Origin of the sequence: Bacillus sp. MHSD_36 (assembly GCF_030757775.1) — a bacterium.
Lineage (GTDB): Bacteria > Bacillota > Bacilli > Bacillales > Bacillaceae_G > Bacillus_A.
Genome location: NZ_JAVBIS010000001.1, coordinates 921195 through 978557 on the forward strand (window position 1 = coordinate 921195; position 57363 = coordinate 978557).

64 protein-coding genes and 5 pseudogenes (1 of these 69 cut by a window edge) are annotated in these 57363 nt (G+C 34.2%); 55 read left to right on the plus strand and 14 right to left on the minus strand.

Annotated elements, in window-relative coordinates; genetic code table 11:
• Positions 1–68 precede the first annotated feature (68 nt).
• Positions 69–1730, minus strand: a complete 1662-nt coding sequence (locus Q9B79_RS04790) for a sigma-54 interaction domain-containing protein (protein WP_306182824.1) — start codon at positions 1728–1730, stop codon at positions 69–71.
• Positions 1731–1911: 181 nt separating this feature from the next.
• On the opposite strand from Q9B79_RS04790, the gene Q9B79_RS04795 reads away from it, so the two are divergent.
• From Q9B79_RS04795 to Q9B79_RS04825, 7 genes are all read left to right on the plus strand, one after another.
• Positions 1912–3087: an NAD(P)/FAD-dependent oxidoreductase gene (locus tag Q9B79_RS04795; RefSeq protein WP_306182825.1), complete on the plus strand. Its 1176-nt coding sequence runs from the start codon at positions 1912–1914 to the stop codon at positions 3085–3087.
• Complete coding sequence (locus Q9B79_RS04800; protein ID WP_306182826.1) at positions 3084–4121, plus strand: proline racemase family protein; 1038 nt, start codon at positions 3084–3086, stop codon at positions 4119–4121. The genes Q9B79_RS04795 and Q9B79_RS04800 overlap by 4 nt, the downstream gene beginning before the upstream one ends.
• On the plus strand, positions 4118–5059 hold the full coding sequence (locus Q9B79_RS04805; RefSeq protein WP_306182827.1) for a proline racemase family protein: 942 nt from the start codon (positions 4118–4120) through the stop codon (positions 5057–5059). The genes Q9B79_RS04800 and Q9B79_RS04805 overlap by 4 nt, the downstream gene beginning before the upstream one ends.
• A 22-nt stretch (positions 5060–5081) precedes the next feature.
• Complete coding sequence (gene dapA / locus Q9B79_RS04810; RefSeq protein ID WP_306182828.1) at positions 5082–5978, plus strand: 4-hydroxy-tetrahydrodipicolinate synthase; 897 nt, start codon at positions 5082–5084, stop codon at positions 5976–5978.
• 18 nt (positions 5979–5996) lie between these two features.
• The gene (locus tag Q9B79_RS04815) at positions 5997–7481 is read left to right on the plus strand and encodes an aldehyde dehydrogenase family protein (RefSeq protein WP_306182829.1); all 1485 of its coding nucleotides are present in this window, start codon (positions 5997–5999) and stop codon (positions 7479–7481) included.
• A 122-nt stretch (positions 7482–7603) separates the two neighbouring features.
• Complete coding sequence (locus tag Q9B79_RS04820) at positions 7604–9094, plus strand: alanine/glycine:cation symporter family protein (RefSeq protein WP_306182830.1); 1491 nt, start codon at positions 7604–7606, stop codon at positions 9092–9094.
• A gap of 102 nt (positions 9095–9196) precedes the next feature.
• Positions 9197–9562 (plus strand): carboxymuconolactone decarboxylase family protein, encoded by a 366-nt coding sequence (locus tag Q9B79_RS04825; protein WP_000929877.1) that lies wholly within the window; start codon positions 9197–9199, stop codon positions 9560–9562.
• 67 nt (positions 9563–9629) lie between these two features.
• Here Q9B79_RS04825 and Q9B79_RS04830 read toward each other — a convergent pair whose 3' ends face one another.
• Positions 9630–10271 carry an HD domain-containing protein gene (locus Q9B79_RS04830; RefSeq protein WP_000875266.1) on the minus strand — a complete coding sequence of 214 codons (642 nt, stop codon included), beginning with the start codon at positions 10269–10271 and terminating at the stop codon, positions 9630–9632.
• 105 nt (positions 10272–10376) lie between these two features.
• On the opposite strand from Q9B79_RS04830, the gene Q9B79_RS04835 reads away from it, so the two are divergent.
• From Q9B79_RS04835 to Q9B79_RS04850, 4 genes are all read left to right on the plus strand, one after another.
• Complete coding sequence (locus tag Q9B79_RS04835) at positions 10377–10880, plus strand: GNAT family N-acetyltransferase (RefSeq protein WP_306182831.1); 504 nt, start codon at positions 10377–10379, stop codon at positions 10878–10880.
• A gap of 177 nt (positions 10881–11057) precedes the next feature.
• Positions 11058–11723: a lytic polysaccharide monooxygenase gene (locus tag Q9B79_RS04840; protein ID WP_000850059.1), complete on the plus strand. Its 666-nt coding sequence runs from the start codon at positions 11058–11060 to the stop codon at positions 11721–11723.
• Between the two features lie 212 nt (positions 11724–11935).
• Positions 11936–12865 carry a manganese-dependent inorganic pyrophosphatase gene (gene ppaC, locus Q9B79_RS04845; RefSeq protein ID WP_306182832.1) on the plus strand — a complete coding sequence of 310 codons (930 nt, stop codon included), beginning with the start codon at positions 11936–11938 and terminating at the stop codon, positions 12863–12865.
• 108 nt (positions 12866–12973) lie between these two features.
• Positions 12974–14617, plus strand: coding sequence for a M3 family oligoendopeptidase (locus Q9B79_RS04850; RefSeq protein ID WP_306182833.1), 1644 nt, complete (start codon positions 12974–12976; stop codon positions 14615–14617).
• A gap of 18 nt (positions 14618–14635) precedes the next feature.
• On the opposite strand, the gene Q9B79_RS04855 is transcribed toward Q9B79_RS04850, so the two are convergent.
• Positions 14636–14833, minus strand: a complete 198-nt coding sequence (locus Q9B79_RS04855; protein ID WP_306182834.1) for a DUF4017 family protein — start codon at positions 14831–14833, stop codon at positions 14636–14638.
• Between the two features lie 301 nt (positions 14834–15134).
• On the opposite strand from Q9B79_RS04855, the gene Q9B79_RS04860 reads away from it, so the two are divergent.
• From Q9B79_RS04860 to Q9B79_RS04875, 4 genes are all read left to right on the plus strand, one after another.
• Entirely contained in the window at positions 15135–15584 is a 450-nt protein-coding gene (locus Q9B79_RS04860; RefSeq protein WP_306182835.1) for a DUF6884 domain-containing protein, read from the plus strand.
• Positions 15585–15861: 277 nt separating this feature from the next.
• The gene (locus Q9B79_RS04865; protein ID WP_306182836.1) at positions 15862–16032 is read left to right on the plus strand and encodes a hypothetical protein; all 171 of its coding nucleotides are present in this window, start codon (positions 15862–15864) and stop codon (positions 16030–16032) included.
• Entirely contained in the window at positions 16032–16766 is a 735-nt protein-coding gene (locus tag Q9B79_RS04870; protein WP_306182837.1) for an N-acetylmuramoyl-L-alanine amidase, read from the plus strand. Before Q9B79_RS04865 ends, Q9B79_RS04870 begins: the two co-directional genes overlap by 1 nt.
• A gap of 425 nt (positions 16767–17191) precedes the next feature.
• Positions 17192–18022, plus strand: a complete 831-nt coding sequence (locus Q9B79_RS04875; RefSeq protein ID WP_306182838.1) for a GH25 family lysozyme — start codon at positions 17192–17194, stop codon at positions 18020–18022.
• Positions 18023–18413: 391 nt separating this feature from the next.
• Here the strand turns inward: Q9B79_RS04875 and Q9B79_RS04885 are convergent, their stop codons facing one another.
• From Q9B79_RS04885 to Q9B79_RS04895, 3 genes are all read right to left on the minus strand, one after another.
• Positions 18414–18866: a hypothetical protein gene (locus Q9B79_RS04885; RefSeq protein WP_306182839.1), complete on the minus strand. Its 453-nt coding sequence runs from the start codon at positions 18864–18866 to the stop codon at positions 18414–18416.
• A 135-nt stretch (positions 18867–19001) separates the two neighbouring features.
• Positions 19002–19358, minus strand: coding sequence for a cytoplasmic protein (locus tag Q9B79_RS04890; protein ID WP_306182840.1), 357 nt, complete (start codon positions 19356–19358; stop codon positions 19002–19004).
• Positions 19359–19486: 128 nt separating this feature from the next.
• Positions 19487–20110, minus strand: coding sequence for an acetylglutamate kinase (locus Q9B79_RS04895; protein WP_306182841.1), 624 nt, complete (start codon positions 20108–20110; stop codon positions 19487–19489).
• A 1071-nt stretch (positions 20111–21181) separates the two neighbouring features.
• Between Q9B79_RS04895 and recQ the strand changes: the two genes are divergently transcribed.
• The 21 genes and pseudogenes from recQ to Q9B79_RS05000 all read left to right on the plus strand — a co-directional run bounded on the left by recQ (position 21182) and on the right by Q9B79_RS05000 (position 38518).
• Positions 21182–23299, plus strand: a complete 2118-nt coding sequence (gene recQ, locus Q9B79_RS04900; protein ID WP_306182842.1) for a DNA helicase RecQ — start codon at positions 21182–21184, stop codon at positions 23297–23299.
• 25 nt (positions 23300–23324) lie between these two features.
• Positions 23325–23711 (plus strand): gamma-glutamylcyclotransferase family protein, encoded by a 387-nt coding sequence (locus tag Q9B79_RS04905; RefSeq protein ID WP_306182843.1) that lies wholly within the window; start codon positions 23325–23327, stop codon positions 23709–23711.
• 177 nt (positions 23712–23888) lie between these two features.
• Positions 23889–24632, plus strand: coding sequence for a class I SAM-dependent methyltransferase (locus Q9B79_RS04910; protein ID WP_306182844.1), 744 nt, complete (start codon positions 23889–23891; stop codon positions 24630–24632).
• Between the two features lie 118 nt (positions 24633–24750).
• Positions 24751–26820, plus strand: coding sequence for a HelD family protein (locus Q9B79_RS04915; RefSeq protein ID WP_306182845.1), 2070 nt, complete (start codon positions 24751–24753; stop codon positions 26818–26820).
• 70 nt (positions 26821–26890) lie between these two features.
• Complete coding sequence (locus tag Q9B79_RS04920; protein ID WP_306182846.1) at positions 26891–27223, plus strand: DUF952 domain-containing protein; 333 nt, start codon at positions 26891–26893, stop codon at positions 27221–27223.
• Between the two features lie 168 nt (positions 27224–27391).
• Positions 27392–27739: a PadR family transcriptional regulator gene (locus Q9B79_RS04925; RefSeq protein WP_060486712.1), complete on the plus strand. Its 348-nt coding sequence runs from the start codon at positions 27392–27394 to the stop codon at positions 27737–27739.
• Positions 27726–28727 (plus strand): HAAS signaling domain-containing protein, encoded by a 1002-nt coding sequence (locus tag Q9B79_RS04930; RefSeq protein WP_306182847.1) that lies wholly within the window; start codon positions 27726–27728, stop codon positions 28725–28727. Before Q9B79_RS04925 ends, Q9B79_RS04930 begins: the two co-directional genes overlap by 14 nt.
• A 43-nt stretch (positions 28728–28770) precedes the next feature.
• Positions 28771–29283: a GNAT family N-acetyltransferase gene (locus tag Q9B79_RS04935; RefSeq protein ID WP_306182848.1), complete on the plus strand. Its 513-nt coding sequence runs from the start codon at positions 28771–28773 to the stop codon at positions 29281–29283.
• Between the two features lie 140 nt (positions 29284–29423).
• Complete coding sequence (locus tag Q9B79_RS04940; RefSeq protein WP_306182849.1) at positions 29424–30200, plus strand: serine hydrolase; 777 nt, start codon at positions 29424–29426, stop codon at positions 30198–30200.
• The gene (locus Q9B79_RS04945) at positions 30197–30565 is read left to right on the plus strand and encodes a hypothetical protein (RefSeq protein WP_306182850.1); all 369 of its coding nucleotides are present in this window, start codon (positions 30197–30199) and stop codon (positions 30563–30565) included. The genes Q9B79_RS04940 and Q9B79_RS04945 overlap by 4 nt, the downstream gene beginning before the upstream one ends.
• 27 nt (positions 30566–30592) lie before the next feature.
• Positions 30593–31009: a GNAT family N-acetyltransferase gene (locus Q9B79_RS04950; RefSeq protein ID WP_306182851.1), complete on the plus strand. Its 417-nt coding sequence runs from the start codon at positions 30593–30595 to the stop codon at positions 31007–31009.
• Between the two features lie 19 nt (positions 31010–31028).
• Positions 31029–31170, plus strand: a pseudogene (locus tag Q9B79_RS04955) (N-acetylmuramoyl-L-alanine amidase C-terminal domain-containing protein); the annotation flags it as partial.
• Between the two features lie 238 nt (positions 31171–31408).
• Positions 31409–31813 carry a GNAT family N-acetyltransferase gene (locus tag Q9B79_RS04960; RefSeq protein ID WP_098670646.1) on the plus strand — a complete coding sequence of 135 codons (405 nt, stop codon included), beginning with the start codon at positions 31409–31411 and terminating at the stop codon, positions 31811–31813.
• 15 nt (positions 31814–31828) lie between these two features.
• Positions 31829–32182 (plus strand): MmcQ/YjbR family DNA-binding protein, encoded by a 354-nt coding sequence (locus tag Q9B79_RS04965; RefSeq protein ID WP_306182852.1) that lies wholly within the window; start codon positions 31829–31831, stop codon positions 32180–32182.
• 21 nt (positions 32183–32203) lie between these two features.
• Entirely contained in the window at positions 32204–32911 is a 708-nt protein-coding gene (locus Q9B79_RS04970; RefSeq protein ID WP_306182853.1) for a class I SAM-dependent methyltransferase, read from the plus strand.
• Between the two features lie 65 nt (positions 32912–32976).
• Positions 32977–33363 carry a ribosomal maturation YjgA family protein gene (locus Q9B79_RS04975; RefSeq protein WP_306182854.1) on the plus strand — a complete coding sequence of 129 codons (387 nt, stop codon included), beginning with the start codon at positions 32977–32979 and terminating at the stop codon, positions 33361–33363.
• A 26-nt stretch (positions 33364–33389) separates the two neighbouring features.
• Positions 33390–34313: pseudogene (locus Q9B79_RS04980) on the plus strand (phosphotransferase enzyme family protein).
• Between the two features lie 2 nt (positions 34314–34315).
• Positions 34316–34834, plus strand: coding sequence for a DNA topology modulation protein (locus Q9B79_RS04985; protein ID WP_306182855.1), 519 nt, complete (start codon positions 34316–34318; stop codon positions 34832–34834).
• Positions 34835–34899: 65 nt separating this feature from the next.
• Complete coding sequence (locus Q9B79_RS04990) at positions 34900–35544, plus strand: formylglycine-generating enzyme family protein (RefSeq protein ID WP_306183325.1); 645 nt, start codon at positions 34900–34902, stop codon at positions 35542–35544.
• A gap of 55 nt (positions 35545–35599) precedes the next feature.
• Complete coding sequence (locus Q9B79_RS04995; RefSeq protein ID WP_306182856.1) at positions 35600–36793, plus strand: macrolide family glycosyltransferase; 1194 nt, start codon at positions 35600–35602, stop codon at positions 36791–36793.
• Between the two features lie 357 nt (positions 36794–37150).
• Entirely contained in the window at positions 37151–38518 is a 1368-nt protein-coding gene (locus Q9B79_RS05000) for a lytic polysaccharide monooxygenase (protein ID WP_306182857.1), read from the plus strand.
• Positions 38519–38648: 130 nt separating this feature from the next.
• On the opposite strand, the gene Q9B79_RS05005 is transcribed toward Q9B79_RS05000, so the two are convergent.
• The 3 genes from Q9B79_RS05005 to Q9B79_RS05015 all read right to left on the minus strand — a co-directional run bounded on the left by Q9B79_RS05005 (position 38649) and on the right by Q9B79_RS05015 (position 40185).
• A complete protein-coding gene (locus Q9B79_RS05005) occupies positions 38649–39083 on the minus strand; it encodes a GNAT family N-acetyltransferase (protein ID WP_306182858.1) in 435 nt (144 codons plus the stop codon).
• 114 nt (positions 39084–39197) lie between these two features.
• The gene (gene rpiA / locus Q9B79_RS05010; RefSeq protein WP_306182859.1) at positions 39198–39860 is read right to left on the minus strand and encodes a ribose 5-phosphate isomerase A; all 663 of its coding nucleotides are present in this window, start codon (positions 39858–39860) and stop codon (positions 39198–39200) included.
• Between the two features lie 4 nt (positions 39861–39864).
• Positions 39865–40185 (minus strand): 2Fe-2S iron-sulfur cluster-binding protein, encoded by a 321-nt coding sequence (locus Q9B79_RS05015; RefSeq protein ID WP_306182860.1) that lies wholly within the window; start codon positions 40183–40185, stop codon positions 39865–39867.
• Between the two features lie 143 nt (positions 40186–40328).
• Here Q9B79_RS05015 and Q9B79_RS05020 point away from each other — a divergent pair, with 143 nt between their 5' ends.
• Positions 40329–41015 carry an RNA polymerase subunit sigma-70 gene (locus Q9B79_RS05020; RefSeq protein WP_098760288.1) on the plus strand — a complete coding sequence of 229 codons (687 nt, stop codon included), beginning with the start codon at positions 40329–40331 and terminating at the stop codon, positions 41013–41015.
• Positions 41016–41036: 21 nt separating this feature from the next.
• Complete coding sequence (gene clpP, locus Q9B79_RS05025; RefSeq protein WP_000991609.1) at positions 41037–41618, plus strand: ATP-dependent Clp endopeptidase proteolytic subunit ClpP; 582 nt, start codon at positions 41037–41039, stop codon at positions 41616–41618.
• A 46-nt stretch (positions 41619–41664) separates the two neighbouring features.
• Here the strand turns inward: clpP and Q9B79_RS05030 are convergent, their stop codons facing one another.
• Positions 41665–42522: a glycine betaine ABC transporter substrate-binding protein gene (locus tag Q9B79_RS05030; protein ID WP_306182862.1), complete on the minus strand. Its 858-nt coding sequence runs from the start codon at positions 42520–42522 to the stop codon at positions 41665–41667.
• 170 nt (positions 42523–42692) lie between these two features.
• Here Q9B79_RS05030 and Q9B79_RS05035 point away from each other — a divergent pair, with 170 nt between their 5' ends.
• Complete coding sequence (locus tag Q9B79_RS05035; RefSeq protein WP_306182863.1) at positions 42693–43898, plus strand: quaternary amine ABC transporter ATP-binding protein; 1206 nt, start codon at positions 42693–42695, stop codon at positions 43896–43898.
• Positions 43891–44727 (plus strand): ABC transporter permease, encoded by an 837-nt coding sequence (locus tag Q9B79_RS05040; protein WP_001059838.1) that lies wholly within the window; start codon positions 43891–43893, stop codon positions 44725–44727. The genes Q9B79_RS05035 and Q9B79_RS05040 overlap by 8 nt, the downstream gene beginning before the upstream one ends.
• A 17-nt stretch (positions 44728–44744) precedes the next feature.
• Here Q9B79_RS05040 and Q9B79_RS05045 read toward each other — a convergent pair.
• Positions 44745–44965: pseudogene (locus tag Q9B79_RS05045) on the minus strand (hypothetical protein).
• A gap of 241 nt (positions 44966–45206) precedes the next feature.
• Between Q9B79_RS05045 and Q9B79_RS05050 the strand changes: the two are divergent.
• The 7 genes and pseudogenes from Q9B79_RS05050 to Q9B79_RS05080 form a co-directional block, all read left to right on the plus strand.
• A complete protein-coding gene (locus Q9B79_RS05050; RefSeq protein WP_306182864.1) occupies positions 45207–45374 on the plus strand; it encodes a glycine zipper domain-containing protein in 168 nt (55 codons plus the stop codon).
• A 40-nt stretch (positions 45375–45414) separates the two neighbouring features.
• Positions 45415–45966 (plus strand): HIT family protein, encoded by a 552-nt coding sequence (locus tag Q9B79_RS05055; RefSeq protein WP_306182865.1) that lies wholly within the window; start codon positions 45415–45417, stop codon positions 45964–45966.
• Positions 45950–46774, plus strand: a complete 825-nt coding sequence (locus Q9B79_RS05060; RefSeq protein ID WP_306182866.1) for a PP2C family serine/threonine-protein phosphatase — start codon at positions 45950–45952, stop codon at positions 46772–46774. The genes Q9B79_RS05055 and Q9B79_RS05060 overlap by 17 nt, the downstream gene beginning before the upstream one ends.
• Before the next feature lie 68 nt (positions 46775–46842).
• Positions 46843–47166 carry a DUF4181 domain-containing protein gene (locus Q9B79_RS05065; RefSeq protein ID WP_306182867.1) on the plus strand — a complete coding sequence of 108 codons (324 nt, stop codon included), beginning with the start codon at positions 46843–46845 and terminating at the stop codon, positions 47164–47166.
• Positions 47167–47194: 28 nt separating this feature from the next.
• Positions 47195–47635, plus strand: coding sequence for an NUDIX domain-containing protein (locus Q9B79_RS05070; protein WP_306182868.1), 441 nt, complete (start codon positions 47195–47197; stop codon positions 47633–47635).
• A 19-nt stretch (positions 47636–47654) separates the two neighbouring features.
• Complete coding sequence (locus Q9B79_RS05075; protein ID WP_306182869.1) at positions 47655–48035, plus strand: DUF4181 domain-containing protein; 381 nt, start codon at positions 47655–47657, stop codon at positions 48033–48035.
• A 65-nt stretch (positions 48036–48100) separates the two neighbouring features.
• Positions 48101–48202 (plus strand): annotated as a pseudogene (locus Q9B79_RS05080) (uridine kinase); the annotation flags it as partial.
• 141 nt (positions 48203–48343) lie between these two features.
• Here Q9B79_RS05080 and Q9B79_RS05085 read toward each other — a convergent pair.
• Together Q9B79_RS05085 and Q9B79_RS05090 are read right to left on the minus strand one after the other, a co-directional pair.
• Positions 48344–48850, minus strand: a complete 507-nt coding sequence (locus Q9B79_RS05085) for a GrpB family protein (RefSeq protein WP_306182870.1) — start codon at positions 48848–48850, stop codon at positions 48344–48346.
• A gap of 39 nt (positions 48851–48889) precedes the next feature.
• On the minus strand, positions 48890–49735 hold the full coding sequence (locus tag Q9B79_RS05090; protein ID WP_306182871.1) for an oxidoreductase: 846 nt from the start codon (positions 49733–49735) through the stop codon (positions 48890–48892).
• Positions 49736–49923: 188 nt separating this feature from the next.
• Between Q9B79_RS05090 and Q9B79_RS05095 the strand changes: the two genes are divergently transcribed.
• From Q9B79_RS05095 to Q9B79_RS05120, 6 genes and pseudogenes are all read left to right on the plus strand, one after another.
• Positions 49924–50403: a DinB family protein gene (locus tag Q9B79_RS05095; protein ID WP_098668191.1), complete on the plus strand. Its 480-nt coding sequence runs from the start codon at positions 49924–49926 to the stop codon at positions 50401–50403.
• A 169-nt stretch (positions 50404–50572) separates the two neighbouring features.
• Positions 50573–51571, plus strand: coding sequence for an acetoin:2,6-dichlorophenolindophenol oxidoreductase subunit alpha (gene acoA / locus Q9B79_RS05100; protein WP_242268477.1), 999 nt, complete (start codon positions 50573–50575; stop codon positions 51569–51571).
• A gap of 17 nt (positions 51572–51588) precedes the next feature.
• Positions 51589–52623: an acetoin:2,6-dichlorophenolindophenol oxidoreductase subunit beta gene (gene acoB, locus Q9B79_RS05105; RefSeq protein ID WP_306182872.1), complete on the plus strand. Its 1035-nt coding sequence runs from the start codon at positions 51589–51591 to the stop codon at positions 52621–52623.
• A gap of 27 nt (positions 52624–52650) precedes the next feature.
• The gene (locus tag Q9B79_RS05110) at positions 52651–53850 is read left to right on the plus strand and encodes a dihydrolipoamide acetyltransferase family protein (RefSeq protein ID WP_306182873.1); all 1200 of its coding nucleotides are present in this window, start codon (positions 52651–52653) and stop codon (positions 53848–53850) included.
• A gap of 15 nt (positions 53851–53865) precedes the next feature.
• A complete protein-coding gene (gene lpdA / locus Q9B79_RS05115; RefSeq protein WP_306182874.1) occupies positions 53866–55245 on the plus strand; it encodes a dihydrolipoyl dehydrogenase in 1380 nt (459 codons plus the stop codon).
• A gap of 204 nt (positions 55246–55449) precedes the next feature.
• A pseudogene (locus tag Q9B79_RS05120) lies at positions 55450–55567 on the plus strand (DUF4085 family protein); the annotation flags it as partial.
• A gap of 49 nt (positions 55568–55616) precedes the next feature.
• Here Q9B79_RS05120 and Q9B79_RS05125 read toward each other — a convergent pair.
• The gene (locus Q9B79_RS05125; protein ID WP_306182875.1) at positions 55617–56108 is read right to left on the minus strand and encodes a hypothetical protein; all 492 of its coding nucleotides are present in this window, start codon (positions 56106–56108) and stop codon (positions 55617–55619) included.
• A gap of 251 nt (positions 56109–56359) precedes the next feature.
• Here Q9B79_RS05125 and Q9B79_RS05130 point away from each other — a divergent pair, with 251 nt between their 5' ends.
• Positions 56360–57130, plus strand: coding sequence for a DeoR/GlpR family DNA-binding transcription regulator (locus Q9B79_RS05130; RefSeq protein WP_306182876.1), 771 nt, complete (start codon positions 56360–56362; stop codon positions 57128–57130).
• A gap of 12 nt (positions 57131–57142) precedes the next feature.
• A protein-coding gene (locus Q9B79_RS05135) for a GNAT family N-acetyltransferase (RefSeq protein ID WP_306182877.1) crosses the window boundary here: on the plus strand, positions 57143–57363 show its start. The gene runs 331 nt beyond the window's last position; 221 of the gene's 552 nt are visible here — the first part of the coding sequence; the start codon lies at positions 57143–57145; its stop codon lies beyond the right edge, outside the window.

The following is a 57363-nucleotide window of genomic DNA, read 5'->3' on the forward strand; positions in this document are numbered from 1 at the left end:
AAGAAGTTAGGTGGGGGGGCGGGCTGCCCATAAAAGCCCGATTGGTGACGGTTGATTAAAGTTTCATTTTATTGTAACCCAAGCTTTTTTAAACGATTATATAAGGTGGCTCTCGTAACACCAAGCTGTTTCGCGCATTCTAATTTATTTCCATTCAAAATACGTAATGCCCTCTCAATTACTTTTTTCTCATGTTCATCCATCTCTTCTTGCAAAGAGAGGATTGTATGATTGTTGCTGAGCAATAGGGAATGAGTCGTATGATTGTCTAACGTTTCAGTTGTATGAAATGGTAAATATTCTTGCTTTATAATACCGTCAGTCGCAAATACGACAAGTCTTTCAACAACGTTACGAAGTTCGCGAATATTACCTGGCCAATTGTAATGAAGCAGTTCATGCATAATGCTGGAAGGTAAGTCACGAATTGGTCTGTTATAGTTGATTGAAAAATCGTTTAAGAAAGAATAAGTTAATTCAATAATATCCTCACGTCTTTCGCGCAGCGGTGGAATATGCAAGCTAACTACATTTAGGCGATAGTATAAATCTTCTCGGAACGTACCTTTTCTCATTTCTTCTTGTAAATCACGATTTGTAGCAGCAATAATGCGGAAATTAATATGAATTTCTTTTTCTCCACCAACACGGTAATATTTTCGTTCTTGTAGTACACGCAAAAGCTTTACTTGCATATCGAGCGGCATTTCTCCTATTTCATCAAGGAATAATGTACCGCCTTGCGCTAGCTCTATTTTACCTTTCTTACCTTTACTATTTGCACCAGAAAACGCCCCGCGTTCATACCCAAATAATTCACTTTCAAATAACGCTTCTGGAATGGCGCCACAGTTAATTGAAATGAAAGGTGCTTTAGCTGCTTCACTTGCTTCATGAATCGCTTTCGCAAATACTTCTTTTCCAACACCACTTTCGCCGAGTATTAAAACAGTTGATTTCACCGAACAAACCTTTCTAGCTAATTGTATCGTTCTTTGTATAACAGGGCTCTTTCCATTCATCGTAAGGAAAGGGTCTAATTCATCTTTATATTTTGCGACCTCTTGTTCTAATCGGTGCATTTCATGTGACATATTAAATAGTTTTTCATTTAAAGCAACTTGATTTGTAACATCGGTTTCTGAAACGACTGCTCCAATAATTTCATCGTTACAATACACTGGGTTTGAGTTAATTAATACGAACAAATCTGGACGAGGCTGATGGAAGTGAGCAATTATGCTTTTTCCGTCATGTAATGATTGTAAAATTTCCAGATCTTTATAGTCAAAAAAGCGAGTGATAGGTTGTCCAATAATTTCATTATGATTGACTGAAAAAATCTTTTCGGCACCATCAGTCCAAGTTCGAACACATTCTTTATCATCGATGACTGTAACGGAAGAATCAGTTGTTTGTATTACGGTGTTATAGAAAGATTGTAGTTCATTGTATGACTTCACAAGGAACGGAATGATTTGCTGAGCCGTTATACAGCATATAGGCTCTTTATTTTCGTTTATTACGATAATGGCCATTTCATGAGAAAACGCGTCAATTAAAGCGGTAAATGAATCATCTTCATAAATAACTGCACAGTTGTATTTTTCTGTAGTAGAAGGGCGGTAATAAAACTTTTCGTTAACTTGCTCAATTTGTTGCAAATTGTTTGTATGGTAAATTAATGAAGTTTTTATAAATTCTTGTATTGTGGGAAATGAGAATGCCATATTTTCCTCCTATTATGTATAAAAATTTTGACAGTGATAAAAAAATAATACACCTATTTATAATAAATTCAAAATATTTTTACAAATAAAAATACTATTTGTAAAAAGTGTATATATGTACAGTTGGCACGTCAATTGCATAAAAGGAAGTGAGGGATTAAAAAGAAGGGAGGGGTGCTACGTGAGGCACTGTGACGTTTTAATAATAGGTGGTGGGATTATAGGATGTTCAATCGCTTATTACACTTCAAAATACGGAAGAGACGTAACAATCATTGAAAAAGGAGAATTTGTCAGTGGGACGTCTTCACGGTGTGACGGGAATATTTTGGCTATTGATAAAGACCCAGGGTTTGATAGTCAAATGTCGTTAGTAAGTCAAAAGTTAGTAACTGATTTAAGTGAAGAGTTAGAGCACTCATTTGAATATAGAGCACCAGGAAGTATTCTCGTATGTGAGTCGGACGAAGAAATGGAAGCAGCGCAGCAATGGGTGAATCGTCAAAAAGAAGCGGGTTTACCGTTTCGAATGCTTGATAGGCAAGATATAAGAGAAGAATCGCCATTTTTCGCAGATGATTTATTAGGCGGATTGGAATGCGCAACAGATTCGACTGTAAATCCATATCTTCTTGCTTTTTCACTTCTTGCAGAATCGAAAAAATATGGTACGAAGGCTTTTAATCATACGGAAGTAAAAGAAATGAAAAGAGATATAGACGGTTCCTTTGTTGTAGAAACGACAAAAGGGACGTTTACTGCGAAGCAAGTGGTGAACGCAGCGGGTGTGTGGGCTCCGAAAATCGGACAAATGCTTGATGTAAATATCCCAATTGAACCGAGAAAGGGTCATATTATAGTAGCTTCAAGGCAACAACACGTTGGTTGTCGTAAAGTAATGGAATTTGGTTATTTAATTTCTAAATTTGGCGGAAAACGAAAAGTGGATGCTTTAACTGAAAAATATGGAGTAGCTCTTGTGTTTGAGCCGACAGAAAGCCAAAATTTTTTAATTGGTAGTAGTAGAGAGTTTGTAGGATATCATACGAGAATAAATAACGAGGTTATTAAATGTATTGCGAACAGAGCAATTCGTTTTTATCCGAAAATGGCGGATATGATGGTGATTCGTTCATACGCTGGGTTACGCCCGTGGACAGAAGATCATTTGCCGATTATTTCACGTGTGGAACATATCCCGAATTACTTTATTGCAGCAGGGCATGAAGGGGATGGCATTAGTCTTGCCGCAGTTACAGGGAAAGTGATTGAAGAGATATTAAATGAAAAAGAAACAATCATTCCTATTGAACCACTTCGTTTGAGTCGTTTTACAGAAAGGGTGTTAAATGGATGAGGTCACAAAGAGTCTTTACGACAATTGATACACATACGGGCGGGAATCCAACAAGAACATTGATTAGCGGACTGCCTATGTTAATTGGAGAGACGATGGCAGAAAAGATGTTACATATGAAAAAAGAGTATGACTGGATTCGCAAATTGTTAATGAATGAACCGCGTGGTCATGATGTCATGTCAGGAGCATTATTAACAGATCCATGTCATCCGGAAGCAGATATTGGTGTTATTTACATAGAAACAGGTGGATATTTACCGATGTGTGGTCACGATACAATTGGTGTGTGTACAGCTTTAATTGAATCAGGTTTAATTCCAGTAGTTGAACCGATTACTTCGTTAAAGTTAGATACGCCAGCCGGCTTAGTTGAAGTGGATATCTTTGTTCAAGATGGAAAGGCGAAAGAAGTCTCCTTTTGTAACATACCAGCTTTTTTATTGAAACATATTACTGTACAAGTCGAAGGAATTGGAACAGTAGAGGCCGATATTGCGTATGGAGGAAATTTCTATGCCATTATCGATGCGAATTCAGTAGGTTTAGAATTAGTACCGAAACATGCATCTACAATCATTGATAAGGCAATTCATATTAGAAATACCATTAATGAGAAATTTGAAATCATTCATCCAGAGCATTCATTTATTAGAGGATTAACCCATATTGAATTTTATACAGATCCTACTCATGAAAGTGCTCATGTAAAAAATACAGTTGTCGTTCCACCAGGGGGAATTGATCGTTCTCCATGTGGTACAGGAACATCAGCGAAGTTAGCTGTTTTATACGCAAATCAAAAAATCGAGATGAATGAAGAATTTATTCACGAGAGTATCGTTGGCTCTCTATTTAAAGGATGCGTTATAAATACGACAAATGTTGAAAATATGGAAGCTGTCATAACAAAAATTACAGGTTCAGCTTGGCTTATGGGAATGCATAGATTTTTTTACAATGAAAAGGATCCACTTAAAGAAGGCTTTTTGCTAATTCCGCCGATGGAACATGAAACGGAGGATGTAAAATGAACATTCAAAAAATGTATACAGCAGTAGATGTACACGTAAATGGCGAGGCATTTCGTGTAATAAAAGATGTACCATGCAAGTACTACTACAATTTAGAACAATTAAACGAACAATTTTCAGGTGAATTAGCAGAAGAAATGCAGCTTTTATTAAATGAACCGCGTGGTTTTATCGGTTTAAATGGATGTATCGTCGTTCCTTCTATTCATACGGAGGTTGATGCAGCTGTATTATTTTTTAATCATGAAGGGTCAATACCTCTTCATTACGGAGGTATTGTCGCAGTCATAACGATGTTACTAGAAAGCGGGTATTTAAAAAAGAGAGAGACGAATCAATACAAAATCGAAACGTTATCTGGCATATTTTCAGTCCTTGCGTATGTAGAGAATGATGAAGTTGTATCTGTTTCGTTTGAAAGTAAACTATGTTATATGATTGAGAAAAATTTACAAGTTGAAAATATAAGCTACTCTCTCATACAGGCAGATAAAGTATACGCAGTTGTAGAAAAAGGGGCATATTCACCAGAAATTTGTATTGAAAACATTTCTGAATTGAAAAAATGGGGAGAAGTTACACTCCAAGCTATACAAAAACAGTCGCTAATAAAAAGGCTTATTTTAGTAGATTCTTCGCATAAAGAGAAGAACCATATAAAGTCAATTACATTTCATGAAGATAACTTTATCGTACGTTCGCCGGGGTTTGTCTCTACTATTGTGTCTTATGTTCACGCGTTATTTAAAAACGATAATATAGTGGATAAACCTTTTATAAATGAAAGTATATGTAATAGTTTTATAACAGTTGAAAAAGTGAAGAAGGAGGAAACGGGTTACATTTTCCGTTTTGAAAGTAGAGGTTTTATTACAGGGATGCAGACGTTTCTATTAGATTCTACAGATCCGTTTCCGACAGGGTTTTTATTAAAATAACATGGTAAAGGGAGAGGTAAATATGAAAAAAATTAAAGGGGCATTTCCAGTATTAATCACACCTATGGATGAGTTTCAAGAGATTAATTGGAACGGTGTAAAACAAAACGTAAACTACTTTATTGAGCAAAAAGTGGCTGGCATTATTATTAATGGAAGCACAGGAGAGTTTGTTAGTTTATCAAAAGAAGAGCGATTTAAAATGGTAGAAACAGTATTAAAAGAAGTTGATGGTCGTATACCAGTTATTGTTGGAACTGCTGCGGAGACGACGAAAGAGACGATTGAATATACGAAACATGCAGAAGCGCATGGAGCGGATTGTGCATTAATTATAAATTCATATTATTGTAAACCGAAAGAAGAGGAAATATATTTTCATTTTAAAGAAATCTCAAACGCTGTAAATATTCCAATTATGTTATACAATAACCCGTTTACATCTGGTGTTGATATGAGTACAGAACTCATGCTACGTATTGGAAAAGACTGTGAAAATGTTACACATATTAAAGAATCTAGTGGAGATATTCGAAAAGCGAGAAATTTAGTAAGACAAGGCGAAGGTGCTTTTGAAGTCTTCTGTGGATCTGAAGATTTAGTTATGGAATCTTATTTAGTTGGTGCAACGGGATGGGTTTCAGTAGCAGGAAATATCGTACCGGGACTTGTTACGAAAATGTATGAGCATTTTCATAATGGTGAATTAGAAAAAGCTTGGGAAATAAACGACGCGATTTTACCTCTTTGTGAGTTTCTTGAAGGATCAGGAAAGTATGTGCAAATCGTGAAACGATCAATGGAATTACACGGGCAAGCTGGGGGACCTTCACGTTATCCGAGACTCGGATTAACTGAAGAAGAAAATCAAAAACTTCAAATGCTTATTTCAAAAATCGCAACTCATGCAGCTGTTTAAATAAGGAGGAGATCATATATGTTAACGACAAACATTGAGCTGAAACCAAAAGTGAAAGCGTTTTTAAATGAAGAGATTAAAATGTTTATTAATGGTGAATTTGTTCCTTCCATTAGCGGAAAGACGTTTGAAACATATAATCCAGCGACAGAAGATGTTCTTGCAGTTGTTTATGAAGCACAAGAAGAGGATATTGATGTGGCAGTAAAAGCGGCGAGATCTGCATTTGAATCAGGACCTTGGGCAGAAATGACTACTGCTGAAAGAGCGCATCTTATTTATAAATTAGCAGACTTAATTGAAGAGCACCGGGAAGAATTGGCGCAGTTAGAAGCTTTAGATAACGGGAAACCATATCAAGTAGCACTGGATGATGATATTGCAGCGACTGTAGAAAATTATCGCTATTATGCGGGATGGGCTACGAAAATTATTGGGCAAACAATTCCGATTTCAAAAGATTACTTAAATTATACACGCCATGAACCTGTTGGGGTTGTAGGGCAAATTATTCCTTGGAATTTTCCGCTTGTTATGTCTTCTTGGAAAATGGGAGCTGCACTAGCAACAGGTTGTACAATCGTATTAAAACCAGCAGAACAAACGCCTTTATCATTATTATATACAGCGAAGCTCTTTAAAGAAGCAGGTTTTCCAAGCGGTGTCGTAAATTTTGTGCCAGGTTTCGGCCCTGAAGCAGGGGCTGCAATCGTAAACCATCATGATATTGATAAAGTAGCTTTTACAGGTTCAACAGTTACAGGAAAATATATTATGCGTCAATCTGCAGAAACTATTAAACATGTAACGTTAGAACTTGGTGGTAAATCACCAAATATCATTTTAGAAGACGCTGATTTAGAAGAAGCGATTAACGGCGCATTCCAGGGCATTATGTATAATCACGGCCAAAATTGTAGTGCCGGTTCTCGCGTGTTCGTTCACCGAAAACATTACGAAACAGTCGTAAATGAACTAGTGAAAATGGCGAATAACGTGAAACTTGGAGCAGGTATGGAGAAGGAAACGGAAATGGGGCCACTCGTATCTAAAAAGCAACAAGAGCGTGTACTACATTACATTGAACAAGGAAAAGCTGAAGGCGCGACTGTTGCTGCTGGTGGTGGACGGGCACTTGAAAAAGGGTATTTTGTACAGCCAACGGTATTCAAAAATGTTACTGATGATATGACAATTGTGAAAGAAGAAATTTTTGGACCAGTTGTCGTTGTACTTCCATTTGATTCAACAGAAGAGGTCATCGAAAGAGCAAATCGCTCTTCATACGGACTCGCTGCGGGCGTCTGGACACAAAATATTAAAACAGGACATCAAGTTGCCAATAAATTAAAGGCAGGAACGGTATGGATTAATGATTATAACTTAGAAAATGCAGCTGCACCATTTGGTGGCTTTAAACAATCTGGTATCGGTCGTGAGTTAGGTTCATATGCGCTTGATAACTATACAGAAGTGAAAAGTGTTTGGGTGAATATAAAGTAAAAGAGAATCTAACTATTAATAAATAGAGGGATGAAATAATAAGAGATGCGGACAACTGGAAGATTTTATAATAGTTGTCCGTTTTCTTATATATAAAATAGCTTTTGATAAGGGGGATTTGGATGGAGCAATTAGTAGAGTGGTTAGTAGGGCAAGTATGGAGTATTGGGTTAGTTGTTTTTGCATTAGGGGCAGGTGTGTATTTTACAATTGCAACTCGTTTTCTACAAATTCGTTATTTTAAAGAGATGATTAAACTATTATTTGAAGGGAAGAGCTCGGAGACCGGAATTTCATCCTTTCAAGCATTTTGTTTAGCTTTATCAGGTAGGGTTGGAATAGGTAATATTGCAGGGGTCGCGACGGCTATCGCTTTTGGCGGACCTGGAGCTGTATTTTGGATGTGGATAATGGCTCTTTTAGGAGCAGCTAGTGCTTTTGTTGAATCAACATTATCTCAAGTGTATAAAAGTAAAGTTGGAAATGAATACCGCGGTGGTACACCTTATTTCATTGAAAAAGGCTTGAAAATGAAATGGTTTGCAGTCATTGTAGCGGTCGTTGTAACACTTTCATATGGTGTTTTATTACCAGGTATTCAATCTAGTAGTATCGCAGTTGGATTCGAAAACTCTAATGGGATTAGCAAATATATAACTGGTATCTTGTTAGTCGTATTATTAGCAGCAATCATTTTTGGTGGCGTAAAGAGAATTGCTGGCGTTTCACAAATGCTTGTTCCATTTATGGCAATTGGTTATGTAATCGTTACATGTATCGTATTAATTGCGAATGTAACAGAAATTCCAAGTATGTTTGCTTTAATTTTCTCTAGTGCTTTTGGTGTAAATGAAATGTTTGGCGGAATTGTCGGTGCAGCAATCGCATGGGGCGTAAAGCGTGCTGTATTTTCGAATGTTGCTGGTGTTGGAGAAGCGACGTATAGCTCCGCTGCTGCTGAAGTATCCCATCCTGCAAAACAAGGGTTAGTTCAAGCGTTTTCTGTATATATCGATACAATTGTTGTTTGTACAGCGACAGCTCTTATGATTTTAATAACAGGTATGTATAATGTTATACCTGAAGGAAAAAGCGCTATTGTAAAGAATATAGGGAATGTTGATGCAGGTCCAATTTATACACAACAAGCAGTTGAAACCGTTATGACAGGATTTGGTCCATTATTCATTTCAATCGCAATTTTCTTCTTCGCATTTACAACATTACTCGCATATTACTATATCGCTGAAACGACACTTACTTATTTAGATCATGAACTTAAACATAGCTGGTTAAAACCAGTTTTAAAAATTGGATTTTTAATTATGGTTTACATCGGTAGCGTAGAATCAGCTTCACTTTTATGGAACCTTGGAGATTTAGGAATTGGTAGCATGGCATGGTTAAATTTAATTGCGATTCTACTATTAAGCAAAATTGCATTAAAAGTGTTAAAAGATTATGAAGCACAGAAAAAAGAAGGGAAAGATCCTATGTTTGATCCTAAAAATGTGGGAATTGAAGATTTAACATTTTGGGAAGAAAGAAGTAAAGAAATTGAAAGGAAAAATTATAAAGAACAAACAGTAGTGGATGATAGTCTAAAGTTGTAAAATAAATAAACTGAATATTCGCTTTATTAAACGGAGTATATTGCCTTCTTTTCATCACATACTACAATAAGTACACATAATTGGAATGGAGGTAATACTAAAATGGCACACGAACAACATAGTTCAGTAAATGACGTTCTACATCATTATAAAGAAGGTATCGGTAGTTTTACAAACCAAATCCCTGAAATTGCTGAAACATATAATGCATTTACGCAAGCTTGTTTTCAAGAGGGTTCTTTAACTAAAAGAGAAAAACAACTTATTGCATTAGGAATTAGTCTAGCAACGCAAGATGAATATTGTACCGTTTATCATACAAAAGGTTGTCTTGATCAAGGGTGTTCAGATAAAGAAATTCTGGAAGCGTGTGGTGTATCAGCAGCATTTGCTGGCGGAGCTGCAATGAGTCAAGCGGTAACTTTAGTGCAAGAGTGTTTAACAGAACTGAAAAATCATAAGCATTGAATAGAAAAGAACGTTTTAAACTTTATGTTTAAAACGTTTTTTATGTGAAATTAAATTTGTATTCACTTTAATATTTTATATCTTCATAAATCGAATTCTCTACATCAGGAAGAACTGTGTATATGCTTTTACCGATTAAAGCTTCTAATTCTTTCTTAATTGCATAAAACCCTTTCCAATGTAATGATGTATGAGACGTTGTACCGTGACGTAAACCAACGGAAATCAATCTTCTTTCCAGCGTAGTAAAACCATCCGCGTCAGCAAGAGCATCACAAAGAGTAATTACTTTATTGTATAAATCGTAGTTACAATGTTCATTCAATATTTCAACTAACTGGATTCTCATATGGTCAGGAACGAGACTCCACTCCGCTGCGATATCTATATGTTCATTTTTGCATGGGAATGAGTGTGTAACACAAATAACAGCATTTCCTGTATACCCTAAATCATTCATATACATATAACCATCATAGGAATGAATGACCGATTTGGTAAAACCTTTGTATCTTCCGATATCATGCAAAAGGGCAGCATTATATGCTATATCAGCATCTAGGTTATACCCATTTTTAATAAGTTCTATAATTATGTTTTCAGTTGCCTGAGCAACATTTATTGAATGTTCAAACCAAGGACCGGGGTTTTGTTCATATGCCCATTCGAGTAATTCTTTTGCATATGTTCTATCTACTATATATTTCATATCGTTATCCTTTCCCTAAAAAATCATGTTTTAAAGAATTTCATCTTAGTATATCATTATTCCTGCTTTAAAAATTGGTACAATGAAACAAAAGGGGGATTAATAATGCAAAATTTAGTAATTGAAGAGATTAAGAAAATAAATGATGATATGGAAGAGCTTTCTGAACTTTTGAAAACGGTTGCAAATGATGAGGCGTCAATTGGTTTTTTACCTCCACTGGATCAAAAAGAATCAGAGAAGTATTGGGAAACTGTTTTAGCACCAGAAATAATCTTATATGTTGCTAAAATAAATAATGAAGTGGCAGGGAGTATTCAATTACATTTAGTTACAAAGCCTAATGGGATTCATAGAGCTGAAATTTGTAAGTTAATGACTCATCCAAACTTTAGACGTAATGGCATTGGACGTTCACTTATGCAAAAAGCAGAGGAACGAGCGAAGCAAGAAAATAGGTCTCTTTTAGTGTTAGATACGAGAGAAGGAGACCCTTCAAATAGATTATATAAATCATTAGACTATCAAGAAGCTGGAAAAATACCAGAATACGCAATTTCTCCAAATGGTAGTTTAGACGCGACAGTTATTTATTATAAAGTTATATAAGTTGTGATTAAAAGGTGAACATGTTTAAAAAATAAAATTTATTTAATGTACGAATTGAATTTGAGAAAGTTTTTAGAGGGTTCTTTTCGTTATGCTCCTTGACTTATAATGGATGTAGAGAAGATGACTAGCCAACTATAGTTATTTTCGCTTTATTATGGGAAAGGGGATGACGTGATGAAAACGAAAGGTTTACAAAAGGTGAAGAAAGTTATATTAAGTGGTGGCATATTACTTACGGGGTTGTTAACTTTCGGTTTTTCAGAAAAAGCTTCAGCTCATGGATATGTTGAATCACCAGCAAGCCGTTCTTATTTATGTAAGCAAGGGGTAAATGTAAACTGCGGACCAATTCAATATGAGCCGCAAAGTGTAGAAGGAATAGGTGGATTCCCGCAATTAGGACCTTCTGATGGACAAATTGCAGGAGCTGGTCATTTCCCTGCTTTAGACATTCAAACAGTTGATAGGTGGAAGAAAGTTACGTTAAACGGCGGCGCGAATACATTTAAGTGGAAATTAACCGCACCACATAGTACGAAAGAATGGAAATACTATATTACGAAAAAAGATTGGAATCCAAATAAACCTTTAACGAGATCTGATTTGGATTTAGTACCATTCTATGTAAAAAATGATGGAGGAGCTAGACCAGGAACTTCGGTAACACATGAAGCAAACGTACCAACTGATAGAAATGGATATCACCTTATTTTAGCTGTGTGGGAAATTGCAGACACTGGGAATGCATTTTATCAAGTTATAGATGTCAACCTTGTAAATAACGGTTTAGCATCAAATTTCCCGCTAAATCATGTAGTGCAAGCTCCTAGCTTATTTTAAATAAAGTGAAACTTTAATCAGTGGGGGGTCTTACTGCCCATTAAAGCGGGATAAAATATACAGTTTGATCATCTAATTCATTTTAGATGATCTTTTTTTATGAAAAATGATGAAAAATATAGAAGAAAGTGCAATTATTTATAAAAAATTATGCTTTAAATATTGTCATATTTGCTTCTTTAAGATATCCTTTTCATGAAGAGGTGGAAAACATGGAAAAAGTACTAGTTTTCGGGCATAAAAACCCAGATACAGATGCAATTTGCTCTGCAATTGCTTATGCAGAATTAAAAAAAGAATTAGGAATGAATGCTGAGCCTGTACGTTTAGGCGAAATCAGCGGTGAAACTCAATTTGCGTTAGACTATTTTAAAGTAGAAGGACCGCGTTTTGTTGAGACAGTTGCAAACGAAGTGGACAACGTTATTTTAGTTGATCATAACGAGCGTCAACAAAGTGCTAACGATATCGAATCTGTTCGTGTGTTAGAAGTTATTGACCATCACCGTATTGCTAACTTTGAAACAAGCGATCCTATTTACTACCGTTGTGAGCCAGTTGGTTGTACAGCTACAATCTTAAACAAAATGTACAAAGAAAACGGCGTTACAATTCGTAAAGAAGTTGCAGGTTTAATGTTATCTGCAATCATTTCAGATTCTTTACTATTCAAATCTCCAACTTGCACAGAGCAAGACGTAGCGGCAGCTCGTGAATTAGCGGAAATCGCTGGTGTAGATGCTGATAACTACGGCTTAGAAATGTTAAAAGCTGGTGCTGATTTAAGCGGAAAAACAATGGAGCAATTAATCTCTCTTGACGCTAAAGAATTCCAAATGGGTAATGCGAAAGTTGAAATTGCACAAGTAAACGCTGTTGATACAAACGACGTTCTTGTACACCAAGCGGAACTTGAAAAAGTTATCTCTGCAGTAGTAGAAGAAAAAGGTTTAGACCTATTCTTATTCGTTGTAACTGATATCTTAACTAACGATTCTGTCGGTCTTGCGATCGGTAAAGCAGCAAACGTTGTTGAGAAAGCATACAACGTATCTCTAGAAAACAACACTGCTACTTTAAAAGGTGTTGTATCTCGTAAAAAACAAATCGTACCAGTATTAACAGAAGCATTCCAAGCTTAATAGTATTGAGTATGGTTTAACAAAAAGGACAAGTAGTCGGATTGGCTACTTGTCCTTTTTTATCTATAAAAAAAAGAAAATTCAAACTAGGTAATGGGAGGATTGTGTATGTTTAATGATTTAGAAAATAACTTACAGTCACTTTTAGAGCGAAATATTGCTTCTGTTTCAGAATTAGAGAGTTGGCTTTTGGATGAAAGGCGTGTAACTGCTGAAATAGAAGAGGAGATAACAAGTAGTTTAATCGCCACGTATAGAGATACAAATGACAGAAATATACGTGGTTTACATATGTATAATCAAAATACAATCCAACCAATTTTAAAAAGATACAATGCAAAATTTGATCAGAAATTTAGAGAGTGCGCGTTTTCCGACTTATTAGATGAGCAGAAATATGGATTTATGAAAAAAGCAAGATTAGTAAAAAGTAAAATGTTTAATGAAAAGAAAGTTACCCTTTCCGTTAAAGAGCAAGAGCATATTACGAAATATAGAGAAATAATGTCTAACATATCTATTAATTGGGAAGGTGAGCAAAAGACATATGCATTTGTAAAAGCAAAATTAGATAACCCAAATAGAGTTATTCGTAAAAAAGCCTGGTACGCTTTATGTGAAGCGAGAAGTGTAGTGAAAATAGATATAGATTTTATTTTGAATGAACTTGTACAATTGCGGAATGAAATGGCTTTAAATGCGGGATTTAATAATTATAGTGAATATGCTTTCAAACAAAAAAATAGAGATTATAGTATTGAAGAATGTTATAAGCTTCATGAATCTATAGAAAAGTATATTGTCCCCATTTGGAAACAGTTAGGAAGTCTTTCTAAAAAAAATCTCGGTGTAAAAAGATATCGCCCTTGGGATCTTACGCTAGGTAATGTACCAAAAGCTCCATTTCAAAATGCCATTGATTTATTGAGTGGGGTGGAAGAAATGTTTCGGAAAACAGATTTATATTTTTATGAAAAATTTATTTATATAAGGAAAGCTGGATTTATTGACGTAGAAGAACGTGAAAATAAAGCACCGGGAGCTGCTTGTTTTACCTTACCTCATAGTAAAGAGGTTTTTGTGTACTCTAATTTTAGTCCATCTTTTTATGCAATTAATGCACTGATACACGAATTGGGGCATGCATTTCATTTTTATAAACAATTTAATAATGAAAGTAGCATGCAGGAAAGGTATCTTCGTGAAGAGGTGGCTGAGCTGTATTCTCTCAGCCTTGAGTTACTAGTAATGGAAAAGCTTAATATCTTTTACAAGCAAGAAGAATATAAAGAAGTGCAGCGAGTGCAATTATATCGTACTTTGTCTTTATTAATATCGTCAGTTGCAGGAGATGTATTCCAGCACTGGCTTTATACAAATCCAAACCATACATCAGAAGAGCGTGATAAGAAATACGCCGAACTATGCAAGAGGTATCAATATTCATCAGTCGACATTACAGGATTAGAGAATGAAATCAGTTCGAGTTGGTTAGAGACATTTCACTTTGTTCAGTTTCCTTTTTATAAAATTGAATATGCAATTGCACAAATTGGGGCAATGCAATTGTTTCAAATTTACCGGGAAGACCCAGAAAAAGCAATTGCTTTCTTTAAAGAAGGTGCGAGTGCAGATTGGAATTTATCCATACAAGAAATATATGAAAAAACAGGTGTCACGTTTGATTTTTCGGAAGAAAGGATAGAAAGTACTGCAAATGTTATTTTGGATTTGATTAATGAATTAAAATAAGGATAGCATTTGCTATCCTTATAACTGTTTGTTCGTAGATTTTTTCTTGTTTATATAAAATGTAATAATAGCTGTAATGAGAAAAATAGGTATAGCATACGCTTGCCCAACAAACAATTTCCAGCCAACATGATTATAGCCTTGAGATGATGGAGCAATCATAGCGATTATGCAAACAATAATATAGAGTACTAGTGCAGGGAGTATATTTTTCATATGTTCACCTCCTTCTAAAGATATTATATTTGATTATTCGTATACTCTAATTATTATTATTAAGGGCTTTGAAAAGTAAATATACCATTGTTTGTAGTATTATAATATTTACAAGGGGTGTACTATGTTTAAATAGGGGGAATGGAAATTCAAATCTTAAAAAAGTAAATTATAAGTGAAACATGCTGTTCATATGGTAAAAGATGTAATTTTATTTTTGAAATTATTATATAGCATATTGATAGAAAAATGTATAAAATAATTTATTTTATTTATGCGGGAGAAGAGGTAAGAAATATAAATGAAAAGGTTATGCATAATTCCATGCGGAAAGAAGAAAATTTGGGATAAGTATCCAGATTATGGACCGATGGAGGCAAAAGATGTATATATTAGCCCGTTCGGAAAAGCATGTCAAGCGTATGCAACTATGTTTTTCGAGAATTGGGTTATATTATCGGCGAAGCATGGATTTTTAAGGCCAAATGATACTGTACTAGAAAACTATGATCTTGCGTTTGATTCAAAGAGCGATGAGATTATTAGTATAGAACAATTAAAACAACAGATGATTGAAAAAGATTTGTTTCAGTTTGATGAAATTGTTTTACTTGCAGGTAAGAAGCATAAGAAAGTAGTAACACAATTATATTTAGAAGAAATCATTACGTATCCGTTAGTAGGTTGTAAAGGAATTGGGTATATGTTGCAGAGGTTAAAACGGGCAGTGAAGGAAGAGGAGGAAATATAAGTATAGTTTCGGTCACCATAATCTTAAATTTTATTTAGGGAGCTAAAACGTAAAATAGAGTTTTTAAGCATCGCCAAAAAGGTGATGCTTTTTGTTCGTGTCACAATTCAAGTTAATGCAATTTAGAGAACGAAGAATCAGATTTGTGAAGTGACATCACTTTTTATCCCGCTATTTGCGGGTAGTAAGACCCCCACCTCAAAATGCAGCGGAAGCAAAGAAGTTAGGTGGGGATTGGGCTGCCCGTAAAAGCCCGATTGGTGAGGGCTGATAATCAGTGGGAGATGAACAAACCCCCCCACTGATTAAAGTTTCACTCTATATCGAAAACGATTTGCCTTTACCTTTAGAAAATGTAGGATGTATGGGGACAGTTAAGATTGTAAGGGGGAATAGCAATAAGACAAGTTTTGAATATGATATTAAGAAAGGAGATGTTGATAAATAATGGCCAGATATAGTTTGCACGGAGGACACAATAGTATTGTTCAAGGGGCTAATTTTGGGAATCGGAAAGAACACGTTCTGGATAGGCAAGTTAAAGATGCTGTGGCGACTAAGTTAAGATCCCTGGGACACACGGTTTATGACGATACGGACGAGGTAGGGACAACTCAATCACAAAATTTAAATAATATCATTCGGAATAGCAATTCCCATGCTGTGGATTTAGTTATTTCTTTTCACCTTAATGCAAGTGATGGAAATGGACAGGGTGTTGAGGTTTTGTATTATGATCAGAAAGATTTGGCGGCTAAAATTTCAGCTCAACTAGCAAAAGATATTGGATGGCGTGATCGAGGTGCGAAACAACGTACAGATTTAGCAGTATTAAATGGAACGAAGGCACCGGCTATTCTTATTGAATTAGGATTTATTGATAATGAATCCGACATGGCAAAATGGAATGTTGATAAAATCGCTAATTCTATTGTATTTGCTCTTACAGGACAAACTGGAGGAGGTGCAGCGGATTTGCTCAAAGTAAAAACTGGTGGTGTAGCATTTAGCAATTTACAAGTTTTGGCTCAGGCGATGGTTGATGCGGGTATTGATGGACAAATTGTCGTTCAGAAAGATGGCATTGGTTATGCTATAACGAATGGCTATCCGTCCGGAAATATCGATAAATTTACAGCTTGGTTAGATGCACGTAAATGGTACTATGAGTACTTGAGATAAAACGAAATTTAGTTTGATTAAAAACTAAAAATTGTCTTATTTTTAGTTAATAAGTATATTAAGTAATTAATAATTATGTAACTATAAATATGGATAATGTATATGTAAAATAGTACACAAAACCACCTGTCAGAAAGGTGGTTTTATTTATCCCGCTTTAACGGGCAGTAAGGCCCCCACCTCAAAATTCGGATGAAGCAAAGAAATTAGCTGGGAGTTGCACTGCTTGTAGCCTCCTACTGATTATAGTTTAGAGCTTTGTAAGTCTTTACTTATTAAACCCGTAATAATATTTTATTTTCTCAATACATAAGCCGAATTTTAAATTATTACTAAATAATACAATACCTCTCATACTATTTATTAGATGATACTAGCAAAAAAACAAGCTTTGAATATAATAACGAAAAAGGAGATGTTAAATAATGGGTTACATTGTAGATATTTCGAAATGGAATGGCAACATTAATTGGGATATCGCAGCTCCACAATTAGATTTTGTAATTGCACGTGTGCAAGATGGTTCAAATTATGTAGATCCTTTATATAAAAATTATGTACAAGCAATGAAAGTAAGAAATATTCCGTTTGGTAATTATGCGTTCTGTCGTTTCGCTTCAGTAGAGGATGCACGGATAGAGGCGAGAGACTTTTGGAACCGTGGTGATAAAAATGCGACAGTTTGGGTAGCTGATGTAGAAGTAAAAACAATGAACGATATGAGAGCGGGTACACAAGCCTTTATTGATGAATTACGAAGATTAGGAGCTAAGAAAGTCGGTGTATACATCGCTCATCATATGTATGCTCCATTTGGAATGGCAAATGTCAATTGTGATTTTGTATGGATTCCTCGTTATGGTGGTAACAAACCAGCCTACCCATGTGATATTTGGCAATACACAGAAACAGGGAATGTAGCTGGCATAGGAAAATGTGATTTAAATAAGTTAATGGGAAAAAAACCGTTAGTTTGGTTTACTAATCAAACTGTTGAACAATCGACAAAACAAGAAGGAGTTGGAATTATAGTGAATAAATTTAGTAAAGTTGTTACGTATGAATTTGGTACAGCGTTAGTCGTAGAAATGTTAGGAATGATGGATGCTCTTGGGTATGAATCTCGTATTATCTCATATGGAGATAAACAAGGATTAGTTAGATTCGAAACAGCATATCGCCAAGGGAATGAATTAGATCGAGCGACAGCGTGGTTAGATGCTAAGGGACTTAAATATTTTTATACAAAAGAATAGTTTGCTAAATAAAAAGCCGTCATGTGACGGTTTTTTATTTTTATGTAATCTTTTAACTCTACTTATAATATGGAGAAAATAGACTAATAAACAAGCCTTTGTATACTTTCAAACATAGAATATGATGAATTCTATCAAGGAGGAAGCATATTTATGAGAAATACTTGTCATTGTGGACATTTTCAAGATTGTAATAAATTTTGGGATGATTTGATGTTTGGGAGATGTAGATGTAAACGCAATGATTTTCACGAGTGTTGTTGCAAAGAGAAACCAAAGTGTGAGTGTGAAAAATGTCATTGTAAAACAAAAGCGAAATGCCATTGTAGGCATGAAGAGGAAGGGTATTAATAATAAAAAAGAGTACGATACGTACTCTTTTTGGGGGAGATTATATTCCATCTTGAACAGATTTCTTTACAATTATCCATGTGTCTTTCTTTTTAACTGTTATAGCTATATTAGTTCCATTAGATTCCTTATAAAAGATATATCCATTGTTTGAGTTTACATATGTGACTGGTTCGCCTATGCAATCTCGCGAGCAGGATTTGTTGACTAGTTCAATTAGGGATAGTTCGCTTGGATCGGTTTTACTGGCTTCTATAACAGCATCAAGGCTTGTTTTTCGATAACCTTGCAAGTTTATATGAAAAAGCTGCTCTATTTCTCCTGTAATGCTAGTGTTCATTACTTCTACTGAATTCTTTTTTTCTTGAAGAAAGCCTTTTTCATAAAGTAATTTTGTATATCCAATCCATGCTATTAACACTAGCATGAAAAACATACCCGTCATTTTAAGCATTCGTAGTCGTTTACTTACAATAGTTTCTGAGTATTTCATTCAGTCTAATCCTCCAATGTTTTTAATTTAAAATATGCTTGGATACATACTTTTAGAAGAGGATGAAATTTAATGAGTTTTCAATAAAAAAGAAAACATCCAGAGTTAGATGCTTTCTTTTTTTGTTTTTTTTTGCTATCTGTTAGTTACTTGTTTCATAAGTGGTCTTATTTCTTTAACTGGTGGTTTCTTATCATAGGCATCAACATAAGAAAAGTAGTAGTTTAAGTTTCTTAGAAGACCTTTTCCTATTTTTGCACTTAAGAAAGGAAATACTTGTCCGGTATAATCATCGAGAGATTTACAGTAATATTTTTCATCTAAATATATACTGTATTTACATGTTAGTTCCACTAAAGGATTTCCTTCATCATCAAATACTTCTTTAGAATCAATAATATCTATTAGTGCAAATTTTTCATTGAGGTAAACTTTCTTTTTTTTCTCGTATTTATTTGTAAGTATAAAAACGAGGCCAATCGCGTTAATCAAACTATTTCCTCCTATAAAAAACGGATATTTATAAAATATATCGATATACGTTAAATGTAAAGAGGGCAGATGAAATATCATTAATAGAAAGTTTAATAAGCCGATTTGGTTTTCAAATCGGCTTATTGTTATTGGAATACTTGCGGGAATTGTTTTACGATTGCATTTGTTATCATGTCGGCCATTTCTAATGCTTCTTTTTCAATTTTATCGTATAGTTTTACACTTGCTTCAAAATCCTTATTTAGAAAGGCAAGTGCTTCCGCTTTTGTTAATGCTAAATGTTCATAAAACATTTTTCGAAATGCTTCTTTTTCTATATATGGGTTGATACTGTTAAGAAAATCGACAATTTGATCAGCGTTAGCATACCATTTCTTCTCTATAGCGGCAGCGGCATTTTGGTCACCAGCTTTTGCGGCTTTAACAAGATCCGCTGCAATGACTAAGTGGTCTTTAATTAATGCACTATATTTTTTTACAGCATCCTCACCATAGAATGGTTCAAGTGATAGTCCCATATGTGGTGCATTTTGAAGAAGACGCCCAACTGTAACGTTAACGTCTGGTAAATGAAAGACAATACTTATAATAGCTAATCTCGTCCAAGCGACATGTTGTTCCCATAAAGAACGCATATAACCTTTTAAAAAATTCTCGTTTTTACTAATTCGGTAATTACGTACAGAAGTATCAAAGTGTACATAAGGATTATGGTAGGGGGAGTAATATGATTGCCAATAAGTATACATAAACGGTAACACTCCTTTGAACATGTATAACTCAAAGTATGATGAGAATTTATATTTAGTTACGTGTCCTTGGTTATTTTGAATTCGATATGGGAAAATTAAGGTTTTCATTATGGTATATATAGATAAAGTGAATATAAAGTAAAAGAGGATCTGCAAGGGAAGTTGCAGATCCTCTAAAGGGTATTGCCGAGATGTCGGACTCGACTACGTAATATTATCATAAAATTCACTTAAAAAAACCTGGTAAATGTGTCCAAATGAAAATGGGTCTTTAATACAGTCAAAGGGATCTGCTTCCCGCGGCAGATCCCTTTAACTAGATAATGTTGATGAGCAAAAACTCATCTGGAGTACTTTTATAATAACAATTGAAAATCGTTTTGTGTATTGAGAAAAAAAGAATTGAATAATTAAATATTGAGCATTTATAGTTTACTTTTGTGATTATCACCATTTGTTGCGAGTGGAGTATGGTTATAAAATGGAGAAAAGATTTACAAGCACAACAAAAAGTGTACTGAAATATAAGATAATCAAAAAAGACCTGCTTATATAAGCAGGTCAACTTAAGGGGTTTATCCAACAGAATATTTCATATGATATCAACGGTATTGTATAAAGTCTATAAGGTTTATATTGAGAAAATTTTTGTGAATGGATACATTTCGCCCACGTATTAACGTTTAAAAAGTTGAGAAAGAAAGTGAAAAAGTTTTCTATAAGACAATAAAGGTTGGTATTTATAATATGATTCATATTTCCACGCATCATGATTTGAGAATTGGAGTTTATTCGGTACTGTTTTCTGTTTGATGGAACTAATATTATGGTGCTTCATATAGTAACCTCCTGAATTCATATGTATAAGATTAGTAGTATTCAAGAGGATTAAATAAAATGTGTACTTATTTTGAAATTCGTTTTAGTTGCTAAATAGCTTCTAAAACGTAAATAAGCATAAAATAATGAAAAAGCAGGCTGTTAGTCATGTATTCATCACTTTCATGACGCATAAGAGATGATATAATAGTAGTAGATGAAAGATATAGAAAAGCAGGTGACTCTTTTTTGTTTACAAAAGCACAAGAACTTTTAGCGTCTTATTTCGGTTATTCGTCATTCCGAAGAGGACAAGATGAAACAATTAAAAATGTATTAGATGGGAAAGATACAGTTTGTATTATGCCTACGGGCGGTGGTAAGTCAATTTGTTATCAAATTCCCGCATTAGTATTCGAAGGAACGACGTTAGTTATATCGCCCTTAATATCACTTATGAAAGACCAAGTAGATACATTAGTACAAAACGGTATTTCAGCTACTTATATTAATAGTTCGATTTCTATTACAGAAGCAAATCAACGAATTCAATTAGCGAAACAAGGCCATTATAAGTTACTTTATGTAGCGCCTGAGCGTCTTGATTCAATGGAGTTTGTAGACCAACTTATCGATATGAAAATCCCGATGATTGCAATTGATGAGGCACACTGTATTTCGCAGTGGGGACATGATTTCCGTCCAAGTTATTTACATATACATCGCATATTAGATTATCTTCCAGAGAAGCCGCTCGTATTAGCATTAACTGCTACGGCTACACCACAAGTTCGTGATGATATTTGTAACACACTTGGAATTAATCAAGAAAACACGATTATGACAACGTTTGAGCGTGAGAACTTATCATTTTCTGTTATTAAAGGACAAGACCGTCATGCATATTTGGCGGATTATATTCGTCAAAATCAAAAAGAATCTGGGATTATATATGCGGCTACTAGAAAAGTAGTGGATCAATTATATGAGGATTTAATGAAAGCAGGAGTTTCTGTTTCAAAATATCATGCTGGTATGAGTGATAACGATCGAAATGAGCAGCAAGAACTCTTTTTACGTGATGAAGTGAGTGTAATGGTAGCGACATCAGCATTTGGGATGGGGATTGATAAATCGAATATTCGTTACGTTATCCATTATCAACTGCCAAAAAACATGGAAAGTTATTACCAAGAAGCAGGACGTGCAGGACGTGACGGTTTAGATAGTGCATGTATATTGCTATATTCTTCTCAAGATGTGCAAGTACAGCGCTTTTTAATTGATCAATCGACAGGAGAATCTCGTTTTTCAAATGAACTTGAAAAACTGCAAAATATGACTGACTATTGTCATACAGAACAATGTTTACAATCATTTATTTTGCAATACTTTGGAGAAGAGCCGAAAGAAGATTGTGGACGCTGCGGTAATTGTACGGACGACCGCGAAAGTATCGATGTGACGAGAGAATCACAAATGGTTCTATCTTGTATGATTAGGACGAACCAAAGATTTGGAAAACAAATGATTGCCCAAGTTTTAACTGGCTCGAAAAATAAGAAAGTGATTGAATTTAATTTCCATACTTTACCAACATACGGCTTACTATCAAATCGTAGCGTAAAAGAAGTCAGTGAATTTATTGAGTTTTTAATTTCAGATGAATTAATCGCAGTTGAACACGGTACGTATCCGACATTAAAAGTAACGGAAAAAGGAAAAGAAGTGTTACTTGGTAAAGAGAATGTTTTACGTAAAGAACGAGTAGAGACAAGACAAATTGTTCAAGATCATCCTTTATTTGAAATACTTCGTGAAGTACGTAAAGAAATTGCGCAAGGAGAAGGTGTACCTCCATTCGTCATTTTCTCTGACCAAACGTTGAAAGATATGTGTGCGAAAATGCCGCAAAGTGACTCTGAACTTTTAACTGTAAAAGGGATTGGTGAACATAAACTTGTGAAGTATGGTTCTCATTTCTTACAAGCAGTTCAGCACTTTATTGAGGAAAACCCAAACTATGCTGAAACAATTAAGACAGAAGTGGTGACAGAGCGGAAAAAGTCAGGGAAAGCGTCAGCAAATTCTCATTTAGAAACGTATGAAATGTATAAACAAGGCATTGATTTAAATGAAATTGCGAAAGAACGTAGCTTATCAAGACAAACAATTGAAAATCATTTAATACGTTGTTTTGAAGATGGAATGGAAGTAGACTGGAATAGTTTTGTTCCTGCAGAATATGAATCACTGATTGAAACTGCCGTTCAAAATGCAGAGGGTGGTCTGAAATCGATTAAGGAACAACTTCCAAATGAAGTGAGTTACTTTATGATTCGTGCTTATTTACAAATTAGAAAGTAGAGACATATGAAGGGGATAGGGATATATGTATCACGTTTTTGTGTATGGCACGTTAAGAAAAGAGCAAACGAATGCTCATTTTATGCAAGGTGCAAAATGCATCGCAGACGGGGCATGGACGTATGGCAAATTATTTGATACAAACGAAGGGTATCCAGCGATGATTTGTTCAAATAAAGATAAAGTATATGGGGAAGTTTATGAAGTGAATGATGATGTATTGCAAAAATTAGATGAACTGGAAGAATACACAGGTAATGTAGAGAGTGATTTATATGACCGAATCACCGAAACGATTTATTTAGACGATAGAGAAATACGTGCATTTGTGTATGTTGCTCAAGACAAAGAGATGCTAAGGAAAGTTATCATTTCTGGTGATTGGGTAAAGTATCAACAAGAAAAAGAATAGCAGCCATAGAGCAGATAGTGGGAACGTCCATTATCTGCTTTTTAAATTGAAACTGTCAAAAATCTGATTATTTTGATAAAATTAAAATATAGAAAAATCAAAAGGAGGATTTTTCATGGGTATCAGAAATTTAGTTTCTCACCTGTAGTAGAAAAAATATACAGGAGGAGAATAATAATGAATGAATTAGATGTGAGGGAATTTTACGAAAAACAATTCGAATTATCCAATTACGATATTAATACAGAAAGCTGGTTAGAACAGGTTGCGAAAGAAGTTCAAGAACAAATTGGACATCCATTTCAGTCGATGTTAGAACTAGGAGCAGGAAATGGCGGGTTTGCAAGGGCGATGTCTAAGTTACGTGTAAAGATGACTACTGTTGAGCTTATACCAGAGTTAGTTATGTTTGCAAAAGAGCATTCTACTAATGATATTGCTATACATTGCGCTGATTTTTATAAAATTAATTTTGAAGAAAAGTTTGATGTTGTTAGTTATTTAGATGGATTTGGTGTAGGGACAGATGATGAACAATTGATTCTATTAAAACGGATTAAAAATTGGATGAAGGATGATGGATGTGCACTTATTGATATTTATCAACCATTGTATTGGAAAAAGGTAAGAGGACAAGAAATGTCCTTAAGTTCAGCTATGCGAAAATATGATTATGATAGCATAAATGAAAGAATGCTAGATCATTGGTGGCATCCTAATAATCCAAATGATATAGTTACACAGTCTTTACGTTGTTATACGGTAGATGAGATTAGCAATCTATGTGCTGAAGCTGGTTTAAGTATTGTAGGAATCTTCCCAGGAGGAGCATACGATTTTGAAAAACGGAAATATAAAGAATTAGCAACTTTAAATGAATGTTTGGCGTATCGAGTTAAAGTAAAGAAGAGTAGGGATTAATCTCTACTCTTCTTTTTAATTTAGAAAATTCTTACTAAAGCTATTGACTTTATAAATGGATTTTTAATACAATTGTATTTCGACTGAAAAATTAGAACGGACAGGAGGGAATCATCAAATGAACAACATTTTTGAAGAAGAGTTACAAAGGATGAAAGATACATTACGTACGATGGATGATCAATTAGAACAGCTTGAAAACATTCCGGTTTATTATGGAGATGATTTTAAAGAACAAATTCTAGAAAGTATGAGAGAATCTAATAGGCAAAATTTACGTATCGGTGTACAAGAACCGTACTTTGGAAGATTAGATTTTCAAGAGGATGGCAAGGAAGAAGTTATGCCGATTTACATCGGTAAAGTTGGTGTTTCACATAAAGACACAATGAAGCCAATTGTAATTGATTGGCGGGCACCTGTCGCAAGTATGTTTTATTCATTTACCGGCGGTGATGAACTAGCATTTTATCAATCGCCAGATGGATTAGTAGAGGGTGATGTTTATTTAAAGCGAAATATCTCTATTCGAAAAAGAGAATTAGAACGTGTTGTTGATACATATGTAAAAGGAAATGAAGATGTCTCGCATGCCGATGATTTTCTTCTATATCGATTAGGTGAGAATAAAGATAATAAACTAAAGGATATTGTTTCGACGATACAATCGGAGCAAAATGATATTATTCGTGCGGAAAGAAACTTACCACTACTTATTCAAGGGGTTGCAGGGAGCGGAAAAACAACAATCGCTTTACATCGCCTTGCTTTTTTAATTTATGAATATCGTGAGCAGCTAGAAGCTGAGAGAATGATTGTATTCGCTCCAAATAGTCTGTTTTTAGACTATATTTCAAGTGTACTTCCTGAATTAGGTGTAGGGAATATTAGTCAAACAACATTTCCAGATTGGGCATTACGTACATTAGATGATTCGATGAAACTGAAGCAAACAGAAGAAAAATTGAAAGAAGCATTTTCTATTAATCGTGATGAAGAAAAAATTATGCTGGGTAAATTGAAAGGTACACTGGAATTTAAGTCCTTTATTGAAGAGAGAATGCTTCAATTTGAAAAAGAATTAGTACCAACAAGTGATTTTGAGGCATGGGACAAAGCTATTATTCCAGTAGAAGACATAAAAAAATGGATGCAAGTGGAATATAAACATTATCCATTAAAGAAAAGAAGAGAAAGATTAGTCGGCCGAATGAAGCGCTGGATTGAAATTGAACTGAAAAAGTATGGAGAAACAAACGAGAAGAAATTACTAAAAAAAGAAGCGACTAAGAGATTGAACACTTATATGAAGTTTTGGCCGAAAATGAGCTCACTTTCAATTTATAGTTCAATATTGAAAAGTAAAGAAATACTCGAAGTATTACCTGAAGAACTTGTGAAAGAAACTGAAAAAAGTTGTCGTAAAAAAGAAGTGTATGTAGAAGATTTACCAGCTTTAATATACATACATCACCGCATAACAGGTATTGAAATCGGACAGAAATTCCATCACGTCGTTATTGATGAAGCGCAAGATTTCTCGCCATTCCAAGTGTATGTATTAAAAGAAATTACACTAGGTAATTCTTTCACTATATTAGGTGATTTATCTCAAGCAATTTACGATTATCAAGGGATTGAAGATTGGGGTGCTTTTAAGGAAGTATTCCAAGAAACAGGTTATTATGAATTGACGAGAAGTTATCGCTCTACAAAAGAAATTATTGAATTTGCGAACGAAATAATTAAAAATGCAGAGATTCCAGTAGGACTTGCGACACCAGTTTTTCGTAGTGGTGAAGATGTTAAAGTAATCCAAGCAGAAAATCAATTTAACGAGATTATGAAGACGATAAAATATTTACAAAATGAAGATGTGAAAACAATTGCGGTAATAGGAAGAACAGATGGTGAGTGCCGCGATATATATGAGAAATTAATAAACGCAGGATTGGCTGTAAACTTCATTGAAGCAGATCAAAGTAAATATGAAGGTGGTATTTCAGTAGTACCTGTATACTTGGCGAAAGGGCTAGAATTTGATGCTGTTCTACTTATTGATGTCGATGAAGAACATTATAAAAATACGAAACATGATGCGAAGTTATTATATGTTGGATGTACGAGATCACTTCATGATTTATGGATTTTCCATAGCGGGGAAGCATCTCCGTTAATTAAGAAATGAAAATTCAAGAGGCTTTTCTAGTAATGAATAGGAAAGCCTCTTAGTTTATAAATATATAGGAGACATGATAATGATTACCAAAGTAATAACACAGAGAAATTGGGAAACCGCAAAGATAAATGAAGAAATTAATGAAGCCTCATTAAAAGAAGAGGGATTTATTCATTGTTCATTTTTAGAACAAGCTTTAAAAGTCGCTGGAAAATATTTTAGTCAGGAAGAAGATGTTTTATTACTTACAATTGATCCAATTCTGTTAAAAGCAGACATAAAATATGAACTTGCTTCTAACGGTCAAGAATATCCGCATGTATATGGAGTAATTAATATTGAGTCGATTGTAGAAGTTATCCCATTTCATAAAGAAAAAGGAGAGTTCATATTACGAGAGGTACAACGGTAAGATGGGTATAGATATTTAAATTAGCTAAAAAAGCGCAAATTCAATGTTTGCGCTTTTTTATTATCTATTTTTTGTGAAAATTCATTGTTTTTATCACGATAATACTGTACGATACATAGTATAAAACACATACTGTATGACATATAGTAATGAAAATGAGGTGAGTGAATGGATGCTTTATTAAATTCGTTAATTACTGAACTAAGAAGAGGTACATTAACATTAGCGGTTTTAAGCCAGTTAAGAACACCGCAATATGGGTATTCACTTGTCCAATTATTGGAACAATCAGGAATTACAATCGATCAAAGTACGTTATATCCACTACTTCGCCGATTAGAAAAGCAGGAGCTAGTGACGAGTAGTTGGGATAAAACGGAGAGTAGACCGCGTAAGTATTACGTTTTAAGTGAATACGGATTGGAGATATTTTTGCAGTTGAAAAAGGAATGGATAAAGGATTCAAAAGAACTTTATAATCTATTAAAGGAGGAGGACAAGAATGAACTTGATTGATATTTATGTCGAGGAAGTAGCCAAGAGATTACCTGAAAAAAATCGTGAAGATATTATTCTTGAACTACGGTCAACTATCGAGGATATGTTACCTGATGATTATAATGAAAACGATGAAAAAAGAGTTCTTGAAAAAATGGGAAGTCCGGTTTCGTTGGCTAATGGGTATATGGATAGACCAATGCATTTAATTGGACCACGTTATTTTGATGTATATACGACGTTATTAAAAATGATTATACCAATTGCAGCTGTTATCGCACTCATTGCAATGGTTGCGGAAAATTTTGTAGGATATGATGGTGAGCAAGCGGTATTAAACGTTATTTTAAATGTGATAGGTAAAGGAATAGGGGGAATTATCGAAGTAGGTCTCCATGTATTTTTCTGGTTGACACTTGTATTTGCAATTTTAGAAAGAACAGATAAAGACAAAGGTACCGAGCCGTTGACGACAAGTTTAAAAAAATGGACGCCTGATGATTTGAAAAATACTTCGTATGTTCCAAAGAAAAAGTCGATCTCAAAGTTCGAAGTATTTGGAGGGTTAATGTGGACAGCGATATGGGCCACACTTTATTTTTATGCGAACCATCTTGTAGGTGTATATCATGGTACAGAAAGCGGATTGAAGTTTGTCGCACCAGCTTTTAATCAAGATGTGTTACTTCAGTATTGGCCAATCGTTGTAATTGTGATTGTGTTTGAAATAGGTATATCTCTTTATAAGTTAGTACAAGGACAATGGACGAAAAAGCTGACAATCGGGAATGCTATTCTTCAAATAGTTGGAACAATTGTATTCATTGTAATTGTAGTAAATCCGCATTTATTTAATGAAGGATTTATTACGTATGTGGCAAATGTGTTTACTACTTCTCCAGAGGAGGTTAAAAAGTGGTTAATTGGTGGAGGTATTATCATTTACATTTTATCTGCTGCATTAAATATATTTGATGGTTTCCGAAAAGCTCGTATTCGTATGTAATAGTGAAATGAAGGAAGATAAACGTTATGAAAGGAAGAAAGTAATGATAAGAGCAGCAAGGAAACAAGATGTAACATACATTTTAGACATTTATAATGATGCCATACTGCATACAACAGCCGTATATACGTATAAACCTGTAACCCTTGAAAATAGAATAGATTGGTATGAACAAAAAAAGGCTGAAGGTTATCCAATTTTAGTATATGAACTAGATAATAAAGTAGTAGGATTTGCGACATTTGGTCCGTTTAGAGCTTGGCCTGCCTATAAATATTCAATTGAGCATTCTGTATACGTTCATATGGAATATAGAAAGAATGGGATAGGAACTTCTTTAATGAAAGCATTGATTGCAATGGCAAAAGAAAGAGAATATATGACTTTAATTGCTGGAATTGATGCAGATAATGAGAAAAGTATTGCTTTACATGAAAATTATGGATTTATTCATGCAGGGACAATCAAAAAGGCTGGTTATAAGTTTAATAGATGGCTTGATTTAGCTTTTTATCAATTGGAGCTTAATGGTCCTAAAAATCCTTTAGAAGAATAAAAGTTTAGTATCTTAGGTAGCATGGAGTAATGCATGCTACCTTTTTATTGTAATAGCCGATATAATCTGCTAAAAAGGGTTTTTACATTCTATATTGAATTATTAGAAGGTGATAAAACGATATGAAATGAGGAATGGTAATGGAAACTGTCATTCGAAAAATGAAAGAGATACAATCTGATCATGTTGGGATAGCTATTTATTCTACAAAAAGCAATTGTATAGTTGCTTCATATAATAGTGAATTAAATATTCCGTTAGCATCGGCAGCAAAAGTAGCAATTGGATTTGTAGTAGCGCAAATCGTGAAGGAAAATAAACGTAATTGGAATGATATACTTCATCATGTTAAATTTAATCCAAATGAAGATAGTGCGCAGTTATATCCACATTTACAAGGAAGAAGGACTTTAACACTTAGTAAAGCAGTAGAAGTGATGATAGCTTGTCATGATAGTTACGTTGCACAGTTAGTTGTCATGCACAGTGGTGGATGGGATAATGTCAAAGAATATATTTCAGCATACTTTTCGAAGATTCATATAAAGGAAAATCCTAGGGATGAACAAAATAAAGGGGAGTTAAATCAAGTTCTTTCACTTTTAGTACATATTTTTCAAGGTTATAAATTAGAACCAGAGTTATGGGAACCCATTATCAGTGGCATGGTAAGACAGCAAGGTGAATACGAAGGAATACATTCATATCACTTAGCTCATATGACAGGTGGACTATCTTCAGCTACAATAAATATTGGTATAATAGGAATATTTAACGAATTCCCGTTTCTTTATGTTATTGGGGGGAAAGATTTACCTGATCGAAGTGAAAATAAAGAGGTAGATGATGCTTTTGCAGTAGCTTTGAAGTACATATACAAAGAATATAGTGAAAGTATGCTAGGAGCGAGCAATTGAAAAGAAACTTAAAGCCATCAACAATCATTATTTTAATTGCAACGATTATCGCTCTTGAAGTGAGTATTGCACTATACGATCGCAATTTGTCATTAGATACTATTTATTTTGCTGCGATCCTCATTTGTATTGTATTACTTTTTGGCACACGTATTTCTAAAGAGAAAGAAAATACATCGAAACAGAGACGAAGAAAAACAGCTCTTATATTTTGGCCATCTATTATATTGTCTATCGCTTGTTTCGCAGTTATAAGTTATATAAGAATAGGCTATGTTTCTGTACCAGGTATAATTGGCTTTTCATGCTTTGTTATTTATGGTGGTTTCGTCTTTATTAGTATACTAATAAAGAAAAAAAGGTAGCTTACTAGGTTGAAAGGAAGAAAATATATGAAACAAATAGAGAATGGTACTCGCGCTGAAGGAGAATACATAAAAAATAAAGTAATTCAATATAACATGTCTATCTTAACAGATGAAGTAAAACAGCCGATGGAACAAGTAAGTTTTGTAGTGAAAGATACGGATGGGAAAATATTTGGTGGGGTAACAGGAACGATGTATTTTTATCATCTTCATATTGATTTTTTATGGGTTGATAATTCAGTTCGTCATAATGGTTATGGTAGTCAACTGTTACATAAAATCGAAAGTATCGCGAAGGAAAAAGGTTGTAGATTAATATTATTAGATTCATTTAGTTTTCAAGCACCAGAATTTTATAAAAAGAATGGTTATCGAGAATATGGTGTTGTTGAAGATCATCCTAAAGGGCATAGTCAACACTTTTTAGAGAAGAGGCTATAGCAGTCGTATTTCTGTTCTACAAGAAAATATACAAGCACAAGTTTCTAAACAAAATATCATTCAAACTAACATATTGTATTTCTGAGCCTACTAGTGACACGCAATTAAACGCTAGAAAAGCTTGGCTTAATCGGAAAGGTTGGTGGTATGAAGTTAGATGAAAATAAGAGTTGTCCTATTGAGCGGCTCTTATTTTCATTTAACTCAATATATTACATGTTATTTTTAATATAGAAGAAATATGAAAGGATGAGTGAGGGACTGTTTATATTGCAATTGTAAAATCGATATTATAAATTAATCTTATTAAGGTTTTAATAGCAGGTTAGATTCTATAGTTTTATATTAAAGGAAGTAAGACAAAATAAATAGAATGAGCAATTTGATGGGAGAGAGAAAATGTACACGTATAAATTGCAACATGAACAACCAATCTGCGTAGAAAAAATAAGAAAACTTTATGACTCCGTCGGTTGGTGGCCAGAAAGAAAAGAAATCGATATTCAAAAAATGTTAAAGAATAGTATAGCGATTGGGGTATGGGAAAAAAATGAATTAATCGGATTTGCTAGAGTTGTTTCTGACGGTGTTTTCCGGGCGTATATAGAAGATGTTGTTGTACATGAAAGTGTAAGAAATAAAGGAATTGGAGAGAAAATGCTAACAATATTACTTCAAGAAATATCTCATGTTCATATCGTTAGTTTATTTTGCGGAGAGAAATTAATAAAGTTTTATGGTGAAAAGCAATTTCAAGCGACGAAACAAATTGTAATGCATCGTAATCAAATCGTGAAAGAATAAGAGGTGCGAATTAGAATGAATGCAACAAGAGAATATTGTTTATCGAAAAGAAAAGCGACAGAAGACTCACCAGATGGTTGGAATGCAACATGTATGAGGCTCAACAATAAAATATTTGCGATATTGAACCATGAAGAAGGTGAAAAAGCGGCAATTACATTAAAATGTGATCCAGAACTTGCAATAAGAATAAGAGATGATTATCCAGAGACAATCATTCCAGGGTATCATATGAATAAAAAACATTGGAATACAGTGTATATACATAAAGGTGTAGAGCAAGAGCAAATTAATAAGATGATTGATTGGTCATATGATTTAGTTCTACAATCATTTTCAAAGAAAAAGCAGAAAGAGTTATTAGATTAATATGTATAAGGGGTGGATAATTTGAAAGATACAATCAAAGATACATATGATAAGTTAGCGAGTACATATAAAGAAAATCTAGATGTCGCAAATCCATATAACAGTTATTACGAAAGACCAGCGATGATGGAGATGATTCCAAAGAATTTAGAAGGGAAGAATATATTAGATGCTGGATGTGCAGCAGGGTGGTATACTTCTCAATTTATAGAAAGAGGAGCAAATGTAACTGCAATTGACGTAAGTTCTGAAATGGTAAAAGCTGCAGAGGAAAGCATGGGCAATAAAGCAACGTTTCTTTGTCATGACTTGCAAGAAGTATTGCCATTTGAAGATAATACTTTTGATGTGATTGTAAGTTCGTTAACCCTTCATTACTTAGAAAATTGGAATCAAGTATTTCAGGAGTTTCGTCGCGTATTGAAGCCAGGTGGCGAATTTATATACTCTATTCATCATCCTTTTATGGATTTTACAAAGTTTACTAGTGAAAATTATTTCGAAAAACAATTATTAGTAGATACTTGGGTTAAACCAAATATTACAATAGAAGTTAGTTTTTTTAGAAGGTCACTCCAAGACATAATTAATGAAACAACATATTGTTTTGTGTTAGAAAAAATGGTGGAACCGAGGCCAGTTGAAAAGATGAGAGAAGTAGACGAAAAATCATATCATTATTTAAATACAAATCCACATTTTCTTATTATGAAAGCGATTAAAAAATAGCTAGTAAAATATAATTATTTTACTAGCTATTTACAGTTTTAAATTACATATTAGGAGATCTTGAGATGAACACGAAACGAAATAGATTATTATATGCACTGTTTACTATAGTTGTAATTATGTTAGGTCTTTGTTCCCGAAAATTTGCATTTGCTTTACCTCATTTATTAAACGAGTACTTAGGCGATGCTTTATGGGCACTCATGATTTTTACAGGGTTCGGATTTTTATTTCCTAAAATAGAAACGAAGAAATTGGCTTTTATAAGTTTACTGTTTTGTTATGGGATTGAAATAAGCCAATTATACCATGCTGAATGGATTGATAGTATTCGTGCAACGACTTTAGGTGGGCTCGTGTTGGGATATGGTTTTCTGTGGAATGATTTAATAGCTTATACAATTGGTGTTGGAGTAGGGTTTGCTTTTGAGTTTATTTTACAGAGGAAATAAGAGATTTGTAAAAGGGGTATTTGTTTATGGAGGATATATTAGAAATTGCAAATTTTTGGTTTGGAGATAAAGAGGTCACAGCTACTGAAATAAAAGCAAACGTAACAAAGATTCATTGTAATAATAAATCCTATATTTTAAAGGAAAAGGGATCGATAAAACAGCTATTAGTTGAAATACATCTAATAGAACAGCTTGATAAAAAAGGGGTTAAAGTACAAAGAATAGTTAAAACGAGTAATAATGAAAGGTATGTATTTTATAAAGAGAAGTATTATTGTGTGTATGAATATGTTGCTGGAAATGTACTTGAAATAAAAGATATAGAAAATCTGAAAGAGCTAGGAAGCACAATCGGAGAAGAAATAGCGTATCTACATCAAGTTCTTAATTCAATGGATAGTGAAAATGGGTTCGCAAAAAGAGATTTATACAAGGTAGTATACGGTTGGGCTTTACCTATTTTAGAAAAGAATGAGCATGTTCATCAGGATGTAATTCGAAAAATGAATTAAATACATACAGATTTCAAGGAAACGATCCGCCCATTACGAAAACAAATCATTCATCGCGACATGCACTTATCAAATGTAATCTTTAAAGAGAATGAATTTCAAGGATTTATAGATTTTGAACTGTTAGAAAAAAATATTAGAGTATTTGATTTATGTTATTGTTGTACGAGTATTTTGAGTGAATTATATAGTGATGAAGAATTAAGAGAGAAATGGCAACATATCATTAGTGAAATTTTTGAAGGGTATAATAAGCAGGGTGTTTTAACGCGAGAAGAACTACAAGCGATTTGGTATGTTATTCTTTCTATTCAAATTATCTTTATTACTTATTTTGTTCAGTTAAAAGATTTATTAAAGTTAAATGAAGAGATATTCTTCTGGATTTTTGTAAATAAAGAAGCTATTGAAGAATCAATAGAAAGGGGTGTATGAATATGAAAAAAATAATATTAATAGGTTCTGGTGGTTCAGGAAAATCTACATTAGCCAGGCAGTTAGGTAATAAATTAAATATTAAAGTACATCATCTTGATGCGTTATTTTGGAAACCGAACTGGGAAGGTGTACCGAAAGTTGAGCAAAGAAAGGTTCAAAATGAATTAGTTAAAGAAGATGAGTGGATTATTGATGGGAATTATGGTGGCACAATGGACATAAGAATGAACGCAGCTGATACAATTATCTTTCTTGATATTCATAGAACAATATGTGTTTATCGAGCTTTTAAAAGAGTTATACAATATCGGAATAAAACAAGACCGGATATGGGTGCTGGATGTGAGGAAAGGTTTGACTTGCAATTTTTCAAATGGATATGGGAGTACCCTAAAATGAAACGACCCTCAATTTTAAAAAGGTTAAATCAATTGAGTAAGGAAAAAGATGTTATTATTTTAAAATCTCGAAATGAAGTAAAACAATTTTTAGAGAAGTACGATACTATAAATAGTTAGATTATAAAAAGAGGTAACATGGGGGGATAGAATTGAATAGATTCATTAACCTGGTTGATTCTAATATGGTGGAAATTCCAGCAGGAAAAGTAGAATTAAGAGATGATCGAATAAAAAAAGAATGGCAAGTTCAAGTTAAACCGTTTCTTCTTGCAAAATATGTTGTAACGATGGAATTATATGACGTGATTACGAATCATACACCAAATCTATTCAAAGATAAAAATAAACCAGTTGTAAATATCTCATGGAATGATGCCATTATGTTTTGTAATTTACTGTCAAAAAAAGCGGGATTAAAAGAATATTATTCTATTAATGATGGTGGTCAAATTGTTAGTTGTAATTTAGATTCAAATGGGTACCGATTACCTTCAGAAGCAGAGTGGCAATATGCGTGTAAAGCAGGAACTACTGGATACATATACGGTGAACTGAAAGAGATTGCTTGGTATAATGAAAATTCAGATGGACGTATTCATGAAGTCGGTAAAAAAGAGCCAAATGCATGGGGCTTGTATGATATGTTAGGCAACGTTTGGGAATGGTGCTATGATTTGTATGATGAAAAGGTATATGGATCATACCGAATTTTCCGAGGTGGTAGCTGGGCTGAAGCAGCTAGAGGTTGTGGTGCGACTTGTCGCCGGCGTAGCCATCCTACATTTCATATAGATGATCTTGGGTTTAGGCTCGCTAAGTCCATTTAGAAGAATTATAAGAGCAAACTAATATAGAGAAGATTTTAATTAAGGAGTGTTTTAAGTGGCACGTGTTTTATTCATTAATACTGGATCAGAAGGACATATAAATCCAACATTGCAAGTTGTAGAAGAATTAGTTTCACGCGGTGAAGAGGTAGTTTATTTTTCAATTGAATCTTTTAGAGAACGTATTGAAAAGACGGGTGCTACTGTACGAACAATTGACGATCAAAAATTTATAAATGCTTTTCTTTCCGGTGGTCGAAATTATTTACCAGAGAGAATAAATGGTTTATTACATACGGCAGATGTTATTATACCAAATGTTCTTGAACAAATTGAAGGGGAACATTTTGATTACATCATTCACGATTCGATGTTTGGGTGCGGTCGTTTAATTGCTCAAATTTTAAAGATTCCAGCAATAAATTCCTGTACATCTTATGCACAGGATGAAAAATCATTTGAACAAATGTTAGGCCATTTGTCTAAAAATATACCAGTGGAAGTTCAAGATAAAATACATAATGATTATGAACGATTAACTAAGGAGGTTGCGGAAAAATATAGTGTTGAAATAAAATCACCGTATGAAGTTTTCTGTAATCCAGCGCCACTTACTATTGTGTATACAATAAGGGAATTCCAACCTTTTGGAGATATGTTTGATGAAACATTTAAATTTGTAGGTCCATCTATCTCTACGCAAGTGAAAAATGAAGCCTTTGATTTTACTGCAATTGAAGAAAAAAGCTTGATTTACATTTCACTAGGTACTGTTTTTAATGAATCGCTTGATTTTTATAAACTATGTATGAAGGCGTTTGAGAATAGTGATTATATAATTGTGATGTCTATTGGCAATAATACGAAAATAAGTGATTTAGGTAAAATTCCTAAAAACTTCATTGTGAAAAATTATGTACCACAAACAAAACTACTTACATATACAAAGTTATTTATTACACACGGCGGTATGAACAGTACACATGAAGGATTATATAATGGGATTCCGCTTATTGTAATCCCGCAAAGTGCAGATCAACCAGTTATCGCCAAGCAAGTGGAGAATCTCGGAGCCGGGGTTAAGTTGTCAATGAAGGAATTAACTGAGGAACAACTACGTGAAAGTGTAGAACTTGTATTAAATAATCCATCATATAAAGAAGTTGCATTGAATTTGAAGAAGTCTTTCCGAAAATCTGGTGGCTATCAGGAAGCTGCTGATGAGATTTTTACATTTATAGGTCAATAATAAATAGAAAATTATACATGAGAAGAGTGTCTATATGAAATGATATAGACACTCTTCTTTTATATGAAGCGGAGAATTCGTTGTTTTGAAATGTTAAATATTCTGTTTTGTAAATTCGGACCACAGTTTTACGTGTTACTAATGCTTTCATCATTTCTGCACAACTTCTGCACATACTTTGATGATTTCTATGTCATGATATATTCATCAAGTGAAATATTTTACAAGGAATGAAATATATTTTCACTGCGGTGTATGCATAACACACACATACATCGTTACAAGATTGTCTCTTGTTATTCTTTTACATCGAAGCCCACAATACACTACAAAGTATAACAAGAAGGGGACAGGAACATGAATAATCGATTATTAAAACAACTACAAAACATGAAAATGAACAAAAAAAGTCTAGGAGCTGTTGCATTAACAGCTGGAATTATTGGCACGACACTTATTCCTCAAAACGCATACGCGCACGGTTTTGTTGAAAAGCCTAGCAGCCGATCTGCTTTATGTAGTCCAACTTATGGTGCACTAAATGTAAACTGCGGAAGTGTTATGTATGAACCACAAAGTTTGGAAGCTCCAAAAGGGTTCCCGCAAGCTGGCCCAGTTGATGGTCAAATCGCTTCTGCAGGTGGTAAATTTGGTGGTATTTTAGATCAACAAACAGCAAATCGTTGGTTTAAAAATACAATCACAGGCGGGGAAAATACTTTTACTTGGAAATATACAGCGCCTCACTTAACAAGTAAATGGCATTACTATATTACTAAAAAAGGATGGGATCCAAATAAAGCGCTCACAAGAGCAGATTTAGAACCAATTGGAACTGTACAACATGATGGCTCTACAGCCTCAAATCATTTAACTCACAAAATTAATGTACCTACTGATAGAAGTGGATATCATGTGATTTTAGCAGTATGGGATGTAGCCGATACAGCAAATGCATTCTATAATGTCATTGATGTTAATCTCATCAATGACGTAAAACCAGACACAGAAGCTCCAAGTATTCCAAATGGAATTCAGGCACAAAAAGTAACAGCGAATAGTATAGAACTAGCATGGAACGCTTCTACGGATAATGTAGGGGTAAAAGGGTATCAAATCTTCCGTAACGGAGAGATGATTGATACAGTACCAGGAACTCATTTTATTGATAAAAAATTACAACCAAGTACAGAATACTCTTATACTGTAAAAGCAATTGACGCAGCTGGAAATGTATCGAAAGAAAGTGCAGCGCTTACAGTAAAAACAACAGTTGAGGCTCCTGATACAGAGGCACCAACACAACCAAAAGGATTACATAGTATGGGAACGACAGCGTCAAGTGTGGATCTAATGTGGAGTCCTTCTGACGATAATATTGGTGTAGACCATTACGATATTTATAGAGAAACAAAAGGATCAATGGAAAAAATTGCAACATCTAATACAACTTCTTATATGGATAAAAATTTACTTCCTAATACTACTTATAAATATGTAGTGAAAGCTGTTGATGTAGCTGGAAATGAATCTGTACAGAGTGATATATTCGTAATCACCACAAAAACTGAAAGCGCTTCATATGAAGAGTGGGATGCAAAGAAAGCATATGAAAAGGGAGATAGAGTTCTACACGAGGGAAAAGTATATGAAGCAGTCCAGAGTTATCAAGGAAATGGGGATCCAAACTGGATTTATGCTTTATCATTATGGAAAACAGTGTAAGCTTTACTAAGGTATGAACTAAGACATAATGGGCTTTGATGCAAAAGGACATCTTGAGAATTCATTTTTCTATTAATAAAAAAGGGTAGTATATGAATACATAATGTAGTTTCATATACTGCCCTTTTTATTATGATAACATTTTCGTCATAAGTATATGCGGAATGCCATCTTCCATAAATATATCAGAAGAAGTTTGATAGTCTAATTTTTTATAAAATCCTTCAGCTTGTGTTTGACCGTGTAGCTTCACTTTTGTAACTTGTTTGCTACGAGCAATTTCTTCTAACGTTTGAATGATGACTTTACCTAATCCGTATGTACGATAATCTTTTAAAATACAAATACGTTCTAATTTTCCGACACCATCAACAAATCGTATACGACCTGTACCAACAGGAAGCCCATTATAATAAACTAAAATATGTTTACATTTCTCACCGATTTCATCGAATGTATCGAATTCATCTGCAAGAGGGACACCTTGTTCTTTTACAAATACTTCTTTTCGAATATGAAAGGCAGTTTCTAAATCAGTAAGTTCTGTTATAAGTTTGAATTGCAAAATGTTCAGTCCTTTCTAGTGTAATCAGCTTGTGTTTTCATAGTATATCATAATGAAGCGCTATTAAGAGAAGAAGAAGATACTAAAAAGCCAACTTTAAAAAGTCAGCTTTTATTACAATTCCATTATCCCATTTTTAGTGCCGATAATTGCTTTACTCGTCATACTTATAAACAAACCTGTTTCAACTACACCAGTAATCATTTTTAATTGGGTGTGTAAATGGGCAGGATTAGTTATGCTATGAGGAAATACACAATCAATAATTATGTTATTGTTATCGGTAATAAACGTTTCATTATTTTTTAAACGTAACGTTGTTTGACAACCTAACGCTTGAATTTTACTTTCGGTTTGTTTCCATGAAAAAGGTATAATTTCAACAGGTAATGGGAAGGTACCTAAATGCGTTACAAGTTTCGATTTATCAGCAATGATAAGTAGTTCTTTAGAGGAAGAGGCAACGATTTTTTCACGAAGTAATGCGCCACCGCCTCCTTTTATAAGTTGTAAATTTGAATCAATTTCATCCGCTCCATCAATTGTAAGATCAAGACTTTGTACGTCGTTTAACGAAATTAGGGGGATATTTAGTTGATGTGCTAATGTTTCAGTTTCCTTTGATGTCGGTACAGCTTGAAATGATAATCCTTCTTTTACACGCTCACCTAATTTTTGTATTGTCCAATATACAGTAGAACCTGTACCAAGCCCAATCTTCATGCCATCTTTTACAAAGTTAGCAGCATATTCACCAGCGAGCTGTTTTAAATTCATCGCTTTACTCCGCCGGACGCGGCCCAGCATCAAGGCCTGAATTTTCAACTGTAAGTACTGGACGAACTACTAAATCCTTATGTACATTCATTTGACAAGATAATCGTAAATGATCTTCAATTCCTTTTTCTGTAATTGCATTTTTTTCATTAGAACTTGCCTCACAAAACTCACCTGCTATAATTTCTACTCTACAAGTAGTGCAGCGTGCTTTTCCGCCGCAGCGATGGAGAATGTTTACACCGTTATCTTCAATCGCTAATACTAACTTTGTGCCTTCTTTTACATCAAAAGTTCCCGCACCTTCAATTGTTAATTTTGGCAAATTTGTTCCTCCTCACGTAAAATTGTACATAACATATTTATGACCGCGAATTATTGAACATAAACATAATTTTTTTATATGCCCCGTAACTTTTTTATTTGTTGAATCGTTAATTAAGTAAGCGCTGAAAAGGAGTGGTTATTTTGTGCACAAAAGTAACTCATATTTTTAAAAATCATATCGATATGAATCATTCAAATATAAACTTTTTAATTGAGCAATATGGAGAATTGAAAAGATACTGTACATTTTTAACGAAAAACAAATGGGACGGCGAAGATCTTGCCCAAGAAACAGTTTGTAAAGTTCTTCAAAAATATAGTAATAAAGATATTTGTATGACGCTTGTATATAAAATAGCTAGAAATCGTTGGTTAGACCAGATGAAATCAAAATCAGTTCATGAAAAAATAAAGGAACAAATTACTTTTGAAGAACCACAAGAGAATATTGCAGATTTGCATGAAATGGTAGGGAAAGTATTATCTTCATTAAATGTACAGCAATCCACGATTTTATTATTAAAGGATGTTTTTCAATATAGTATCGCTGATATTGCTAAAGTATGTTCCGTATCGGAAGGGGCAGTAAAAGCTTCTTTGTTTCGTAGTAGAAATAGGCTGAAAACTGTAAGTGAAGAAGGGATTGAGATCGTCGAATTCACAGATGATATGGAAGTTGTAGTAACGTCTATTCGAGAGGAGAGACCGGAATTATTAACGAAACTGCTTCCGACAATAGATTTTACTAAGTTACCATCTAAACAGCCAGTCTTATTATTTAATGTGAAAAAACCTTCTTCCTACAGTTGTATGCTTTGTGTGGCATAATAATTATTGGAGGGATTTAAAATGAATGCAATTCCATATGTTGTAGAACAAACGAAATTAGGAGAACGTTCCTATGATATATATTCAAGGTTATTAAAAGACCGCATTATTATTATTGGTTCAGAAATAAATGATCAAGTAGCGAGTAGTGTCGTAGCTCAATTATTATTTTTAGAAGCGGAAGATGCAGAGAAAGATATATTTTTATACATTAATAGTCCAGGCGGATCAACGACAGCGGGATTTGCTATATTAGATACAATGAATTTAATCAAACCTGATGTGCAAACGCTATGCATGGGCTTTGCAGCATCGTTTGGTGCATTGTTATTATTATCAGGTGCAAAAGGAAAACGGTTTGCGCTACCTAACAGTGAAATTATGATTCATCAACCCCTTGGTGGTGCAAAGGGGCAGGCTACGGAAATTGAAATAACAGCAAAAAGGATATTGAAGTTAAAGCATGATATTAATAAAATGATTGCAGAAAAAACGGGGCAACCGATTGAAAGAGTAGCACATGATACAGAAAGAGATTATTTTATGACCGCTGAAGAAGCAAAGGCATATGGGATTGTAGATGATGTTGTTACAAAAAAATAAGTTAAAAATAGGCTAGAGGATATGCGAATCCTCTAGCCTATTTTTATTAATCTTTTACCCATTCATCAACTAGCGCTTGATTGTTCTTAATCCATTTTCGTGCCGCTTCTTCGGGATCTTTCGTTTTATTTAACTCGACCATTAATGTACCAAGCTGTTCATCATTCATTTTCCATTTATCAAAGTATTTTATGATATCCGGATGGTCTTTTTCGAAACCTTTACGAACAGAGTAATAAATGTCATCTTTTTCACCATATACTTTCTTAGGGTCTTTTAAATATTTTAAATCAAATTCTGAAAAGCCCCAATGCGGATTCCAAAGCGTAACAGCGATTGGTTTCTTTTTCGTATATGCTTTCTTTAATTCACTCATCATCGCAGCTTCAGAAGATTGGACAAGTTTTAGTTTTATATCATATTCCTTCATCGCCTTATTGGTTAAATTCATTAGGCTGCTGCCAGGTTCGATTCCGACAATTTTGTTATCTAGTTCATCTTTATGCGCATTTAAATCTTCAATACTGTTTATGTTTTTCACATAAGAAGGGACAACTAAACCTAGTCCGGTACCTTCATACCATTTTGATTTTAAGACGATATCATCTTTATAACGATCGTTTAGCGGTTTATCTGTAACGGGTAGCCATACTTCTAAATTAGCATCAACATCACCGCGAGCGACACCAGTCCAAATTGCCGCTTTTTCTAAATACATGAGCTCAACCTTATAGCCTTTTTGTTCTAATAGAACTTTCCACATGTTTGCGGTTGCAATGTTTTCTTTCCAACTTGTTACACCTAGTTTAATTTTTCCTTTCGAATTTGCATTTGTTGCATTACATGAAGAGAAAATCATAGTAATAAATAATGCAAGGCATATAAGCCATATTTTCTTTTTCATTGAGAACCTCCTAAAAAACATTTGCCTTTTAAATAAATGTATAAGTAAGCATTCTTATTATGAACGGAAACGAGAATTTTAAATAAATCTTATGAATGTCATTTTTATGTAATATTTCTTTGCAAAATCGCAACACTATGTGAATAGATGGGTAGAAAAGGAGTAGTGACATGGATAATACAAAGGTGCGTGTTGAAAACGTAACAAAAGTATTTGGGAAACACCCGCAAAGGGCGCTTACTTTATTAAAAGAAGGGAAAAGTAAATCGGAAATTTTAAAAGAGACGGGAATGAACGTTGGTGTGAAAAAGGCAACGTTTGAAGTATACTCTGGAGAAATTTTCGTTATTATGGGTTTGTCTGGTAGTGGCAAATCAACTCTAGTTCGAATGCTTAATCAATTAATCAAACCGACAGCAGGACACATTTACATAGATGGTGAAGACATTGCAACAATGGGAAAAGAAGAGTTACGAAGAGTGAGAAGAACGAAGATGAGCATGGTGTTTCAGAAATTCGCTTTATTCCCACATCGTACCGTTTTGCAAAACGTTGCGTATGGATTAGAAATACAAGGAGTTCCGGTAGAGGAACGAGAGAGAAAAGCACTAGAGTCTTTGAAATTAGTTGGATTAGACCATCATAAAGATAACTATCCAAGTCAACTAAGTGGTGGTATGCAGCAGCGTGTGGGAATCGCAAGGGCACTAACGAATGATCCAGATGTTTTATTGATGGATGAGTCTTTTAGTGCATTAGATCCACTTATTCGAAAAGAAATGCAAGATGAGCTGTTAGAGTTACAAGATAAAATGGAAAAAACAATTATATTTATTACACACGATTTAGATGAAGCTCTTCGAATTGGTGATCGAATTGCGTTAATGAAAGATGGAGAGGTTGTCCAAATTGGAACGCCAGAAGAAATTATGATGAGTCCTGCGAATGAATTTGTAGAGAAGTTCGTAGCGGACGTGAATTTAGGAAAAGTAATTACGGCGGAATCTATATTAAAACGACCAGAGACATTACTAATTGACCGTGGACCTCGTGTAGCACTTCAAATTATGAGGAACGCGGGCGTTTCAACTGTATATGTTGTTAATAAAAAGTATGAGTTTTTAGGGATATTAACAGCAGATGATGCGAGTAAAGCTGTTCAAAAACAGTGGCCGATTGCTGATTTATTACTTACCGATATCCCACATGTGTATGTAGATACTTTACTGGAAGAAACGTATGCGAAAATGGCGGAAATGAAATATCCGTTACCAGTAATTGATGAGAAGAAAAGGCTAAGAGGAATTATTAAACGCGAAAGTGTCATTCAAGCTCTTGCAGGTAATATTGAGGAAGAGGTGAAAGACGATGAATAATATACCACGTATTCCTTTAGGGGAATGGGTCGATTCATTTGTTGCAAGTTTATATGAGCACCTTGAAGGCTTATTCCGAGGATTCTCTTATATTATTGGTGGATTCGTTGATTTACTCACTAATTTTTTAACAATAATACCGGCCATATTGATGATTATTATCCTTTGTTTCCTCATTTGGTACACAACGAGAAAAGTATCTTTAATTATTTTTACACTGATTGGTTTATTATTTATTTTAAATATTAACTACTGGGCACAGACGATGCAAACATTAGCACTTGTACTTACATCTGTGATTATTTCCATTATTGTCGGAATCCCAATCGGAATTTTAGCTTCTCAAAATGAACGCTTTTCAAAATTTTTAAAACCGACATTAGACTTTATGCAAACAATGCCGGCTTTCGTATATCTTATTCCTGCGATTACATTTTTCGGAGTAGGTGTAGTACCTGGAATTATTGCATCAGTAATCTTTGCAATGCCGCCGACAATTCGTTTTACTGACTTAGGAATTAGACAAGTTCCAGAAGATTTAATAGAAGCAGCGAACGCGTTTGGCTCTACCGCATCACAAAAATTATTTAAAGTACAATTACCACTCGCAACTGGAACGATCATGGCTGGTGTGAACCAAAGTATTATGCTTTCTTTATCGATGGTAGTAACAGCATCTCTTGTAGGAGCACCAGGTCTTGGAGTAGATGTATACCGTTCTGTAACACAAGTTAATATCGGAATGGGATTTGAAGCCGGACTCGCTATTGTTGTCATTGCGATTATATTAGACCGCATTACACAAGGATTTCATCAAAAAAGAAGATAAAAGGAAAACACACTTTGTTATACAAAGTGTGTTTTTTGTTTAGAAAGATACATACGAACAATGACAGAACCGCCAGTTGGGGCAAAGATTTGGTTTTGTTGTTGTTCCATTGATTTGATTAAATGATTAGTTTCGCTAATTGACTTTCAAGACTTGCGATACGCTGCATCATATATTGTGGATCGTGATCTAGTATATTCCTTACGGGATGAGGGGAATGCACATATTGTTGATTTATATCGGGATTCTAATGAGAATAAATTTGAATCGTTCCTCCTTCAATAAATTACGAAGCTTTCTTGTAGTAAGTGCCTATGTTTAATTAATGGTTACTTAAAATTTTTTTATTATAAAAGGAGTATGTACAAAAAATGGAAAATATTATATGTGAAGTTAAAGTACATTTTTTGGAAATATTCAAGTGAGATAGTGAATATATTAATACATTCAAGTAAATGTATGTTATTTAGGGAGAAATAATGGGAGGAGATGAAATTTTGGCTAAAAATAATAAAAGGAATGATGCCTTGGCAATGGGTATTGGTATAGGGGTTGTAATCGGTGTGTTTCAGGGGTTCTTTACTAATAGTTTAGTAATCGGAATTGTGATAGGGATTGTAATTGGAATTGTGTTTTTGAAGAAATAGTGAGATGTAAATTTATTTAAAAAATCGCTTCGTTAAAAGAATGAATTTTCGGAATATAAAACCTGTTTTTCCTTTTTTTATGATATTATTAATAAAAAGGATGGTGAAGGATATGTCAACAAACAATCAAGTAGAACAAAAATGCTTTATTTGCGAAAAACATAGAGGAAACATTACAGTTCCAGGTGGAGCTATTTACGAAGATGAACTCATTTATGTTGGCCATGTCCACTGGGATAGTGAAGAAACATACCTGGGTTATGTAATGATAGATATAAAAAGACATATACCTGGTCTTGCTGAACTAACAGATGAGGAAGCGAGAACGTTCGGACTTATAACAAGTAGAGTAAGTAAAGCGTTAAAAGAAAGCGAAGGTGCAGAGCATATTTACACTTTTGTTTCAGGAAATAGTGTACCACATATGCATATGCATATCATACCGCGTTATCCGAATACCCCAAAAGAATTTTGGTCACCAACTGAAGTAGCGAAATGGACGGGAGCGCCATATGGTGACGCAGAGAAAATCAAAAAACTATGCGAAAGAATACGAAAGTATATGGTAAATGAGTATGCATACAACAAATAATAGACAATATTCATGGGTTGGAAATATAGAAATGTGTTTAGGAGATATTTCAGTTAAACAATATGGTGACATTGTACTTGGAAAATACGGCGGGAATATAAGCGCCGGAGCAAAAAAGAACGAAGATGGCGCGTTAGTTTGGTCAAATGGGGATTGGGAATTTGCAGCTATTTTAGATGGACATAATAGTGCGGAAAGTGTTGATTTAGTAGTAAATACAATCCAACAAGAATATGAAAATATAAAAGTAATGATGAATGAATCGATTGATACAGTATTTCGATCTGTTGAAAATTATATACTTGCAATTTTTCAGTCCACTTCATTTAAAGAAAAGTGCCGAAAAATTAAAGGTGAAACAGCGTGCTTACTATGTGTAAGAAAAGAAAATTATATATGGTGGTTATCTATTGGCGATTGCCTCATTTATGTATTTCATGAAGAGTTACATAAGTTAGGACAATATGCATTAAATCAGCGTCATTTTTACGAATGGATAGGAAATATAAACACATTTAATTTACCAGTGCCTTGCTTTTCAACAGGAATTCGTGAATTACGTACTGGGAAGAATCGAATTGTAATGGTTACAGATGGAGTATTAGAATGCGGAGAACGACACTATGAAACACCATTAAATCTGTATAATGATATGAGTAGAAATACAATAGACCTTGAAGCAAGTGTTCATCATGTATTAGAACACGTTCATCATCAATTCGGACGGGATAGTGCGACAATTATTAGTTGGGACGTTGAAAACAAAGAGAATGCTACATATCCGAGTAATCAGCCGGATAAAAGGTAAAGGAGGAGACATCACTGTTTTTAGCTAAAGGGATTTTATTAGTATTATGGATCATATCCTTAGTTGTTTTGGAAAAAGTAGTGAGAAAAAAATTAAATATACCGAAACAAACTGGCTGGAATAGTAAATATGTAAACAACGCTCATAAATGGGGCACTAGAGTTCTTATCATTTCTTATATAATTGTTACAATAATATGTGCCACTTTAAATCCCATTTATATTAGTAATTTACCCATATTATTTTTAATAACTTTATACTGCTTTCAATCATATATGGAGTGGAAATATGATAAAGAATCGAGGGAATATGTCATTTCTTTAGGCATAGTTCCATTATTAATAATAACAGGAATTATGATTAATCTTTTCTTTTATAGTTATTGGATTTAACTTTATGTGGAATGAATGAGGTGACAAAATGAAAATGCCTAAATTACGTGCTGAAGTAATGATTGTAAATGAAGATCGTTCTAAAGTACTTGTACAATGTGATTTAAATGAAACGTTTTATCGTTTTCCAGGCGGTTCTATTGAATTTGGTGAAACAGCAAAAGAAGCAATAAAGCGAGAATTAATGGAAGAATACGATTTAAAAATCGATATTCAAGAGTTAGCCGTTGTAAATGAGCATATTTTTGAGTGGAACAACGAAAAAGGACATCATTGCACATTGATATATAGAGGAATTGTTAAAGAGAGGGTAATAAATGAAATTAAACATAAAGAATATGAGGATATTATATTAATTTGGAAAAGTATAAATGAATTAAAGGAGAAGCCCACATATCCTGAAGGAATTGTAAGTTATTTAGAAGAGAATAACCGTAATATAGTCCACTTTATTTCTAAAAATAAATAAAGTAATAGGGGGGATTACAATGGAAAACTCTACTTTTTGGATAGTAATTTTCGTTTTTTGCATAGCTGGCTATTTTTTTGATAAGTACTTGAGAAAAAAATTGGATATGCCAAAGAGTCGTTTTTTGGGATATAAGCATGTGAATAGTCTGCATGTAAAATTGGAAGTTGGATTATTTATAATTTATTTGATAACTAGTTTTATTTACATATATAAATTCGAGAACGCTAATATTGGATATGCTATTTTGATTTATTTAGGGGTAACATGGATTTTAAGATCATGGATGGAATGGAAGTATGATAGAGAATCGAAAGAATATATATTTTCGATAATCGGACTAGTTTCATTTATGGTTATGTTCTTAATACTATTTTATCTCGTTCCACCTACTGCATAATAAAGTGACTATTAATAAGAGAATAACTGCCATGTAATCCACTTTATTTTAAATAATGCAACGTAGTAAAAAGAGGGATTGCTAGAGACGGGGAAGCATCACGCGATATGTGGGAAAACAATTGGATGGTTGCTGAAGATATGTATGTAGGAAGTCATAAACCGTAAGAATTTGCAGATTTGATTATTAATGGTACAGATAATGAAATAACTAATAAATAAGAAACCATTTACTGCTAAATAGTTTCTTATTTAAATTCATCATTTATCCCACTTTAATGGGCAGTAAGACCCCCACTGATTAAAGTTTCACTTTATTTTGGCTAATATGGATGTAATGAAATTTGTTTTATCCTCTGCATATTGATGTTTATCATTAGGGTTAGCTTTTGAAAGTTGAATTTTTAACTGTTCATACTGTATACGAGAAATATCGTTATTTATTAAGTAATCTCTGAATTGTAATTGCTCTATTAAATATTTATTCCTTTGTTCATACATATGAATTTGATGAGTTCGTGGTTCTCCTTTATTAAAATAGTATCGTTCAGGCAGCACATCTTTTCTATATTTATAGTTAAGTAGTTCTAACTTTTTAATACATGTTAATCCGTCCTTATAATCTTCTAATTCGATTGCTATATCAATAATTGGCTTTGCTTTTAAATGTGGAATAGAGGTACTACCAATGTGGTGTATCGCTAAAATATGTTCGCCAATTTGTTCCTCAATGAATTGTTTCTCTTTTATATATTCAATTTCCCATTGTTCAGTCCACGGAACTAAAAATACTTTTTTATATGGTAAACCTAACATTAGAGTAGCGCCCCTTACATATTTTTTCAATAAATTTAATTACATTTTCTTGAAGGTCTGTAAAATAATATACTCCCACAACTTCCAAGGAAGAAACTTTTTCATGAGAATCATAAATCTGACGCCTTTTCCAATTGGATATCTTAATGTTGTATGCTTTGCTTCAGCAATTTTCACTATTTTTTTTGCAACATCTATTGGATTACCAAATGTATCACTGCCACTATTCATATATTTTTGTATTTTATCCATATATTCTTTGTAGGGAGATGTGGTATCAAATTGGTTTTCAGCTAGCTCTTTACCAACTTCCCAAATGTTTGTGTTATAAGAACCAGCTTCAACTAAGGAAACTTCTATTCCGAAAGGCTTTACTTCTAAACGAAGGGATTCACTCCAGCCCTCTAATGCATATTTTGAAGAAACGTAAGGGGATAGACCAGGGAATCCAACTTGACCACTAATGCTGCTTATATTAATGATTTTCCCACTTTTTTGTTCTCTCATATAAGGTAATACAAGTTGAGTAATTGATATAGCTCCAAAAAGGTTCGTTTCAAATTGTTTACGGTATTCCTCTACTGAAATTTCTTCTACAAAGCCCCCATTTGCATATCCTGCGTTATTAATAAGTAGATCTACTCTATTGATTTCTTTTATATATAATTGAAAGTTATGTATAGAGTTTTCATCGGTTACATCTAATTGTTGAACTGTTATGTTTTGCAACAAGTTGAGTTGAGTAGCTTGAGATAGTAAGTTCACTTGTTTTTCAAGGTTCCGCATTGTAGCGATAACGAAATAATCTTTTTTTGCGAGTTCGAGTGTAGTTAATAGTCCAAATCCACTTGAGGCTCCTGTAATAATTGCGACTTTTTTGTTCATTTTCTGCCAGCTTTCTTTTTCTTTTATCATAACGAGTTATGATAAGAAAATCTATTATTCTTACATTTTCTTTGAGAGTAATTCATGTTAATTCTATATTCTTTTGGATTTTTAAAAGAGGGAATGATACGGACTCAGCGTATATAGAGAAGTGAGTAAGAATACGTTAATGAAAAGAGGGAAGAAAAATGGCTCATGTGAAAGATGTATTAGCAGATCAGTTATTGGCGAATGCAAATGATCCCAGTTGGTATATTCCATTTTCAGATGCAGTGAAAGATTTATCAGAGAGGGAAGCTTTCTGGAAACCGAATGAAGAGAGCAATAGTATAGCTGAAATTGTACAACACTTACTGTATTGGAACTCAACGTGGCAAACTAGATACAAAGAATCAAATGTGAATGCCGTGCCCGCAATTGGTGATAATAACAAAAGTTTTATGCTTTCAGATAATCAATCTTTCGATGAGTTAAGAGAAAAACTACTAGAGAAACTGTTACAATGGCAAAAGCTTATAGATGAAGAGAAGGTTGAAAGTGACGTAGTTGGATTTCCTGTTTCTGCAAAGTGGTGGGAAGTATTAGCCAATGTAACAACTCATAATGCTTATCATATAGGTCAAATTATTTACATCCGGAAGTTACAGAAGAGTTTTGATCCTGAATAAAATAATAATTCTCAAATTAGATGAACAAAAGTGGACAAAACGAGACAGATGTCTCATTTTGTCCACTTTTTTATTTTGAAAGAAAAGAGAAAACCTATTAAATCAAGGATTAGAATTTGGCACAGTATTTGCAATATAAAAGATGAACAAGAAAATAGGAGGGCTGAACATGTTAAAAACAACTGAAAGTAAAGGGAATGAAATTACGAAAGAACAAGCTCGTTGGATGTATGAAAAAATGTTAGAAATTCGTAAGTTTGAAGATAAGGTACATGAATTATTCGCGCAAGGCGTTTTGCCAGGTTTCGTTCATTTATACGCAGGTGAAGAGGCAGTAGCAGTTGGTGTATGTGCCCACTTAACGGATCGTGACAGTATTACAAGTACACATAGAGGACATGGACATTGTATCGCAAAAGGCTGTGATTTAAACGGGATGATGGCTGAGCTTTTTGGGAAAGCAACAGGGTTATGTAAAGGTAAGGGCGGTTCCATGCATATTGCTGATTTAGATAAAGGAATGCTTGGTGCAAATGGGATTGTAGGCGGAGGGTTTCCACTTGCTTGCGGCTCAGCATTAACAGCTAAATATAAAGGAACGAAAGATGTAAGTGTTTGTTTCTTCGGTGACGGAGCAAATAATGAAGGCACATTCCATGAAGGGGTTAATTTAGCTGCGATCTGGAAGTTACCAGTTATTTTTATCGCAGAAAATAACGGTTACGGTGAAGCAACGACATTTGAATATGCTTCAAGTTGTGATTCCATTGCAGATCGCGCGAAAGCTTACAATATTCCAGGTGTTCAAGTGGATGGAAAGGACTTACTTGCAGTGTATAAAGCGGCGGAAGAAGCAGTAGAACGTGCGCGTAATGGCGGTGGTCCAACAATAATTGAATGTATGACATATCGTAATTACGGTCATTTCGAAGGTGAAGCACAAACGTATAAAACGTCAGAAGAAAAAGAAGAACATTTAAATGAAAAAGATGCGATTGTGAATTTCCGTAAGCATTTAATTCATGAAGCTTTATTAACTGAATCTGAGCTTGTAGATATGGAAAAGGCAGTAGATGAAGCAGTGCAAAAATCAATTGAATTTAGTGAAAATAGTCCATATCCAGAGGATGAAGAATTATTAAAAGATGTATACGTTTCTTACAAATAAGAGGAGGGTGAAAAATAATGACTAGAACAGTAAGTATGTCAACTGCAATTAATGAAGCGATGAAAATCTCAATGCGTCGTGATGAAAATGTAATTTTAATCGGAGAAGATGTTGCAGGTGGTGCACAAGTTGATCACTTGCAAGATGATGAGGCGTGGGGCGGTGTACTCGGTGTTACAAAAGGACTTGTACAAGAGTTTGGCCGAAACCGTATTTTAGATACTCCAATTTCAGAAGCAGGTTATATGGGAGCGGCGATGGCTGCTGCGGCAACAGGACTACGTCCGATTGCTGAATTAATGTTTAATGATTTTATCGGTAGTTGTCTTGATCAAGTATTAAACCAAGGTGCAAAGTTTCGTTATATGTTTGGTGGTAAAACAAAAGTGCCAGTTACAGTACGTACGATGCATGGTGCTGGTTTTAGCGCAGCTGCACAACATTCACAAAGTTTATATGCGTTATTTACGAGCATTCCAGGTATAAAAGTTGTCGTTCCTTCTACTCCGTATGACGCAAAAGGCTTATTGTTAGCGGCAATTGAAGATGATGACCCAGTAATCTTCTTTGAAGATAAAACACTTTATAATATGAAAGGTGAAGTGCCGGAAGGGTATTATACAATTCCTTTAGGTAAAGCAGATATGAAACGTGAAGGTTCTGATGTAACAATCGTCGCAATTGGAAAGCAAGTTCATACAGCACTTGCAGCTGCTGAGCAATTATCGAAAAAAGGACTTGAAGTAGAAGTAATCGATCCACGTTCTTTATCACCACTGGATGAAGATACGATTTTAGCATCTGTTGAAAAAACAAATCGCCTTATTGTTATTGACGAAGCAAATCCAAGATGTAGTATCGCAACAGATATTGCGGCAATTGTAGCGGATAAAGGATTCGATTTGTTAGATGCACCTATTAAACGAATTACAGCACCACATACACCAGTTCCATTCTCTCCACCACTTGAAAAGTTATATTTACCAACGCCAGAGAAAGTAATTGAAACTATATCAGAAATGATTGGAGACCAATCTTTATTGCATGTGTAACGAAACGATGAGAAGGGAGAGAGAAGCATGGCTGTAGAAGTTGTAATGCCGAAGTTAGGTATGGCGATGAAAGAAGGTATTATTACAAGTTGGAATATTAAAGCAGGCGATCATGTAGCAAAAGGTGAACTAATTGCTAGTATTAATTCGGAAAAAATCGAAACTGAAATAGAAGCACCAGCGGATGGAACAGTTCTTGATATAGCTGTAAGTGAAGATGAGGGCGTTCCACCTGGCACTGTCATTTGCTATATCGGTAAACCGAACGAAAAAGTAGAAGTAAATGAAAGTACACAAGTTGTAGAAGAAAAAACACCGAATCTAGAGCCTAAAAAGGTTCCACATCCAGAATCATATGCGATAGATGTGACAAAACAAAGAATCAAAATTTCACCTGTAGCGAAGAAAATTGCAAAGTCTGAAAATCTAGATATCAAGGCATTAGTTGGTACAGGCCCTGGCGGAAGGATTACAAAAGTAGACGTATTAAAAGCGATTGAAGATAGAGTAATAATTCCAGAAGTACTTGAACAAGAAGAAAGCAAAGTCATTCCTGTTACTGGTATGCGAAAAGCAATTGCGAACCGTATGCATGCAAGCTTACAAAATAGTGCGCAATTAACATTAACGATGAAAGTGGATGTTACAGATTTAGTAGCTTTACATAAAGAAATAGCGGAAGTTGTACAAAAACGGTACGATAACAAACTAACTATTACGGATTTCGTTTCTCGTGCTGTTGTATTAGCGCTTAAAGAGCATAAAGAGATGAACAGCTCTTATATAGATGATGCCATTCATCAATTTGAACATGTTCATTTAGGTATGGCGGTCGCGTTAGAAAAAGGATTAGTCGTTCCAGCTATTCGCTTTGCAAATAATCTATCTTTAGTAGAACTATCTAAAGAGATTAAGAATGTGGCACAAAAGGCACGAGCAGGCAGTTTAAGTAGTGATGATATGCAAGGAACAACCTTTACAATTAGTAATTTAGGTAACTTCGGTATTGAATATTTCACGCCAGTATTAAATACACCTGAAACTGGTATTTTAGGTGTAGGGGCAATTGAACACGTTCCTGTATATAAAGGGGAAAAATTAAGAAAAGGAAGTATGTTACCTTTAAGTTTAACATTCGATCATCGTGTATTAGATGGTGCACCAGCAGCTGCATTTTTACGCACAATTAAACGTTATTTAGAAGAACCTGTAACAATTCTTTTATAAAGAGAAGGTGAGAGAATGAGTAAACTAGTCGTTATTGGAGGTGGGCCTGCTGGTTATGTAGCAGCAATTACCGCGGCTCAAAGTGGAAAACAAGTCACTCTTATTGATGAAGCTGATCTTGGTGGGACTTGTTTAAATGTTGGTTGTATGCCTACGAAATCATTGTTAGAAAGTGCAGAAGTGCATGACATTGTGAGAAAAGCGAATCACTATGGAGTTATGCTTAACGAAGGAAATATTTCAGTTGATTGGAAGCAAATACAGGCGAGGAAATCACAAATCGTAACGCAGCTCGTCCAAGGAATTCAATATTTAATGAAGAAAAATAAAATAAAAGTTATGCAAGGTAAAGCGAGATTTGAAACGGATCACCGTGTGAGAGTTACACACGGTGATAAAGAAATTGTAGTAGATGGAGAACAGTTCATTATTGCGGCAGGTTCAGAACCGACTGAATTACCTTTTGCTCCATTTGATGGGAAGTGGATTTTAAATAGTAGCCATGTAATGTCCCTAGGAAATATACCGAAATCATTATTAATCGTTGGTGGTGGTGTAATAGGGTGCGAGTTTGCCAGTATTTATAGTCGTCTTGGAACAAAAGTTACGATTGTTGAAATGGCACCGCAATTATTACCTGGTGAAGATAGAGATATCGCACAAATATTAAAAGAGAAACTAGAAAATGATGGCATAGAAATATTTACAGGAGCAGCTTTAAAAGGATTAAATAATTATAAGAAGCAGGCCTCATTTGAATATGAAGGAAGTATCCAGGCAGTTAATCCAGAATTTGTTCTCGTTTCTGTCGGCCGAAAACCACGTGTACAAAAATTAGATTTAGAAAAAGCCGGCATTCAATATTCAAATAAAGGAATTGCTGTGAATGAACATATGCAAACAAATGTATCACATATTTACGCAGCAGGTGATGTGATTGGTGGAATCCAGCTTGCTCACGTTGCCTTCCATGAAGGAACTACGGCAGCATTACACGCGAGTGGAGAAGATGTAAAAGTAAACTACCATGCTGTACCTCGCTGTATTTATACAGCTCCAGAAATTGCTAGTGTCGGTTTGAGTGAAAAATTAGCAAAAGAGCAATATGGTGATATTCTTATCGGGGAGTTTCCTTTTTCAGCAAATGGAAAAGCGCTTATTATTGGAGAACAAACGGGTAAAGTAAAAGTTATTGTGGAGCCTAAATATCAAGAAATTGTAGGTATTTCTATTATCGGTCCTCGTGCAACCGAACTGATTGGACATGGAACCGTAATGATTCATACGGAAGTTACTGCTGATATTATGAGAGATTATATTGCAGCGCATCCAACTTTATCTGAAGCGATTCATGAAGCGTTATTGCAAGCTGTAGGGCATGCTGTACATGCTTAGATGGAAATATAATAAACCACTATTCTCTAAATGAATAAGAGAATAGTGGTTTGAATTTTTATCCCGCGTTAACGGACAGTAAAACTCCCACCTCAAAATTCAGTTGGAGCAAAGAAGTTAGGTGGGAGTCGGGCTGTCCGTAAACGTCCGATTGGTGAGGGCTGATAATCAGTGGGGGATAAACTAAACCCCCACTGATTAAAGTTTCTATGTCATGAAATAGATCTTACGAATGAAGGGTTCGAATTGGGGGGTATTTGATTGTCTATTTGAAGAAGTGACGATTTGTGCAAAAGACGTATTGCTTGAGATAAGTAACTAGTAAACTTTATAACTTTACAAACAAAAAAACAGTCTTATAAGACTGTTTTTTATTTAGATGCTAAATTATCAAGTTTCCAATATGTATCTGTTAACGGCGCAGCTTTGCTATCTATGTATAAATACATATTATTTAAATCTTTTGGTGAAGTTTTCATATTAAATTCAATGTCGCTAGTTAAAGAAAACTCAGATGGAACTTTTTTAGCATTTTCATTTTGTATAACTTCACCTTCGTATTTTTTACCCGTTTTTTCATCTTTTATGAAATATTTTATTTCTGAAAGATCTATCGTTTGTCCGTCAGCACGAGCGTTATTTATAGTAACGCGAGCTGTGAGACGCCACTCTTTGTCTATTTTTTCGAATTTAGCATTTTCAACAGTTGCTCTATAGTATCCATTTTTAACTATTTCCCCATAGTGCATTGCGTTCTTTTCAAGAGCGCTCTTTTCTTGTTTCGGTGTAGTATTTCCATTACATCCTGCCATAAGTCCTGTAAATAATAATGCTGTGCAAGTTACTTTCATTATAGATTTCATAATAATTCCTTTCTGTGTTAAAAAGTAAAACGTAGGAATAATTTTACATTAATAGAAGGATGAATGGAAGTATAATTGTGAAATATGCAAATATACATTTATTTAGTTGTTAATTTAATGGGATAGAAAAAGGGAGAAAACCTGTATAGAGCTGAATAAAAAAGTATTAAAAATATTGTAAAACAGAAAAAACATGCATATAATTAAAAGATGGGTTAATTTTCCGAATATTCAATTATGTTGGTGAGAACATGTTTACTGAAGAGCGTAGAGAGAAAATTTTGGAGTTACTTAAGAAAAATGGAAGGGTAATTGCTAAAGATCTTGCGGAAAGTTTTGATATGTCTATTGATTCTATAAGAAGAGATTTATCTATTATGGAGAAGGATGGCTTGTTAAAAAGAACACATGGAGGTGCAATCGAACTTACTAGAGTAAGAAATTTAACTGCTGAACCATCGAAATGTTATCGTGATAGCCCACTAGGTGAAGAAGGGATTGCGAAAGTTGCTACATCCTACATACAAGAAGGAGATTCCGTTTTTATTGGCGGGGCATCTATTCATTATGCGATGTTAAAGTATTTACCTGAAACATCATTTACAGTGATTACGAATGCTTTAGAAATTGCTAGTAAGTTACGGGATTATAAGAATGTAGAAACGTATTTAATTGGTGGAAGGGTGAAACCGTCAGGAAATATGACAGATACACTTGCCTCTGAATTGATAAGTAGATTTTCTATTGATCTTCATTTCTCTACAGGTGGTGGTATTTCATTGAATGGTATAAGTACTGCAACGCCGGAAGTTGCTTATTTTGGAAAAACAGTAAGTAAAATTGCTAGAAAGAATATTTGTTTAGCACCTCATAATAAACTTGGAATAGACTGCTTTATAAAAGGAGAGTCACTGATAGAAGTTGACCTTATAATAACGGATTCGGAGGCTAGTAAAGAAACGATTCAAGAATTTGAAAAACAAGGTAAAGAGATTATAATAGCATCAATAGATTGCATTTAAAAGGAGTTTGAAATGATTATAAAAGGGCAAGAGTTTCACATAAATGGATTAGTTTACACAATTCGTTCAGCAGCTGAAACGGATGCGGAGCAATTATCGAAGATTAGAGTTAAGATCGATGGCGAAACTGAAAATATGGATAGAGAAGCTGGAGAGGGATTTATAGATAAAATAGGTTTTCAAAAAATAATAAAAGCAGATAGTGAAGAGGTGAAGAATCTCTTTTTAGTTGC

Excerpts from the sequence above, each read along its gene's own strand:
- Q9B79_RS05090 (WP_306182871.1), bottom strand. The coding sequence starts at position 49,735 with ATGAACAAAAAAGTCGCAATTATTACAGGAGCCTCAAGTGGATTTGGA.
- Q9B79_RS04875 (WP_306182838.1), top strand. The coding sequence starts at position 17,192 with ATGGGTTACATTGTAGATATTTCGAAATGGAATGGCAACATTAATTGG.
- Q9B79_RS04925 (WP_060486712.1), top strand. The coding sequence starts at position 27,392 with ATGGATGCTTTATTAAATTCGTTAATTACTGAACTAAGAAGAGGTACA.
- clpP (WP_000991609.1), top strand. The coding sequence starts at position 41,037 with ATGAATGCAATTCCATATGTTGTAGAACAAACGAAATTAGGAGAACGT.
- lpdA (WP_306182874.1), top strand. The coding sequence starts at position 53,866 with ATGAGTAAACTAGTCGTTATTGGAGGTGGGCCTGCTGGTTATGTAGCA.
- Q9B79_RS05050 (WP_306182864.1), top strand. The coding sequence starts at position 45,207 with ATGGGAGGAGATGAAATTTTGGCTAAAAATAATAAAAGGAATGATGCC.
- Q9B79_RS05030 (WP_306182862.1), bottom strand. The coding sequence starts at position 42,522 with ATGAAAAAGAAAATATGGCTTATATGCCTTGCATTATTTATTACTATG.
- Q9B79_RS04975 (WP_306182854.1), top strand. The coding sequence starts at position 32,977 with ATGAACACGAAACGAAATAGATTATTATATGCACTGTTTACTATAGTT.
- Q9B79_RS05070 (WP_306182868.1), top strand. The coding sequence starts at position 47,195 with ATGAAAATGCCTAAATTACGTGCTGAAGTAATGATTGTAAATGAAGAT.
- Q9B79_RS04830 (WP_000875266.1), bottom strand. The coding sequence starts at position 10,271 with ATGAAATATATAGTAGATAGAACATATGCAAAAGAATTACTCGAATGG.
- Q9B79_RS05130 (WP_306182876.1), top strand. The coding sequence starts at position 56,360 with ATGTTTACTGAAGAGCGTAGAGAGAAAATTTTGGAGTTACTTAAGAAA.
- Q9B79_RS04965 (WP_306182852.1), top strand. The coding sequence starts at position 31,829 with ATGAATGCAACAAGAGAATATTGTTTATCGAAAAGAAAAGCGACAGAA.
- Q9B79_RS05000 (WP_306182857.1), top strand. The coding sequence starts at position 37,151 with ATGAATAATCGATTATTAAAACAACTACAAAACATGAAAATGAACAAA.
- Q9B79_RS04985 (WP_306182855.1), top strand. The coding sequence starts at position 34,316 with ATGAAAAAAATAATATTAATAGGTTCTGGTGGTTCAGGAAAATCTACA.
- Q9B79_RS05035 (WP_306182863.1), top strand. The coding sequence starts at position 42,693 with ATGGATAATACAAAGGTGCGTGTTGAAAACGTAACAAAAGTATTTGGG.
- Q9B79_RS04990 (WP_306183325.1), top strand. The coding sequence starts at position 34,900 with ATGGTGGAAATTCCAGCAGGAAAAGTAGAATTAAGAGATGATCGAATA.
- ppaC (WP_306182832.1), top strand. The coding sequence starts at position 11,936 with ATGGAAAAAGTACTAGTTTTCGGGCATAAAAACCCAGATACAGATGCA.
- dapA (WP_306182828.1), top strand. The coding sequence starts at position 5,082 with ATGAAAAAAATTAAAGGGGCATTTCCAGTATTAATCACACCTATGGAT.
- Q9B79_RS05095 (WP_098668191.1), top strand. The coding sequence starts at position 49,924 with ATGGCTCATGTGAAAGATGTATTAGCAGATCAGTTATTGGCGAATGCA.
- Q9B79_RS04960 (WP_098670646.1), top strand. The coding sequence starts at position 31,409 with ATGTACACGTATAAATTGCAACATGAACAACCAATCTGCGTAGAAAAA.
- Q9B79_RS04805 (WP_306182827.1), top strand. The coding sequence starts at position 4,118 with ATGAACATTCAAAAAATGTATACAGCAGTAGATGTACACGTAAATGGC.
- Q9B79_RS04855 (WP_306182834.1), bottom strand. The coding sequence starts at position 14,833 with ATGAAAAATATACTCCCTGCACTAGTACTCTATATTATTGTTTGCATA.
- Q9B79_RS04800 (WP_306182826.1), top strand. The coding sequence starts at position 3,084 with ATGAGGTCACAAAGAGTCTTTACGACAATTGATACACATACGGGCGGG.
- Q9B79_RS04915 (WP_306182845.1), top strand. The coding sequence starts at position 24,751 with ATGAACAACATTTTTGAAGAAGAGTTACAAAGGATGAAAGATACATTA.
- Q9B79_RS04870 (WP_306182837.1), top strand. The coding sequence starts at position 16,032 with ATGGCCAGATATAGTTTGCACGGAGGACACAATAGTATTGTTCAAGGG.
- Q9B79_RS05060 (WP_306182866.1), top strand. The coding sequence starts at position 45,950 with ATGCATACAACAAATAATAGACAATATTCATGGGTTGGAAATATAGAA.
- Q9B79_RS04905 (WP_306182843.1), top strand. The coding sequence starts at position 23,325 with ATGTATCACGTTTTTGTGTATGGCACGTTAAGAAAAGAGCAAACGAAT.
- Q9B79_RS04835 (WP_306182831.1), top strand. The coding sequence starts at position 10,377 with ATGCAAAATTTAGTAATTGAAGAGATTAAGAAAATAAATGATGATATG.
- Q9B79_RS05085 (WP_306182870.1), bottom strand. The coding sequence starts at position 48,850 with ATGTTAGGTTTACCATATAAAAAAGTATTTTTAGTTCCGTGGACTGAA.
- acoB (WP_306182872.1), top strand. The coding sequence starts at position 51,589 with ATGACTAGAACAGTAAGTATGTCAACTGCAATTAATGAAGCGATGAAA.
- Q9B79_RS04825 (WP_000929877.1), top strand. The coding sequence starts at position 9,197 with ATGGCACACGAACAACATAGTTCAGTAAATGACGTTCTACATCATTAT.
- Q9B79_RS04815 (WP_306182829.1), top strand. The coding sequence starts at position 5,997 with ATGTTAACGACAAACATTGAGCTGAAACCAAAAGTGAAAGCGTTTTTA.
- Q9B79_RS05125 (WP_306182875.1), bottom strand. The coding sequence starts at position 56,108 with ATGAAATCTATAATGAAAGTAACTTGCACAGCATTATTATTTACAGGA.
- Q9B79_RS04790 (WP_306182824.1), bottom strand. The coding sequence starts at position 1,730 with ATGGCATTCTCATTTCCCACAATACAAGAATTTATAAAAACTTCATTA.
- Q9B79_RS04910 (WP_306182844.1), top strand. The coding sequence starts at position 23,889 with ATGAATGAATTAGATGTGAGGGAATTTTACGAAAAACAATTCGAATTA.
- Q9B79_RS04840 (WP_000850059.1), top strand. The coding sequence starts at position 11,058 with ATGAAAACGAAAGGTTTACAAAAGGTGAAGAAAGTTATATTAAGTGGT.
- Q9B79_RS04940 (WP_306182849.1), top strand. The coding sequence starts at position 29,424 with ATGGAAACTGTCATTCGAAAAATGAAAGAGATACAATCTGATCATGTT.
- Q9B79_RS05075 (WP_306182869.1), top strand. The coding sequence starts at position 47,655 with ATGGAAAACTCTACTTTTTGGATAGTAATTTTCGTTTTTTGCATAGCT.
- Q9B79_RS04920 (WP_306182846.1), top strand. The coding sequence starts at position 26,891 with ATGATTACCAAAGTAATAACACAGAGAAATTGGGAAACCGCAAAGATA.
- Q9B79_RS04885 (WP_306182839.1), bottom strand. The coding sequence starts at position 18,866 with ATGAAATACTCAGAAACTATTGTAAGTAAACGACTACGAATGCTTAAA.
- Q9B79_RS04950 (WP_306182851.1), top strand. The coding sequence starts at position 30,593 with ATGAAACAAATAGAGAATGGTACTCGCGCTGAAGGAGAATACATAAAA.
- Q9B79_RS04850 (WP_306182833.1), top strand. The coding sequence starts at position 12,974 with ATGTTTAATGATTTAGAAAATAACTTACAGTCACTTTTAGAGCGAAAT.
- Q9B79_RS04930 (WP_306182847.1), top strand. The coding sequence starts at position 27,726 with ATGAACTTGATTGATATTTATGTCGAGGAAGTAGCCAAGAGATTACCT.
- Q9B79_RS04935 (WP_306182848.1), top strand. The coding sequence starts at position 28,771 with ATGATAAGAGCAGCAAGGAAACAAGATGTAACATACATTTTAGACATT.
- Q9B79_RS04860 (WP_306182835.1), top strand. The coding sequence starts at position 15,135 with ATGAAAAGGTTATGCATAATTCCATGCGGAAAGAAGAAAATTTGGGAT.
- Q9B79_RS04820 (WP_306182830.1), top strand. The coding sequence starts at position 7,604 with ATGGAGCAATTAGTAGAGTGGTTAGTAGGGCAAGTATGGAGTATTGGG.
- Q9B79_RS05110 (WP_306182873.1), top strand. The coding sequence starts at position 52,651 with ATGGCTGTAGAAGTTGTAATGCCGAAGTTAGGTATGGCGATGAAAGAA.
- Q9B79_RS04895 (WP_306182841.1), bottom strand. The coding sequence starts at position 20,110 with ATGTATACTTATTGGCAATCATATTACTCCCCCTACCATAATCCTTAT.
- Q9B79_RS05040 (WP_001059838.1), top strand. The coding sequence starts at position 43,891 with ATGAATAATATACCACGTATTCCTTTAGGGGAATGGGTCGATTCATTT.
- Q9B79_RS05055 (WP_306182865.1), top strand. The coding sequence starts at position 45,415 with ATGAATTTTCGGAATATAAAACCTGTTTTTCCTTTTTTTATGATATTA.
- rpiA (WP_306182859.1), bottom strand. The coding sequence starts at position 39,860 with ATGAATTTAAAACAGCTCGCTGGTGAATATGCTGCTAACTTTGTAAAA.
- acoA (WP_242268477.1), top strand. The coding sequence starts at position 50,573 with ATGTTAAAAACAACTGAAAGTAAAGGGAATGAAATTACGAAAGAACAA.